The sequence below is a fragment of the Streptomyces sp. NPDC003032 genome (assembly GCF_053591415.1).
In genome coordinates this window covers 110,036-165,202 of record NZ_JBSFTT010000001.1, presented here as the reverse complement: position 1 = coordinate 165,202, position 55,167 = coordinate 110,036, and the positions used below count along the sequence as shown (strand labels likewise).

At 63.7% G+C, this 55,167-nt stretch carries 64 protein-coding genes, 1 tRNA gene and 2 pseudogenes (2 of these 67 only partly in view); 11 read left to right on the top strand and 56 right to left on the bottom strand.

What is annotated here, in order from left to right; genetic code table 11:
• Positions 1-708, bottom strand: the 5' portion of a protein-coding gene (locus ACWDZ7_RS00870; RefSeq protein WP_451793790.1) for a hypothetical protein. The gene continues 171 nt to the left of window position 1, outside the view; the window shows 708 of its 879 coding nt (coding positions 1-708); the start codon lies at positions 706-708; its stop codon lies beyond the left edge, outside the window.
• Entirely contained in the window at positions 701-1,249 is a 549-nt protein-coding gene (locus tag ACWDZ7_RS00865; protein ID WP_451794144.1) for an RNA polymerase sigma factor, read from the bottom strand. The genes ACWDZ7_RS00870 and ACWDZ7_RS00865 overlap by 8 nt, the downstream gene beginning before the upstream one ends.
• 142 nt (positions 1,250-1,391) lie before the next feature.
• Here ACWDZ7_RS00865 and trpS point away from each other — a divergent pair, with 142 nt between their 5' ends.
• From trpS to ACWDZ7_RS00845, 4 genes are all read left to right on the top strand, one after another.
• Positions 1,392-2,405, top strand: coding sequence for a tryptophan--tRNA ligase (gene trpS / locus ACWDZ7_RS00860; protein WP_451793789.1), 1,014 nt, complete (start codon positions 1,392-1,394; stop codon positions 2,403-2,405).
• A gap of 85 nt (positions 2,406-2,490) precedes the next feature.
• The gene (locus ACWDZ7_RS00855; protein WP_451793788.1) at positions 2,491-3,072 is read left to right on the top strand and encodes a 2'-5' RNA ligase family protein; all 582 of its coding nucleotides are present in this window, start codon (positions 2,491-2,493) and stop codon (positions 3,070-3,072) included.
• A 37-nt stretch (positions 3,073-3,109) separates the two neighbouring features.
• Positions 3,110-4,303: a hypothetical protein gene (locus ACWDZ7_RS00850; protein ID WP_451793787.1), complete on the top strand. Its 1,194-nt coding sequence runs from the start codon at positions 3,110-3,112 to the stop codon at positions 4,301-4,303.
• A 9-nt stretch (positions 4,304-4,312) separates the two neighbouring features.
• Positions 4,313-5,533: a hypothetical protein gene (locus ACWDZ7_RS00845; protein WP_451793785.1), complete on the top strand. Its 1,221-nt coding sequence runs from the start codon at positions 4,313-4,315 to the stop codon at positions 5,531-5,533.
• A gap of 26 nt (positions 5,534-5,559) precedes the next feature.
• On the opposite strand, the gene ACWDZ7_RS00840 is transcribed toward ACWDZ7_RS00845, so the two are convergent.
• Positions 5,560-6,315 (bottom strand): decaprenylphospho-beta-D-erythro-pentofuranosid-2-ulose 2-reductase, encoded by a 756-nt coding sequence (locus ACWDZ7_RS00840; protein WP_451793784.1) that lies wholly within the window; start codon positions 6,313-6,315, stop codon positions 5,560-5,562.
• 13 nt (positions 6,316-6,328) lie between these two features.
• Complete coding sequence (locus ACWDZ7_RS00835; RefSeq protein WP_451793783.1) at positions 6,329-7,708, bottom strand: FAD-binding protein; 1,380 nt, start codon at positions 7,706-7,708, stop codon at positions 6,329-6,331.
• A 176-nt stretch (positions 7,709-7,884) separates the two neighbouring features.
• Between ACWDZ7_RS00835 and ACWDZ7_RS00830 the strand changes: the two genes are divergently transcribed.
• The 4 genes from ACWDZ7_RS00830 to ACWDZ7_RS00815 are packed head-to-tail and all read left to right on the top strand — an operon-like array spanning position 7,885 to position 10,790.
• Entirely contained in the window at positions 7,885-8,406 is a 522-nt protein-coding gene (locus ACWDZ7_RS00830; protein ID WP_451793782.1) for a phosphatase PAP2 family protein, read from the top strand.
• A complete protein-coding gene (locus ACWDZ7_RS00825; RefSeq protein WP_451793781.1) occupies positions 8,399-9,358 on the top strand; it encodes a decaprenyl-phosphate phosphoribosyltransferase in 960 nt (319 codons plus the stop codon). Before ACWDZ7_RS00830 ends, ACWDZ7_RS00825 begins: the two co-directional genes overlap by 8 nt.
• A 2-nt stretch (positions 9,359-9,360) precedes the next feature.
• Positions 9,361-9,849 (top strand): GtrA family protein, encoded by a 489-nt coding sequence (locus ACWDZ7_RS00820; RefSeq protein ID WP_451793780.1) that lies wholly within the window; start codon positions 9,361-9,363, stop codon positions 9,847-9,849.
• Positions 9,837-10,790, top strand: a complete 954-nt coding sequence (locus tag ACWDZ7_RS00815) for a YihY/virulence factor BrkB family protein (protein WP_451793778.1) — start codon at positions 9,837-9,839, stop codon at positions 10,788-10,790. The genes ACWDZ7_RS00820 and ACWDZ7_RS00815 overlap by 13 nt, the downstream gene beginning before the upstream one ends.
• On the opposite strand, the gene ACWDZ7_RS00810 is transcribed toward ACWDZ7_RS00815, so the two are convergent.
• Positions 10,735-11,943 (bottom strand): D-alanyl-D-alanine carboxypeptidase family protein, encoded by a 1,209-nt coding sequence (locus ACWDZ7_RS00810; protein ID WP_451793777.1) that lies wholly within the window; start codon positions 11,941-11,943, stop codon positions 10,735-10,737. The two genes, ACWDZ7_RS00815 and ACWDZ7_RS00810, sit on opposite strands and share 56 nt — an antisense overlap.
• Before the next feature lie 163 nt (positions 11,944-12,106).
• On the opposite strand from ACWDZ7_RS00810, the pseudogene ACWDZ7_RS00805 reads away from it, so the two are divergent.
• Positions 12,107-12,178 (top strand): annotated as a pseudogene (locus ACWDZ7_RS00805) (SCO4848 family membrane protein); the annotation flags it as partial.
• Positions 12,179-12,594: 416 nt separating this feature from the next.
• On the opposite strand, the gene ACWDZ7_RS00800 reads toward ACWDZ7_RS00805, so the two are convergent.
• From ACWDZ7_RS00800 to ACWDZ7_RS00550, 51 genes and pseudogenes are all read right to left on the bottom strand, one after another.
• Complete coding sequence (locus tag ACWDZ7_RS00800) at positions 12,595-12,789, bottom strand: hypothetical protein (protein ID WP_451793775.1); 195 nt, start codon at positions 12,787-12,789, stop codon at positions 12,595-12,597.
• 426 nt (positions 12,790-13,215) lie between these two features.
• Positions 13,216-14,385 (bottom strand): helix-turn-helix domain-containing protein, encoded by a 1,170-nt coding sequence (locus tag ACWDZ7_RS00795; RefSeq protein WP_451793774.1) that lies wholly within the window; start codon positions 14,383-14,385, stop codon positions 13,216-13,218.
• A 93-nt stretch (positions 14,386-14,478) separates the two neighbouring features.
• Positions 14,479-14,862, bottom strand: coding sequence for a hypothetical protein (locus ACWDZ7_RS00790; protein ID WP_451793773.1), 384 nt, complete (start codon positions 14,860-14,862; stop codon positions 14,479-14,481).
• 109 nt (positions 14,863-14,971) lie between these two features.
• Complete coding sequence (locus ACWDZ7_RS00785; RefSeq protein ID WP_451793771.1) at positions 14,972-15,781, bottom strand: hypothetical protein; 810 nt, start codon at positions 15,779-15,781, stop codon at positions 14,972-14,974.
• A gap of 785 nt (positions 15,782-16,566) precedes the next feature.
• On the bottom strand, positions 16,567-16,773 hold the full coding sequence (locus ACWDZ7_RS00780; protein ID WP_451793770.1) for a hypothetical protein: 207 nt from the start codon (positions 16,771-16,773) through the stop codon (positions 16,567-16,569).
• Positions 16,774-16,843: 70 nt separating this feature from the next.
• The gene (locus tag ACWDZ7_RS00775) at positions 16,844-17,167 is read right to left on the bottom strand and encodes a hypothetical protein (RefSeq protein ID WP_451793769.1); all 324 of its coding nucleotides are present in this window, start codon (positions 17,165-17,167) and stop codon (positions 16,844-16,846) included.
• Complete coding sequence (locus ACWDZ7_RS00770; protein ID WP_451793768.1) at positions 17,164-17,391, bottom strand: hypothetical protein; 228 nt, start codon at positions 17,389-17,391, stop codon at positions 17,164-17,166. Before ACWDZ7_RS00770 ends, ACWDZ7_RS00775 begins: the two co-directional genes overlap by 4 nt.
• A 272-nt stretch (positions 17,392-17,663) precedes the next feature.
• On the bottom strand, positions 17,664-17,981 hold the full coding sequence (locus ACWDZ7_RS00765; protein ID WP_451793766.1) for a hypothetical protein: 318 nt from the start codon (positions 17,979-17,981) through the stop codon (positions 17,664-17,666).
• Between the two features lie 53 nt (positions 17,982-18,034).
• A complete protein-coding gene (locus tag ACWDZ7_RS00760) occupies positions 18,035-18,439 on the bottom strand; it encodes a hypothetical protein (protein WP_451793765.1) in 405 nt (134 codons plus the stop codon).
• Between the two features lie 36 nt (positions 18,440-18,475).
• A pseudogene (locus tag ACWDZ7_RS00755) lies at positions 18,476-18,561 on the bottom strand.
• Positions 18,562-18,567: 6 nt separating this feature from the next.
• Positions 18,568-18,768, bottom strand: a complete 201-nt coding sequence (locus ACWDZ7_RS00750) for a hypothetical protein (RefSeq protein ID WP_451793763.1) — start codon at positions 18,766-18,768, stop codon at positions 18,568-18,570.
• 47 nt (positions 18,769-18,815) lie between these two features.
• Positions 18,816-19,205 (bottom strand): endonuclease domain-containing protein, encoded by a 390-nt coding sequence (locus tag ACWDZ7_RS00745; RefSeq protein ID WP_451793762.1) that lies wholly within the window; start codon positions 19,203-19,205, stop codon positions 18,816-18,818.
• The gene (locus ACWDZ7_RS00740; RefSeq protein WP_451793761.1) at positions 19,103-20,122 is read right to left on the bottom strand and encodes a hypothetical protein; all 1,020 of its coding nucleotides are present in this window, start codon (positions 20,120-20,122) and stop codon (positions 19,103-19,105) included. The genes ACWDZ7_RS00745 and ACWDZ7_RS00740 overlap by 103 nt, the downstream gene beginning before the upstream one ends.
• 480 nt (positions 20,123-20,602) lie before the next feature.
• Positions 20,603-22,534 (bottom strand): DNA polymerase, encoded by a 1,932-nt coding sequence (locus ACWDZ7_RS00735; RefSeq protein ID WP_451793760.1) that lies wholly within the window; start codon positions 22,532-22,534, stop codon positions 20,603-20,605.
• A 93-nt stretch (positions 22,535-22,627) separates the two neighbouring features.
• Positions 22,628-23,110 carry a DNA (cytosine-5-)-methyltransferase gene (locus ACWDZ7_RS00730; protein ID WP_451793758.1) on the bottom strand — a complete coding sequence of 161 codons (483 nt, stop codon included), beginning with the start codon at positions 23,108-23,110 and terminating at the stop codon, positions 22,628-22,630.
• 70 nt (positions 23,111-23,180) lie between these two features.
• Complete coding sequence (gene dcm, locus ACWDZ7_RS00725; protein ID WP_451793757.1) at positions 23,181-23,702, bottom strand: DNA (cytosine-5-)-methyltransferase; 522 nt, start codon at positions 23,700-23,702, stop codon at positions 23,181-23,183.
• An 88-nt stretch (positions 23,703-23,790) separates the two neighbouring features.
• Positions 23,791-24,075: a hypothetical protein gene (locus tag ACWDZ7_RS00720; RefSeq protein ID WP_451793755.1), complete on the bottom strand. Its 285-nt coding sequence runs from the start codon at positions 24,073-24,075 to the stop codon at positions 23,791-23,793.
• Between the two features lie 59 nt (positions 24,076-24,134).
• Positions 24,135-24,470 (bottom strand): hypothetical protein, encoded by a 336-nt coding sequence (locus ACWDZ7_RS00715; protein WP_451793754.1) that lies wholly within the window; start codon positions 24,468-24,470, stop codon positions 24,135-24,137.
• Positions 24,467-26,965: a phage/plasmid primase, P4 family gene (locus ACWDZ7_RS00710; protein WP_451793753.1), complete on the bottom strand. Its 2,499-nt coding sequence runs from the start codon at positions 26,963-26,965 to the stop codon at positions 24,467-24,469. Before ACWDZ7_RS00710 ends, ACWDZ7_RS00715 begins: the two co-directional genes overlap by 4 nt.
• A gap of 47 nt (positions 26,966-27,012) precedes the next feature.
• On the bottom strand, positions 27,013-27,516 hold the full coding sequence (locus ACWDZ7_RS00705; RefSeq protein ID WP_451793751.1) for an HNH endonuclease: 504 nt from the start codon (positions 27,514-27,516) through the stop codon (positions 27,013-27,015).
• 269 nt (positions 27,517-27,785) lie between these two features.
• On the bottom strand, positions 27,786-28,130 hold the full coding sequence (locus ACWDZ7_RS00700; RefSeq protein ID WP_451793750.1) for a hypothetical protein: 345 nt from the start codon (positions 28,128-28,130) through the stop codon (positions 27,786-27,788).
• A gap of 108 nt (positions 28,131-28,238) precedes the next feature.
• Positions 28,239-28,979: a recombination directionality factor gene (locus ACWDZ7_RS00695; RefSeq protein WP_451793748.1), complete on the bottom strand. Its 741-nt coding sequence runs from the start codon at positions 28,977-28,979 to the stop codon at positions 28,239-28,241.
• A gap of 151 nt (positions 28,980-29,130) precedes the next feature.
• Complete coding sequence (locus ACWDZ7_RS00690) at positions 29,131-29,751, bottom strand: RNA ligase family protein (RefSeq protein WP_451793747.1); 621 nt, start codon at positions 29,749-29,751, stop codon at positions 29,131-29,133.
• Positions 29,752-29,845: 94 nt separating this feature from the next.
• Positions 29,846-30,067, bottom strand: coding sequence for a hypothetical protein (locus ACWDZ7_RS00685; protein ID WP_451793746.1), 222 nt, complete (start codon positions 30,065-30,067; stop codon positions 29,846-29,848).
• Between the two features lie 112 nt (positions 30,068-30,179).
• Complete coding sequence (locus ACWDZ7_RS00680; RefSeq protein WP_451793744.1) at positions 30,180-30,329, bottom strand: hypothetical protein; 150 nt, start codon at positions 30,327-30,329, stop codon at positions 30,180-30,182.
• Positions 30,330-30,377: 48 nt separating this feature from the next.
• Complete coding sequence (locus ACWDZ7_RS00675; RefSeq protein WP_451793743.1) at positions 30,378-31,217, bottom strand: hypothetical protein; 840 nt, start codon at positions 31,215-31,217, stop codon at positions 30,378-30,380.
• 225 nt (positions 31,218-31,442) lie between these two features.
• On the bottom strand, positions 31,443-31,673 hold the full coding sequence (locus ACWDZ7_RS00670; RefSeq protein ID WP_451793741.1) for a hypothetical protein: 231 nt from the start codon (positions 31,671-31,673) through the stop codon (positions 31,443-31,445).
• Positions 31,670-33,376: a hypothetical protein gene (locus tag ACWDZ7_RS00665; protein WP_451793740.1), complete on the bottom strand. Its 1,707-nt coding sequence runs from the start codon at positions 33,374-33,376 to the stop codon at positions 31,670-31,672. The genes ACWDZ7_RS00670 and ACWDZ7_RS00665 overlap by 4 nt, the downstream gene beginning before the upstream one ends.
• 96 nt (positions 33,377-33,472) lie before the next feature.
• Positions 33,473-33,649, bottom strand: coding sequence for a hypothetical protein (locus ACWDZ7_RS00660; RefSeq protein WP_451793739.1), 177 nt, complete (start codon positions 33,647-33,649; stop codon positions 33,473-33,475).
• Positions 33,650-33,775: 126 nt separating this feature from the next.
• On the bottom strand, positions 33,776-34,342 hold the full coding sequence (locus ACWDZ7_RS00655; RefSeq protein WP_451793737.1) for a deoxynucleotide monophosphate kinase family protein: 567 nt from the start codon (positions 34,340-34,342) through the stop codon (positions 33,776-33,778).
• A 54-nt stretch (positions 34,343-34,396) separates the two neighbouring features.
• Positions 34,397-34,579: a hypothetical protein gene (locus tag ACWDZ7_RS00650; protein ID WP_451793736.1), complete on the bottom strand. Its 183-nt coding sequence runs from the start codon at positions 34,577-34,579 to the stop codon at positions 34,397-34,399.
• A gap of 11 nt (positions 34,580-34,590) precedes the next feature.
• Complete coding sequence (locus ACWDZ7_RS00645) at positions 34,591-35,364, bottom strand: peptidoglycan-binding protein (protein ID WP_451793735.1); 774 nt, start codon at positions 35,362-35,364, stop codon at positions 34,591-34,593.
• A gap of 66 nt (positions 35,365-35,430) precedes the next feature.
• The gene (locus ACWDZ7_RS00640; RefSeq protein ID WP_451793733.1) at positions 35,431-37,152 is read right to left on the bottom strand and encodes a hypothetical protein; all 1,722 of its coding nucleotides are present in this window, start codon (positions 37,150-37,152) and stop codon (positions 35,431-35,433) included.
• Between the two features lie 724 nt (positions 37,153-37,876).
• The gene (locus ACWDZ7_RS00635; protein WP_451793732.1) at positions 37,877-38,692 is read right to left on the bottom strand and encodes a hypothetical protein; all 816 of its coding nucleotides are present in this window, start codon (positions 38,690-38,692) and stop codon (positions 37,877-37,879) included.
• Entirely contained in the window at positions 38,682-39,743 is a 1,062-nt protein-coding gene (locus ACWDZ7_RS00630) for a hypothetical protein (RefSeq protein ID WP_451793730.1), read from the bottom strand. The genes ACWDZ7_RS00635 and ACWDZ7_RS00630 overlap by 11 nt, the downstream gene beginning before the upstream one ends.
• 39 nt (positions 39,744-39,782) lie before the next feature.
• On the bottom strand, positions 39,783-40,775 hold the full coding sequence (locus ACWDZ7_RS00625; RefSeq protein ID WP_451793729.1) for a hypothetical protein: 993 nt from the start codon (positions 40,773-40,775) through the stop codon (positions 39,783-39,785).
• Between the two features lies 1 nt (position 40,776).
• On the bottom strand, positions 40,777-41,643 hold the full coding sequence (locus tag ACWDZ7_RS00620; RefSeq protein ID WP_451793728.1) for a hypothetical protein: 867 nt from the start codon (positions 41,641-41,643) through the stop codon (positions 40,777-40,779).
• Between the two features lie 40 nt (positions 41,644-41,683).
• A complete protein-coding gene (locus ACWDZ7_RS00615) occupies positions 41,684-43,873 on the bottom strand; it encodes a phage tail tape measure protein (RefSeq protein ID WP_451793727.1) in 2,190 nt (729 codons plus the stop codon).
• 213 nt (positions 43,874-44,086) lie between these two features.
• On the bottom strand, positions 44,087-44,365 hold the full coding sequence (locus ACWDZ7_RS00610; protein WP_451793725.1) for a hypothetical protein: 279 nt from the start codon (positions 44,363-44,365) through the stop codon (positions 44,087-44,089).
• A gap of 1 nt (position 44,366) precedes the next feature.
• Positions 44,367-44,795, bottom strand: a complete 429-nt coding sequence (locus ACWDZ7_RS00605; RefSeq protein WP_451793724.1) for a hypothetical protein — start codon at positions 44,793-44,795, stop codon at positions 44,367-44,369.
• 11 nt (positions 44,796-44,806) lie between these two features.
• Positions 44,807-45,793 (bottom strand): phage tail tube protein, encoded by a 987-nt coding sequence (locus ACWDZ7_RS00600; RefSeq protein WP_451793722.1) that lies wholly within the window; start codon positions 45,791-45,793, stop codon positions 44,807-44,809.
• Between the two features lie 14 nt (positions 45,794-45,807).
• Positions 45,808-46,230, bottom strand: coding sequence for a hypothetical protein (locus ACWDZ7_RS00595; RefSeq protein WP_451793721.1), 423 nt, complete (start codon positions 46,228-46,230; stop codon positions 45,808-45,810).
• 18 nt (positions 46,231-46,248) lie between these two features.
• Positions 46,249-46,617, bottom strand: coding sequence for a hypothetical protein (locus ACWDZ7_RS00590; protein ID WP_451793719.1), 369 nt, complete (start codon positions 46,615-46,617; stop codon positions 46,249-46,251).
• Positions 46,618-46,686: 69 nt separating this feature from the next.
• On the bottom strand, positions 46,687-47,889 hold the full coding sequence (locus ACWDZ7_RS00585; RefSeq protein ID WP_451793717.1) for a phage major capsid protein: 1,203 nt from the start codon (positions 47,887-47,889) through the stop codon (positions 46,687-46,689).
• On the bottom strand, positions 47,889-48,545 hold the full coding sequence (locus tag ACWDZ7_RS00580) for an HK97 family phage prohead protease (RefSeq protein ID WP_451793716.1): 657 nt from the start codon (positions 48,543-48,545) through the stop codon (positions 47,889-47,891). Before ACWDZ7_RS00580 ends, ACWDZ7_RS00585 begins: the two co-directional genes overlap by 1 nt.
• The gene (locus ACWDZ7_RS00575) at positions 48,538-49,872 is read right to left on the bottom strand and encodes a phage portal protein (RefSeq protein WP_451793714.1); all 1,335 of its coding nucleotides are present in this window, start codon (positions 49,870-49,872) and stop codon (positions 48,538-48,540) included. Before ACWDZ7_RS00575 ends, ACWDZ7_RS00580 begins: the two co-directional genes overlap by 8 nt.
• A gap of 34 nt (positions 49,873-49,906) precedes the next feature.
• Positions 49,907-51,457 (bottom strand): terminase large subunit domain-containing protein, encoded by a 1,551-nt coding sequence (locus tag ACWDZ7_RS00570; protein ID WP_451793713.1) that lies wholly within the window; start codon positions 51,455-51,457, stop codon positions 49,907-49,909.
• An 11-nt stretch (positions 51,458-51,468) separates the two neighbouring features.
• Positions 51,469-51,837, bottom strand: a complete 369-nt coding sequence (locus ACWDZ7_RS00565) for a phage terminase small subunit P27 family (RefSeq protein WP_451794142.1) — start codon at positions 51,835-51,837, stop codon at positions 51,469-51,471.
• Between the two features lie 269 nt (positions 51,838-52,106).
• Positions 52,107-52,256: an HNH endonuclease gene (locus tag ACWDZ7_RS00560; RefSeq protein ID WP_451793712.1), complete on the bottom strand. Its 150-nt coding sequence runs from the start codon at positions 52,254-52,256 to the stop codon at positions 52,107-52,109.
• Between the two features lie 279 nt (positions 52,257-52,535).
• A tRNA-Lys gene (locus ACWDZ7_RS00555) sits at positions 52,536-52,608 on the bottom strand.
• 420 nt (positions 52,609-53,028) lie between these two features.
• On the bottom strand, positions 53,029-54,810 hold the full coding sequence (locus ACWDZ7_RS00550; RefSeq protein ID WP_451793710.1) for a recombinase family protein: 1,782 nt from the start codon (positions 54,808-54,810) through the stop codon (positions 53,029-53,031).
• Between the two features lie 16 nt (positions 54,811-54,826).
• On the opposite strand from ACWDZ7_RS00550, the gene ACWDZ7_RS00545 reads away from it, so the two are divergent.
• Complete coding sequence (locus ACWDZ7_RS00545; RefSeq protein WP_451793708.1) at positions 54,827-55,063, top strand: SCO4848 family membrane protein; 237 nt, start codon at positions 54,827-54,829, stop codon at positions 55,061-55,063.
• 2 nt (positions 55,064-55,065) lie between these two features.
• On the top strand, positions 55,066-55,167 hold the 5' end (the start) of the coding sequence (locus ACWDZ7_RS00540; RefSeq protein WP_451793706.1) for a metallophosphoesterase. The gene runs 1,131 nt beyond the window's last position; the window shows 102 of its 1,233 coding nt (coding positions 1-102); it begins with the start codon at positions 55,066-55,068; its stop codon lies beyond the right edge, outside the window.

Sequence of the window (55,167 nt, the reverse complement as noted above, 5' to 3'; positions counted from 1 at the left end):
CATCCAGAACGTCAGCCGATGCGGGCGCGCGAACCACAGGCCTTGATCACGCCCGACGTCCACGAAGTCCGGCAGCTCCCGCACCGTCTTGCCGAACCCCGGGTCGAGGAGGGCCGGGAACTCGTCGAGCCGTACCGTCCGGCCGCCTTCGCGCCAGCAGAGGCTGACCAGGTCGCGGCCGCCCGGCTCGCGCGTCACCGACACCGCGTCCGGCGTGCCGAGCGACTGCGGCACCGCCGGCGTGAACCCGGACCGGCTCCGCGCCTCCTCCAGCGACACCGGATCACCGCAGCCGGGCACGCCGCGCCCGGCCGACGGCGACGCCGACGGGTCGTACCGCACCTCGACCCCGCCGAAGTCGAACCATTCGAAGACCGCCGCCCGCACCGGTGGCGTGAGCGCGAGCACCGTGAGCACTCCGCACAGCCCGGCCGTGACCACCCGCCACCGCGCCCGCAGCCCGTGCCGCAGACCGCGCCGCAACCGGCGCAGCCGCTCGGCGGGGCCGGTCGGCTCGGGGGCCGGGGGCGGGACGCTCTCCGCGAGTATCTGCGCGATGACACGCTCGGCCATCGTCTCGCCGCCCGCGCCGCCCGCGCCGCCCGCGCCACCCGCGCCCCGCGCGTCCATCGAGCGGCCGAGCGCCCGCAGCTCCTGCCGGAGCCGCTCGCGCTTCTCGCCGTCCGACTCGCCGTGCCGCTCACTCATTTCCCTCACCTCCTTCCCCGGGAAGCAGCCGGCCCAGGGCGCGCAGCGCGCGGTTCAACCGGGACTTCACCGTGCCCCTCGGCCAGCCGAGCGCCTGGGCCGTCTCCGCCTCGTCCATCTCCAGGAGATAGCGGTAGGTGACGACCATGCGTTGATCTTCGCCGAGCTGGTCCAGGGCGGCGAGCAGCGCCGTCCTGCGCTCGTCCCGCACGGCGGCCACCGCCGGGTCGGACGATTCCGGTATCAGTGGCTCCGCCTCTATGAGCGCCGCCTCCCGCCCGACGACCGACCGCTGTCGGACCGCCGAACGCACTGTGTTCCTCGTCTCATTGGCGACGATCGCGAGCAGCCACGGCTTGAACGCCGAGCCGTCCCGGAACCGCCCCAGCGAGCAGTACGCCTTGAAGAAGGCCTGCTGCACCACGTCTTCCGCGTCCGATCCCGCGCCGAGTGCCACCGCCGCCCTGAGTGCGATGCCGGTGAACTCGCGCACCAATTCCGCGTACGCCTCCGCTTCTCCGGCGCGCACGCGGGCGATCACCGCACCTTCGTCGACGACGCGGCCCCCCTCCAGGACCTCCCCCTGTGTCCTCACACTCTTGATACACCGGTCGGGTGCGATCGGTTCCCACCGTCCCAAGCCTGTTTCCGAGCTATGAGAGTGACCTGAGAGAATGGGCCCCATGGCCTCTGAACGACCTCGTGTGCTCTCCGGGATCCAGCCCACCGCCGGCTCGTTCCACCTCGGCAACTACCTCGGCGCGGTCCGCCAGTGGGTCGCGCTGCAGGAGTCCCACGACGCCTTCTACATGGTGGTGGACCTGCACGCGATCACGATTCCGCAGGACCCCGCCGAGCTGCGTGCCAACACCCGGCTCGCCGCCGCCCAGCTGCTCGCCGCCGGTCTCGACCCCGAGCGCTGCACGCTCTTCGTCCAGAGCCACGTCCCCGAGCACGCCCAGCTCGCCTGGGTGATGAACTGCCTCACCGGCTTCGGCGAGGCCTCCCGTATGACGCAGTTCAAGGACAAGTCCGCCAAGCAGGGCGCCGACCGCGCCTCCGTCGGCCTGTTCACGTACCCGGTCCTGCAGGTCGCGGACATCCTGCTGTACCAGGCCCACGAGGTCCCGGTCGGCGAGGACCAGCGCCAGCACATCGAACTCACCCGTGACCTCGCCGAGCGCTTCAACGGCCGGTTCGGGGAGACGTTCACCGTTCCGTCGGCGTACATCCTCAAGGAGACGGCGAAGATCTACGACCTTCAGGACCCGTCGATCAAGATGAGCAAGTCGGCGTCCACGCCGAAGGGTTTGATCAACCTCCTCGACGAGCCCAAGGCCACCGCCAAGAAGGTCAAGAGCGCCGTCACCGACACGGACACGGTGGTCCGCTACGACGTGGCGGAGAAGGCGGGCGTCAGCAACCTCCTCGGCATCTACTCCACGCTCACCGGAACCGGTATCGCGGAACTGGAGCAGAAGTACGTCGGCAAGGGCTACGGTGCGCTGAAGACCGACCTCGCCGAGGTCATGGTCGAGTTCGTGACCCCGTTCCGGGACCGCACCCAGGAGTACCTGGACGACCCGGAGACGCTCGACTCGATCCTGGCCAAGGGCGCGGAGAAGGCACGTGCCGTCGCCGCCGAGACCCTCGCGCAGGCGTACGACAGGGTGGGCTTCCTGCCCGCCAAGCACTAGCCCCGCCTGACCGAGCACGACAACCGCACCGCGCTGTTCAGCGAGCAGCGCCCCCTGCCCATCGACACGACGACAGGAGTACGACGTGGGGACCGTAACGATCGGCGTCTCGATCGCGGTCCCGGAGCCACACGGCAGCCTGCTCCAGGAGCGGCGTGCGGGCTTCGGGGACCCCGCGGCGCACGGCATCCCCACGCACGTGACCCTGCTGCCTCCTACTGAAGTGGACGCGTCCGCGCTGCCCGCGGTCGAGGCGCACCTCCTCTCGGTCGCGGCGGCCGGCCGGCCCTTCCCGATGCGGCTTTCGGGCACGGGCACCTTCCGTCCGCTGTCACCCGTCGTCTTCGTGCAGGTGGTGGCGGGCGGCGCGGCCTGTTCCTGGTTGCAGGAGCGGGTGCGGGACGCGTCGGGGCCGATGGCGCGCGAACTGCAGTTCCCGTACCACCCGCACGTCACGGTGGCGCACGGCATCTCCGAAGAGGCCATGGACCGGGCGTACGAGGAGCTTTCGGAGTACGAGGCCGAGTGGCCCTGCACCGGATTCGCGCTGTACGAGCAGGGGTCCGACGGTGTCTGGCGCAAGCTGCGCGAGTTCGTCTTCGGCGGCCCCCTGGTGCCCCCTCAGACGCCTTCCCCGGCCGTCCGGGGTACGCTGCCCGCTCGCTGACCGGGGGAGCCCCCGGTCGGCCCGTGCCGGGGGGATCATGCGTAGATCAGTGGCCGCCGTCGCCGTGCTCGCCGTCATGGCGGCCGGCTGTGGCGCGGAGAAGCGCGGCAGGGAGGCCGACGCCGAGCCGGACAAGCCGCGCCCGACCGGGCTCTCCTGGGCGTACGAGCGCATCGACGACGGGAACGGCGAGCTGGTCGACGGGGCCGCCATGGCGCCGGACGACATCTGGGCCCTGGGCAGCGACGGCGTCGGCGCGGACGGGCGGCTGGTGAAGGGGCACCTGCTGCACTTCGACGGCGAGAAGTGGTCGCGGAAACCGATGCCGGTCGCGGGTGTCCCCGGTGTCTCGCGCATGGAGTCCCTGGGGTCGGCGGGCATCTGGCTGAGCACTGTGGAAGGGACCGCCGCGGCACCGGAGAACGCCCGCTACGCCCTCTGGGACGGCACCCGCTGGGGCCCCGTGAGGAACGCTCCGACGGGCCCGCTCACGGACGTCGAGGTCATCGCGCCCGACGACGTGTGGGTGCTCCAGGGCGATGGCACGGTCACGCACTGGGACGGCAGCCGCTGGGCGGTGACGCCCATGCCCGCAAAAAAGGTCGTGGCCCTCGCCGGTTCGGCCCGGGACGACGTGTGGGCGGTCGGCTCCCGCACGACGGGGCCTGGCATCGGCGGCGCGGGAGGGCAGGTGTCGCAGCCCGCCGCGATGCACTTCGACGGCGAGAAGTGGACGCTCACCAAGACCGGGACGTTCCGCTTCTCCGCCCCGGTGCCGCCCGAACCCTTCGCCGCGTTCAGGGAGATCGACGTCGCCTCCAAGACGTACGCCCGTGTCTCCGGGGACCATTCCTTCAAGGGGTACGACGCGGAAGAGAACCCCGACCCGCGGCCGTCGTCCTTCACGCTGCGCTGGGACGGCTCCCGTTGGACGCGGGACAAGCCGTTCTCCGGAGCGTGTGAGTATCGGCGTCCGGTGATGAGGGACGGCGACGGCGGCTTCTTCATGGACGGCAACTGGCACCTTGCCGCCGACGGCACCTGCACCAAGATCAAGAAGCCGCGGCTGCCCAACGCCGGAGGTGTGCGCCCGGAGTCGCAGCAGCAGCTCTGGCTCCAGAGGATCGTTCCGGTGCCGGGCACGGACAAGGTGATCGGTTTTGGGACGGTCGACGTGTTGCAGAGCGGGGCGCCCGCGTCCAAGGCCGTCGTCGTCACGCTGAAGCGCTAGGGGCCTGCCATGAAGAAGACAGCAGCGGTCCTGGCCGTCCTGGCCCTCTCCGTGGCGGGCTGCGGCAGCGACGACCGGGGTACCGCGCGGCGTCCCGCGACCGGCTCGCCGGCTTCCGCCGAAGGTGGCTCGTGGCGCCTGCAGTACGTCGACAAGGCGGCGAAGGGCGAACTGACCACCGTCACCGCGCCCTCCGGGGACGACATCTGGGCGGCGGGCTATGAGAGGGGCGACGGCAGCATGACCGACGATCCCGACGACCAGTACCTGCTGCACTACGACGGCACCGACTGGCGGCGTCAGAAGCTGCCGGCCGAACTCGACGGGAACATCCACCGGCCGCGTCTCGACTCCTCGGGACCGGACAACGTGTGGATCTTCGGCTCCGGCCTCGACTCCGACCCCGACTCGGTGCAGAGCGCGGCACGCTGGGACGGCGCCCGCTGGCACCGTGTCCGGTTGCCGCAGGGCGAAGGCGCCGTCGAAGAGGTCAAGGTCTTCGCCCCCGACGACGTATGGATGCTGCGCGGCTCGCGACAGATCACGCACTGGGACGGCACGCGCTGGAACGCCCATGCGCTGCCCGCGGTGGCCACCACACTCGACGGCACGGCGAGCGACGACCTATGGGTGGTCGGTTTCCGCACCAGTGGCCCCGGAGTGGGCGGTGCCGGCGGTGAACTCAACCAACCCGCCGCGATGCACTGGGACGGCGCGTCGTGGACGACCACACAGACGCCGAACTACCGCTTCCCGGCGCCCGTTCCGCCGGAACCGGGAGCCTCCCTCGCCGGTGTGGAGGCGGTCTCTCCCAAGGAGGCGTGGGCGTACGGCTCGCACACCTTCAACCATGGAGAGGCCGAGAGGGAGCCCTCCATCGAGCACATACTGCTGCGCTGGGACGGCTCCCGCTGGCATGAGCGGAAGGGCGCGGACCAGGACCCGTGCCTCTCCAAGGCCATCGCCACGCACGGCGAGGACGGAGGCCTTCTCTTCGGAGTACGTCACTACCGCTCGCCGCAGGGCCGCTGCACCGAGCTGTCCTGGCCGCGCCTGCCCGCGAAGGGCGAGATCACGGCCAAGGGAAAGCAACAGCTCTGGCTCGACCCGATCGTCCCGGTGCCGGGCACGAGGAGGTTCGTCGGCGCGGGGAAGGTCTACGTGCTGCAGAGCAGCGGCCCGCTGACCCTGCCGGTGGTCGCCACGTACGAACCCCCGAAGGGCCGTTAGGCCGTCGGCCGCGCCTGTGCGGGCCCTCAGAGCGGCAGACGCCGGAACACCGGCCTCGGTACGTGCCGCAGCGCCGACATGACCACCCGCAGCGCCCCGGGTACCCACACCGTCTCCGAGCGTCGCCGCAGACCGGTCTCGATGGCCTCCGCCACCGCCTCCGGAGTGGTCGCCATGGGAGCCTCCTCCAGGCCCGCCGTCATCTTCGAACGCACGAAGCCGGGGCGGACGACCATCACATGCACCCCGGTGCCGCACAGCGCGTCTCCGAGGCCCTGGGTGAAGGCGTCCAGGCCCGCCTTGCTGGAGCCGTAGATGAAGTTGGAGCGGCGTGCCCGCTCGCCCGCGACCGAGGAGAGCACTACCAAGGAGCCGTGCCCCTGGGACTGCAGCGCCCGCGCGCACACCAGGCCCGCGGAGACCGCCCCGGTGTAGTTGGTCTGGGCGACGCGCACCGCGGAGAGGGGTTCGTCCTCGTCGTGCGCCTGGCTGCCGAGGATGCCGAAGGCGAGCAGCACCATGTCGATGTCGCCCTCGGCGAAGATCTTGCCGAGGCTCTCCTCGTGCGACTCGGGGTCGAGCGCGTCGAAGGCGACGGTGCGCACGTCCGCCCCCATGTCGCGCAGCCCGGACGCGGCGCTCTCCAGGGCCGGTGAGGGGCGGCCGGCCAGCCACACCGTGCGGGTGCGGCGGGCGACGAGGCGCCGGGCGGTGGCGAGCCCGATCTCCGAGGTGCCGCCGAGGACGAGCAGGGTCTGAGGGGTGCCGAAGGCGTCTTTCATGAGTACCGGTCTCCTAGAGGGCGAGGCGGCGCGAGAGGTCCGAGCGGAACACGCCGCGCGGGTCAAGATCGGCGCGCAGAGCGCGGAAGTCGTCCAGCCGCGGATACATCGCGGCGAGCATCTCGGGCCGCAGCCGCGAGTCCTTGGCGAGGTAGACGCGCCCGTCGACGGCGGCCACTTCCTCGTCCAGCTCGTCGAGGAAGACGCCGAGGCCCGGCAGGTTCGCGGGAATGTCGAGCGCGAGCGTCCAGCCGGGCATCGGGAACGACAGCCAGCCGGGATCGCCCTCTCCGAAGCGCTTCAGTACGGCGAGGAAGGACGGGCAGCCGCGCTCCGAGATGCGCCGTACGACGCGGCGCAGGGCCTCTTCCTTGCCGTACCCGACGACGAATTGGTACTGGACGAAACCGCCGCGTCCATAGATGCGGTTCCAGTGCGGGACGCCGTCCAGAGGGTGGAAGAAGGCGGACATCTTCTGGAGCTCACCGGTGCGGGAGCGGGGCGCCTTGCGGTACCACAGCTCGTTGAAGAGACCCACCGAGGCCTTGCCGAGCAGCCGTTCCGGTACGAAGGAGGGGGCGGCGGGGAGTTGAGCCGGGCGGAACGCGAGCGGGGCTCTACGCGCGCGTGCCCGTGCCGGAAGCGCGTCCAGGGGGGCGTGGTCGCCACGGGTCAGGACCGAGCGGCCCATGGACGTCCCGCGCGCGAGGAGGTCGATCCAGGCCACCGAGTAGCGGTAGCGGTGGTCGGTCGCGGTGAGGCGGGCCATCAAGTCGTCGAGGTCCGTCGCGCGCTCCGTGTCGACGCACATCAAGGACGTCTCTACCGCCTGGAGCTGGACCGTCGCCGACACGATGAGCCCGGTCAGGCCCATGCCGCCCGCCGTGGCGTCGAACAGGGGGGTGCCCGGTGTGACGGTGTGGACCGTGCCGTCGGCGGTGAGCAGGTCCATCGCGAGCACGTGGCGGGAGAACGACCCCGAGACGTGGTGGTTCTTGCCGTGGATGTCGGCGCCGATGGCCCCGCCGACCGTCACATAGCGGGTCCCCGGAGTCACCGGCACGAACCAGCCGAGGGGGAGCAGGACTTCCATCAGGCGGTGCAGCGAGACGCCCGCGTCGCAGACGACCGTGCCCGCGTCGGCGTCGATGGCGCGCACCCGGTCCAGGCCCGTCATGTCGAAGACGTCGCCGCCCGCGTTCTGCGCCGCGTCGCCGTACGCCCGGCCCAGGCCTCTGGCGATGCCGCCCCGCTCGCCGCAGTCGCGTACGGCCGCCGCGGCCTCCTCCTGTGTGCGGGGTCTCACCAGCCGGGCTGTGGTCGGGGCCGTGCGGCCCCAACCGGAGACGGACACGGCTTCGGAGGGCGTCAGAGCGGGGGAGTCGGCAGGCATGGCACCGACCGTAGCGCCCGCTTAGAGGTGCTTCGCAATAAATCATCCCTACTCTCACCGAAATGGGTGATTGAGCGAGTGTCATCCAAGATTGCCGGAATTATTTGAGGGTTGGCTAGAAGAGTCGAGGTGCCCAGCTCTCGAATCTCTTCGGATGTCTTCGAAAAAGAGGCCACATGCACGACATGGACCACAGGTTGCTGTCGGCCCTGCGCGACTGCGGCACCGACCCGCGCGTGGCCACCGCCGCGCGCACACTCTCCTGGAGCGGCGAGCACGGAGCCCTCTGGATCACCGCCGGGCTCGTGGGCGCCGCCGTGGACCGCGAGCGGCGCGGCGGCTGGCTGCGCGCGACGGCGCTGACCGCCGCCGCCCACCTGGCCAGCATGGGCGTCAAGCGGGTCGTCCGCCGCCCACGCCCCGAAGGCCCAGGCGGCACCGAACCTCTCGTGCGCACCGCGGGCCGGCACTCCTTCCCCAGCTCGCACGCCACCTCGGCGGCCGCGGCCACCGTCGCGTACGGAGCGCTGCGCCCCGTCGGCGCCCGCCTCGTGCCACCGCTGGCCGCCGCGATGTGCGTCTCCCGGATGGTCGTCGGCGTGCACTACCCCTCGGACGTGGCCGCGGGCGCGGCGCTCGGCGCGCTCACCGCGCGCGTGGGAGCCGCCTGGGTGAACGGGGGCCGCAGCCATGCCTGAACGTATCTCCACCGTCCTGGAGCGCCCTCGTCCGCGCCAGCCGTCCCGGCCGGGCCCCATCAGCCTGCCGCTCGGCCTTCTGAAGACCGCGCGCCCCCGCCAGTGGGTGAAGAACGTCCTGGTCGTCGCGGCCCCCGCGGCGGCGGGCGAACTCTTCTCGCGCCATGCCCTCACGCAACTCGCGATCGTCTTCGGACTGTTCACGGCCGCCGCGTCCGCCGTCTACCTGATCAACGACGCGCGCGACGCGGACGCCGACCGCGCCCACCCCACCAAGTGCCGCAGGCCGGTCGCGGCAGGGCAGGTGCCGGTACCCATCGCCTACACCGTCGGAGGGCTCCTGGCGGCCCTCGCGCCCCTGGCCGCCGCCGTCCTGTGCACCCCGCTGACCGCAGCGCTCCTGGCCGCGTACGTCGGCATGCAACTCGCCTACTGCGTCAGCCTCAAGCACGTCCTCGTCGTCGACCTCACGATCGTCACGACCGGCTTCCTGATGCGCGCCATGATCGGCGGCCTCGCGCTCGACATCCCGCTCTCGCGCTGGTTCCTGATCACCACGGGGTTCGGCGCGCTCTTCATGGTCTCCGCCAAGCGCTACTCCGAAGCCGTCCAGATGTCCGCCGGCACGGAGAGACTGGGCGCCACGCGCGCGTTGCTCACCGAGTACACCACCGGCTATCTGCGCTTCGTATGGCAGCTGGCCGCCGGGGTCGCCGTCCTCGCGTACTGCCTGTGGGCCATGGAAGAGGGCGGCAGCACGGCCAACGGCAGTCTGCTGCCCTGGCGTCAGCTGTCCATGACGGCCTTCATCCTCGCCATCCTGCGCTACGCCGTCTTCGCCGACCGGGGCACCGCGGGCGAGCCGGAGGACGTCGTCCTGCGGGACAGGGCGCTCGCCGTGATCGGCATGGTGTGGGTGGCGATGTACGGGCTCGCCGTCGCGGACTGGTGAGTTTGAATTCCCTACGCGGACGTCTGCGGACGCTCGGACCCGAACTGCTGGGCTTCGCCGCCACCGGGATCTGCGCGTACGCGGCCGACCTCGGCCTCTTCGTCTGGCTGCGCGGACCCGTGGGCATGGACCCGCTGACCGCCAAATCGCTCTCCTTCGTAGCGGGCTGCTCCGTGGCGTACGCGGGCAACGCGCTCGGCACCTACCGGCGCAGGCACACCGGGGTCTCACGGCTGCGCCAGTACGCGGTGTTCTTCGCCGTCAACGTCGCCGGCGCCCTCGTCCAACTGCTGTGCGTCGCCGTGTCCCACTACGGGCTCGGCCTCACCTCGCAGCGCGCGGACACCGTCTCGGGCGCCGGAGTCGGCATGGCCCTCGCCACCGTTCTGCGGTTCTGGGGAACCCGGACGCTGGTGTTCCGCGTGTCGGGCGGGACTCGGGGCACGACTTCGGACAGGACAGCAGGCAGGGAGGCCTCATGGACTGGCTGAAGAGACTGCCCGGCATCGGGCCGCTCGTCGAGAAGGGCATGGGCACGCACGCGTGGCGCGCCTACGAACGGCTCGACGGCGTCCACTGGACCCGCCTCGCGGCCGCGATGACCTTCATCAGCTTCCTGGCGCTCTTCCCGCTGCTGACCGTCGCCGCCGCCATCGCCGCGGCGACGCTCTCCAAGAAGCAGCAGAACACCCTTGAGGACAGACTCTCCGAGCAGGTCCCCGGCATCTCCGACCAGCTCGACCTCGACGCCCTGGTCGCCAACGCGGGCACCGTCGGCCTCGTCGCGGGTGCCCTGCTGCTCTTCACCGGCATCGGCTGGATCGGCTCCATGAGGGAGTGCCTGCGGGCCGTCTGGGAGCTGCCGGACGAGGAGGAGAACCCCGTCCTGCGCAAGGTCAAGGACGCCAGGGTGCTGATCGGGCTGGGCGGCACGGGCCTCGCCTCGTTCGCCGCGTCCGCGCTCGCCTCGACCGCCGTCGGCTGGACCGCCGACCTCCTCGGCATCGACGAGACGGGCTGGGGAGCGGTCCTGCTCCAGGTCGCCGCGTTCGCGATCGCCGTCCTCGCGGACTTCCTGCTGCTGCTCTACGCCCTGACGCTGCTGCCCGGCGTCCAGCCGCACCGGCGCGACCTCCTCACCGCCGGGCTGATCGGCGCGGCCGGTTTCGAGCTGCTCAAACTGCTGCTCGGCGGCTACATGAAGGGGGTCGCCGCCAAGAGCATGTACGGCGCGTTCGGCGTGCCCGTGGCGATGCTCCTGTGGATCAACTTCACCGCGAAACTGCTGCTGTTCTGCGCCGCCTGGACGGCGACGCAGAAGACCGCACATACGGCGGAGCACCCGGACGCCGCGGAGGGCGAGGAGACTCCCGCTGTCAGTCCTGACGCGGGCGACGGCCGGCCTGGCCCGGCAGCGGCATCCGGCGCCTGACGACGAAGACGCCCGCGGCGAGCAGCACGACCACGCCGCCCGTCACCGCCAGCGCGACGCCCATGCCGCTCGACCCTCCGTCGGAGGCGTGCGCCATCTTCGCGGCGGCGGCGCCGCTCTTGCCGTCACCGCTGCCCGGAGCGCCCTTGCCCGCACCCGTGGCACCCTTCGGCGCGACCAGCTCACCCACCGGGTCGACCTTGCCCGCGGCCTTGAAGCCCCAGTCGAAGAGCCGCTCCGTCTCCTTGTAGACCGCGTGGGGCTCTCCGGAGGAGGGGTTCATGACGGTGACAAGGAGGACCTTGCCGCCGCGTTCGGCGACACCGGTGAAGGTGTTGCCCGCGTTCGTGGTGCTGCCGTTCTTGACGCCCGCGATGCCCTTGTAGGGCTCGACGCCCAGGGCACCGGTGAGCAGCCGGTTGGTGTTCTGGATCCCGAAGGACTCGCGCTTCGTCCTGCCCTTGTTCTTGCCCTTGGTGATCTTCTTCGTCTCACCGGGGAACTGGGCGGTGGCCGTCGAGCAGTACTCCCGGAAGTCCTTCTTCTGGAGCCCGGAGCGGGCGAACAGCGTCAGGTCGTACGCCGAGGAGACCTGCCCCTTGGCGTCGTAACCGTCCGGCGAGACCACGTGGGTGTCCAGGGCCTGGAGGTCCTCGGCGTGCTTCTGCATGTCCTTGACGGTCTTGTCGACGCCGTCGTTCATCGCGGACAGGACGTGCACCGCGTCGTTGCCGGACCGCAGGAAGACACCGAGCCACAGGTCGTGGACGGAGTACGTCTCGTTCTCCTTGATGCCGACCATGCTGCTGCCCGCGCCGATGCCCTCCAGGTCGGAGAGCTCGACCTTGTGCTTCTGCGTCTTGGGGAACTTCGGCAGGACCGTGTCCGCGAAGAGCATCTTGAGGGTGCTCGCCGGGGGCAGCCGCCAGTGCGCGTTGTGCGAGGCGAGGACCTCGCCCGACTCCGCGTCCGAGACGATCCAGGAGCGCGCCGAAAGGTCCTTGGGCAGCACGGGGGCGCCCGACTTGAGCTTCACCTGGGTGCCCGGCTCGCCGAGCTGTGCGCCGCCGACGGTCGACATCGAAGCGGGCGGCTTCGGCTGGTCCTTGTCGTCCGGCTTCCCGTCCGCGAAAGCGGGGGCGGTGGCGGACATCGTCAGCAATGTCGCGGAAGCGAGCAGCAAGGCGGCTTTTCTGGAGGCAGGCACGGACGAGAACGTACAGGGCGCGGTCGTGGGCCCCGCCGCCGAGGTGCGCTGTGTCCCGTCGTCCCCACCCCGGCGGCGACGCGGCAGAGAACCTCGCGATACTGAACTCATGAAGCTCAGCCGCCCTGTCTCCTGGTTCCTGCTCGCCTTCGGGGTGTGGAGCTGGTTCATCTGGATCACTATCCAGTAGCAACAACCCTGTAGCGTCCGACGCGTGGTCTGTGGCCGGTCTGGGTGTCGTCCCCGCTTGGTCTTACGAATCATGACCAGATCATAGGGACTCACACGAAAGAGCCCTACCGGCACAGAAGTACTGGTAGGGCCGGATTTCGGGTCAACTAACCAGCGTTGCCCGTGTTGTCCTCGGAGCTGTTCCCGCTGCCCTCGGAGCTGTTCCCGCTTGGCTGGTGTTGCTCATGGTTTGAGTACCGCCTCCTTTGTGGCCCCGTCCCGACGTTCAGGGAGACGTGGGACGGGGCTTCCATCACCTTGATGTCAGGGTGCTGGGGAGCTGACATCAAGGGGCCTAAGGGGCCGTTCCCTTGGCGACCATGAGTGCCACAGTGGCGACCCATGCGAGAACGGCCACGAACCGGGTTACTTGGGTGACAGGGCTACGGGCGCAGCCGTCCATTCGCAGCCCCCGCCCTCGGGACGGACGAACGCCGTGGTTTTCGGGTGGCGGTTGTCCGGCGGCTCGTCCGGGTCGGACCAATCGGGAATGATCTCCCGCAGAATGCCGACGCGCTCACCATCCGTGACGCACTTGCCGATGTGCTCGGGGGTGACCATTACGATTCCTCCCGTTCGGCACGGCGCTGAGACAGGGCGCGGAGCGGCTGAGCAGGCTTCTGTGTCCCTGAGGGCGGGTCCAGAAGAATAACCAACTCCGGCGCGCGCAATTGCGCCTGGCGGGCTTTCAGGCGCTTCGTGGGGGCGCTCATGGGCACTGCCAATGCCGGTATTGGAGTGCTGGGCCGGCCGATGAACGGTCGGTAGCGATGCGAACGGCACGTTCTAAAGGCTTGATCGAGTTGTGGCACTGAGGGCACTTGTACCCGACCGGGGCGTAGGTCACGTACTCCAACTGTCGGGCGTCAGTGCTGAGTTGCTGCGTCATGGTGGCCCCCTTGCGTCTGTCTAGGAAACCACCATGGAGCGACTCGTTACGCACAGTCTGTGGCACTTTCACAATCCGTCAGTGCGAAGTGCCACAAGCTACAGCGGAAGCCCAACAACATCGGCCATGGTCCGCATTTCCGCTGTCAACGTCCTGCGCCCGTGGATCACCCGACTGAGGACAACCCTGGCGAAGCGTTGGTGGGGCAGCCATTCGGGACTGTCAGCGCTGATCTGCTCCAACTGGTTAAAGGCTTCGGCGTAGTTGCCCGTCTTGGCATACGCATCACCCATGACCAACAGATGCCGGTTTCGGTTGTTGGAAGTGGGTTTGAGACTGTAGGTCGGTACGTGCTCAGCGATGCGGAGGACCAAGTCCGGCCGTTCGATGATCCCCGCGTTCTCAGCCGCTTTGAGTTTGACTGTGGTCGGCCCGAACGTTCGTAGCCAATCGTTCTCCGGGGCGTACTCCCGACCCAGCGCAACAGCCGCTGCTGTGGCGAGTTTCAAGGCATCCTCAGCGTCTCCGGGCTGCTCGTTGCGCACGGCCGCAGCGGATACACGTAGCAGCATCCACCCCCACGTACTCAGCTCTGCCGGGGTTGCGCGGGACATGCGCGGCTCGACTTCGTCGGCCCAGCGCACAGCCATGTCGTACGCTTTGTCCAACTCGCCCTGACGCAGCCGGAGCCAGCACAGCGTGTTGACCGTGGCCGCACCTTCCATGCGGTCCGCAGCATCGTCTAGGGCACGTTCCAGGGCAGTTTCAGCGGCGCGGAACTGTCTCGTCTGGACCATGAGCCATCCGGCGAGCTGCAAAGCCCGCACGCGGACGCTCCGCCCCTCGGGTCCAAGCGCATCGGCGTCTCGAAGCAGTGGCGGCAAGATCACGGACAGGGCCGCGAAGTGGTCTCCAGAGAACAGGGGTTCTGCGCTCCGTAGTGCGTCCTGCACACCGCTGACGGTAGGTGGTTCGTCGTCTAGGCCGGGTGCAACCGGCGGACGTTCCAGCGCACCCCTGACAGCCTCCCAACGGTCCACGGTCCCAGCGTCCGCGTCTTCTGCGGTCGGGCCCCCAGCAAGCCGCATGGTGGGCACCTTGAGCGCTCGTGCCAACTTGCGCAGCGTCTCTAGTCGCGCACCTTGCCGTTCGCCTTGTTCGAGCTTCCGGATAACCGAGAGAGAAACCCCCGACGCGTCCGCCAACTCGCGCTGAGACAACCCGCGCCTCTTGCGCGTCTCCTTGATGTTCTGCCCAGCATTACGCATGGTTCGAGAGTAGGGCGGATGGGCTGGCCGTGAACATGGAAGAGCCCCACACCAGCCGCCGGAGTGGCAGCTAGCGCGGGGCCGCATACGTCGCTACGCGCAGAACGACGACTTCACGATGGCAACGATCTTCGCACCCTGCTCATCCGTGAGCTGTCCGGCGGTACCGCCACTGAAACGGTAGTTCGCGTTCTTGGCCATGGTCGCGTCGTCCTTCTTGGCCCGTACGTCGCTGCACACGTTCCGAGATCGGTTAACGGCGCGCTCTTCATCTGCGGCAAGCTCCGGCTTGATGTTGCGGAGCCCGGTCACGAGTGCCTTCGTCTGTGCTGCGTCCGGCGACGGGATGGCAGCCGGCGCAGCGGCCTTCGTCGGGTCCTTCGGCTTCGCGTCTGCCTTCGGCTCGTCAGCCCCTCCGCAACCGGTCAGCGTCAGTGCGGCAACGGCCGTGATCGTGAGTAGCAAGGTGTGGCGCATGGTTCCCCCCATGTGCGTGTTCTGTACAGGAACCGCGAACGTTAGCTCATGGGTACGACAAAGCCCCCGCACCAACCGCCACATAGGCAGTCAGCACGGGGGCGCATGGTCAGACGCTCAGGGCAGCGTCAAGCTCCTTGTACTTGCGTCGGATGGTGGCAGGGTGGCGCGTGGCAGCCTTGCCGACTTCGTCAGGGCTGAGTCGGTGTCGCCAACCCTTCTCAATGATCTCGTCGGCTTCCTTGTTGCTCAACCGTGCGGGCTCGTCCGGGGGCTCAGGCTCAGGCTCCGCGAACTTGGCCCGGAACGTGGCCTCTTCGTCCGCCGTGACGCTCGGCGGGAAGCTGAGCGGGTCGGGGGCGCTGACGGTCTTCGGCGGGTTGTGGCCCACCATGCGGGCAGTGCCGGTCATGGGGAGGATCATCGGAGCGGACTCCGCGTACGCGGCCTTGAACGCTTCTGCCTTCGTCGCCTTGCGCTCCGCGTCGGCAAGGGCAGCCATGTAGACCGGCCCAACTTCGGCGAGCAGCATGACGAGCGCCGGAGCGATCAAGTGCACGGCCACGCCGACCGCATCACGCGCTGAGACGCTGAGCCACACGTTCAGGAAGACGGAGCTGAGACCGGTAAGCCATCGGAAGGCGACCGGCCACGCTCCAAGCTTCGTCACGCCGTGCCGGGCAAGGGTGCTCTCAGCGCTCAACGCCATGATGAACGCCGCGTCAACGATCAAGCCGAGGACGAACCCGGACCACTGCCATTCGCTGTGCGCGCTGACGAACGGTGTCGTGGTCATCAGGCTGTAGAAGACAAGCCCAGTGATCAGGAACCACCGTCCGGCGGTCAGTACGCGTCTCGTGCGTCTGATCGTCTTCTCAGCGGGGGACAGCTTCGGCTTCTCAGCCTTGCCCATCTGCATTGCTCCTAACGCGAGTTGACGTGTTGTCACTCGGTATGGAGCGGAGGGGATTCCCCAGTTACGGGCGTGGCGGGTGCGGCACAGACACGGCGGGAACTCCCTCTGCGATCAGCGCTGATGTTGCGTCGTACACGACCCAGGGTTCTGCCTCAGGTGCGTATCGGCCAAGCATGGGTTCCCATCGCCATTGGTACTGCGCTACGGGCCTGCCGCTGTGGGTTCCGTGTGCCACGAGCCGAAAGCGCGGTGGGCCTCCGTTGATGAGCGTCTGAGCGACGGCAACGCCGTAGGCGAGCATGATCCGGGTTACGTCCTGGTCGCAAAGCACGTGTTCTTGCCCAGCGGGGTTGAGGCTCCGCGTTGGCACCCACCGCCAGTCACCGTGGGTTGTCGGTACCGGAACCTCAACCGTGATGTCAACAGTCGGTGAGCTACGCCACACCATTTGCAACCACCCCTCACGCTGTGTGCTTATCCGGCCGCGTACACGAATGGCCGACTTGTGGGGGGCAGCCACGTACACGTATACCCCCCTGTCACATGCGCAACGCAAGTAGTTACGTGTGACCACCACCAAACGATCTTGATGGGCCGATATGCGCACGTAGGTACCCCTCCTTTCCCTGTTCAGGAACGGTCCCTTCCGCTCGCTCGAACAGGTGTCCGAGAGTACGCCTAGCCATCCACATATGCCAGACCGTTACGCATCGTCACTGCTTGTGCGTTTGTGAAACTGAGGGGACGAGAAAAGCCCCCCAGTTTCCCGGGGGGCTTCTCCGTGTGGGTCAGACCTTCGCGTAGCCGATCTTCTCGTACCGCTTTATCTCGTAGGAGTACGCGTCTGCGGCGTAGTCGGAGCCGAACCCCTCAGCGGCGTAGTCACAGCTCCAACCGGTGATCTCAACGTCGCCGGCGAAGCTTCGCACGGTGAGAACCTGCCCGTTCAGCTTGATCTCTACAGACTTGTTCTCGTCGATCTTCGTGAGCTTCACAGCGTCTCCCCTTCGGCGTTTTCGTGCTTACGAGGGAACCATAGCCTACTCTTAAGAGTAGGCACAAGCGTTAGCGCTCCTCTTCGTAACACGTCGTGCGAGTGGTCGGCCCGTTCGGGTTCACGCCCGTACCGGGGCTCTTCGGATTCGCCGGAGTCTTCGGCACGGGCGGCTTGTTCAGGTTCGGCTTCGGAGCGGGGGCAGGTGCCGGACGCGGGGCGGGTGGAGCCGGGACGCTGACAGCCACGCTCGTGTACGTGTCACAGCGCGTGTCGTCATCATCGTCAGCCGCGCAGCCGACCACAATAAGACTGCCCACGAGCGCGACCGAAGCGGCGGCAGCCACCTTCGTGCCGAAGCCCATCTTGTTCTTGTCCTTGCCGTACGGGTTCATGCGTCGTTCTCCTCAACGTTGCGGTAGTTGACGCGCGCCTTCCATGCCTCACTGATCAGCGTGTGAAGCTCTCGGAAAGCGGCAAGCTTCGCGGGTCCGTACACAAGCTCATTGACAAGCTCTCCGTGTCGGTCCCGGTCTCCCCAGTGGTCTGCCATGTCGTCCAGCACGTCAACGGCAGCGGGGCTCAGGGTCAGGAACGGGTTCGGGTTCTCGTTCGCCATGCCCTTACCGGAGCGGAGGGGATTCCCGCCCAGCAAAAGGCCGGTCAACCTACTCTTGAGAGTGGGCTGACCGGCCGCGTGTCATCCCGGAGGGGTCTCGCCGGAAAGGAAGCGCGCAAGAGCGAGCACGTCTTCCGGGTATGCGTCGTTGACGGTCGTCGCTTCGCGGATCAGGCGCATTGCCACGCGGTACGTGTCTACGCGCTCAGCAAGGTCTTCCGCTGTCCGCTGTGCTCGTGACGTGAGAACGGGCGGCTTGAACTCCGGGGTCGTCACCGGAGGCCGCGCGCAACGAACGACTGATATGCGCGTTCCTGCTGACTCATGGTGCGTCCGGTCGGTCGCGTGGTGGCCGTCCTGTAGTGCTCGTAAGGGGCTTCGCGAGTCACACGGGTGGACTTCTCCTGTTCGGCTGCCGTGTCGTTCAGCCACGCGGCAAGCTCACGCATCTCACGCGGAGACAGCTTCGCGCGGTCGTGCGGCACAGCGAGAGACGCAATGCCCGGCTCACTGTCCTTCGTGAACGCAACGACGCGCTCACCGGTCTTCGTCTTGAGCACGGCCTTCGTCTCGCGAGTGACGTTCAGCATGGGGGCTGTCTCCTTCATTCGGTTCGGTGACTAGGGGTTAGAAGGGCTTACGCTCATGCGTCCGCCCAAAGGGGAAGCTGTATGGGCTTGAACGGCTCGTGTCCGATCAGAGCGGCATCTACCTTGCGGAACACGACCTGCCCGAAGCGACCGACGCGGTACGAGAACTCAGGGGCTTCGTACTCCCACACGTGGAAGCCGGCGGAAGCCAACCGGTCCCCGAAGTCCTCAAACCAGCTGTTCAGGTCGTCCAGCGAAGCGAAGCCACAGACTTCGTCGTCGTTGATCGTGTTGAGCAGTGAGTCAGCTTGCGGCGACGGGTGGCGTGCGTCGCTGTGTCGCCAACCCATGCCGGTCAGCTTCTCGTATTGGTCAAGGGGGACGTTCCGGCATGTGTACGGGCCGGAAGGAAAGTCCTTGTCCCGTGCCGTTACGTGTGCCACCCGCCAAACCTTCACGGTGCGTCTCCTGATCGTTGCGTGTGTGGCCTTACGTGCCCCCGACGGGATTCGAACCCGCGTGTTCCCGTGCACCCATGCGGGCTCCGGATTGGGATGCTCTTCCGTTGAGCTACGGGGGCTGTGCGTCAGACAGACGACTTGATGCGGCAGGCGAGAGCGTCAGCACGTCGGAGGGAAGCGAGCATGGGAAGCGCATTCGTACGGCTCTTGCGCACAGTGCTGATCGCGTCGCCGGTCGCGTTGTGGGTCACGAACTCAACGCCCATGCGGTACGGCGTCGGGTAGGTCTCAACGTGTCCGCCGGTCGGCAGGTTGTAGGTAGCCACGGTGGTTCTCCTTCGGTCTGTTGCCGGTAATGGAGCGAAGGGGATTCCTACCGATCAACCCGGCGGTAATCCGTGTCACGGGTGAGGTAGGCGGCAGCACGAGCAAGGCGTTCGGGATCGTCCTTGAAGTGGCCAAGCGCGAGATTGCAGGAGTGGCAGAGAACGCCCCTCACACGGCCTGACGAGTGCTCGTGGTCAATGGGGTGCGGCTTCTCTTCGGCCGGCGGAGGGGGAGCGGCGCAGATGTCACACGGTCGGGCTCGCAACTCCAGTGCTACGGAGTCCACGAGCCCGTACCGTCCCGCACGGTTCCAAACCGCGTAGCGGGGACGTGTCACGCAGCGGCAACCTTCTTGCGCGCGTTGTACGCGCGCTTCTGTGCCGCACGCTCCGCCGGGTTGTCCTTGCGGAAGCGCTTCGTGGCCCCGCGCTTGCATGACTTGCACTGAGACGCACGCGCCCCGGTGGCCTTGTTGCGCACGTAGAACTCGTCAATGGGCTTAGCGATTCCGCATGCCTTGCATTCCTTGGCCTCACCGGTCTCCGCTTCCGGGCTACCGCCCAGGTACAGCGTCTTGAAGTTCTTGCGCGCTTCGTCTCGGACGCTCTCCACAGTCGCGTACGTGATCTCTGCCGTGTCAGCAAGGCCCCGGTGGTCGTCAGCGCCGATGCACGGGAAGTCTCCAATGCCGTACTCCGCCGAAAGAATCGCTTCCTGTTCGGTGGGGAGAAGGTCAAGGGTCTCGTGCACCCGACGCTTGAGTTCCCGCTGACGCGTGGACAGTTCGTCGTTCGCCTCAGCGCGGGCAGCCGCGTAATTCGTCTCAGCAAGGAGCATGGACCACGTGCGGTCTCCGCCCTCCGACGTGAACGACGCGACCGGAGCATCAAGGTACTCAGCACCCTGCCAAGAGATGCGAGCGGCGTACGCGGTCTCGGAGGTCATACGGTGCGCGCCCATGACTTCCGTCAGGGTGCACAGCCGCTCAGCTTCGTACGGGTCTCCGGCAGCCATGCTCAGCGCCTTCTCGAACTCAGCGGCAATCGAGCGGCTGACGCCCTGACGCGTAACGGTCTTGCGCTCGTCGCTGAGCTTGCCGGAAACGGTCCGGTCCATGAAGGTGAAGAACTCCGCCACGGACGATCCCTTGAAGCGGCTCAGCCCCTCCCACACGGCCACCCGACCCACCTGGGCAAGGTCGTCCATGAGGTCAGCGTCCGTGCGTCCGCCGGTTGTTGCGTACCGTCGGGCGAGCTGGGTGACGCGTTCTTCCGTCGCTTCAATCACTGCGGTGACCGCTGCTATGTCGTTGTTCTGAGCGTCGGCTATCTGCTGAGCGGTGAGGTCAATCACGGGGAATCTCCTTCGGCGGGGCTTCGCTCCGGAATGGAGCGGAGGGGATTCCCACCGAAGGAGTCAGGGCGTTTGCCCAGGTCAGAGACCTGTTTTGGGCATAGCTCCGCCACGGAATGGCGAAATTGGGTGTCACGGCCTGAGCCCCGTCGGTGGGCTTTTCGTGCGACGGGGCGTGATCAAGGCCGTTCGTCGTGGTGCTCGTTGAACGTATGACAGTGCCTACTCAGAAGCAATGTTCTGAGTAGGCACTGAACTTCAATACGACCACGTGGCCGGACGAGCCGGAAGGGCGGTTTCTAAGGCGCAACCCGGGGCTCATCCTTTGGGATGACGGTTGTACGTCCCTCATAACAAGGGGGTCACCTTCGGAACGAAGGGGTGAGCCTTAGCTTGCCGTCAGCCCACTCTTGAGAGTAGGCAGGGAATCGTGACCCCGTCGTGACCTAATCGAACGGGGCGCAGAAACGGAACGTAAGTTCAGGCAGCCTTCGTGTACGCCGCTTGCGGGTTCGCCGCGTACCACTCGTCCTGAGCGATCAGAAGGTCAGGCAGGTACTTGCCCTTCGCATCCTTCATGTACAGGCTGCCCCAGCTCCGCCCCCCAACTTCGGCTTCGGAGCTAATCGGAACGCCGAACAAATCGAACGACATGCAGCGCTCGAACTCACGGGCAAAGTCCTGAGCTTCCCGCGCGGGGACCGACGCAAGGACTTCGTCATGAATCGGAAGCTTCATGTAGTCGAGAAGCCCGGCCTCTTCCATGTTCAGCATGGATTGCCCCAGCACGTCACGCGCTGCCGACTGTGATTGGTAGTTCACAACGGCGTACATGCGGTCACGGTCAAGCGGCAGCCGGCGACCGGTGACGGACACGGTGACGAGCCCGGTGTTGCGCGCTTCCCGCTGCCACTTCTTGGACGCGCGCACGATCTCCGGGTAAGCCCGGTCGTACGCAGCAATGGCCGCGCGCACCTGAGCGATAGGCGCACCGGTCTGCCGTGCGATCGTCTCCGCGCCACCCCCGTAAACCTTGCCGAAGCCGATTCCCTTGCACAGCTTGCGGTGAGCCTTCGTGAAGTTCGGCCCGAACACGATTCGCGCCGTGAAGTCGTGCAAGTCCTCTCCGGCATTGATTGCCTGCTTCATGCGCTTCACGTTCGCGAGAGCGGCAAGCACGCGCATCTCAACGGCAGCGAAGTCGGTGCTGATCATCACGTGACCGGGGTCAGCGAGGAGAGCGCGCCGGATCATGTAGTCAGAAGAGGGCAGCGTTTGAAGCGCAGGCTTCGTGATGCTCATCCGCCCCGTGCGCGCGGCAAGGGTCTGTATGTTCGGGTGACAGCGACCATTGGCGTCAAGGTTGTTCAGGAAGGTGTCCGCGTACGCGCTGACCCACTTACCGGCACGCTTCGCGCGAAGGACAGCGTCAGCAAGTGGGTTCGGCTTCCGTCCCCCTACGCGCTCCCAGTCACGGTCAAGGTCCGCAAGGTACTGAAGAACGGTCTTGTCTGTCTTGAGCGCACCACCCTTCGTGTACTCAGGCGCACTGTTGCCCGGAAGAACCATGTCTTCGCCCATGGCAAGAAGGGCTTCGGCGACCTGGGCACCGGAGTTGACCGACTGAACGCCGTACCGGGCGGCAATGACGCTGTGCTTCGCTTCTTCTTCGTGAAGCTTCGTGCTCAGCGTGGACGCATAGCCTTCGTCCAGTACGATTCCCGCACGCATCATCACTGAGCACATGCGGGCAATTTGGTGTTCGTAGTCCACGAGCGATTGACGGACGCCGAGACGCACAAGCTCAGCGGTCAGGATCGGGTCAAGCCGTGCCGTGTAGATCACGTCAAGGCCGGCGTACAGGTTGTATGTCGGGTGGTCCAACGGGATGTTCCGCCACCCGGTCTCTTTCGTGAACCCGAGACCGTTGAACACTGCGGTGAGGTCTCCGGCAGTGTCCGGCGCGTTCGGGTCAATGTAGTGCCCAGCGTTGGGCTTGAGCCCGGTCCCGATACCGCCCTTATGCGGCTCACGCGGGTCAATGAGCGTTGCCTTGATCTTCGTGTCAACAGTCTTCGGTGCCAGGATCTCAAGGGCGAACTCTGCGTGTTCGTCCAGGACGAGCCAATCGAACGGCGCGTTGTGGATCTGGAACGCCGGAGCCATGCGCAGTACGTAAAGCGCTGCTTCAACGAAGCGCCCCCCACGCTCCCAGTGGATTACCCACGCTGTCCACGCGTCACCGAACTGAATCGTCCGGAGCCGGTAGTTCGGGCTGAAGATGTCAAGCCCGGTGGTTTCTGTGTCCAGCGCGATCGGCCCACGGAGAGCGGCAGTGCGCGCCCATTGCATGAACTCACGAAGGTCGCTGTCGGTTTCCGGGATGTTGATTCGGACCGTTTCACCGGCCACGTCATGGAAGTAAGTCCTCAAGGTGTGTCCCCTAACGCCAAAAGGGGCCAACCCACTCTTGAGAGTAGGCTGACCCCTTGTCGGTTGCGTGTCTTACAGCTCCGCGCGGTGAGCGTCCAACTTGGTCTTCAAGTCACGGAACGCGTAGAACGCTTGATGTGGCACGACCCCGTTGCCAATTCGCTCCAACTTTTCGCGGTGGCTGAGCCCCGGGACGTTGGTCACCCAGCCCGGGTCAAGGCCCATGAGCCATTCCGCGAACTCTGGGCTGAGCTTCACGCCACCGCGTGGACCACGAATGACGGGCACCGGTGCCGCTGTCTGCCGGATCACTTCCCACCGGTACACGGCCGGACCGAACACGCCCCACCACTCAGCGGGGGAGTGCGGGCCATCGTCGGGCAACTCGTCTTCCGGTGACACGTTCAGCAAGAACACAACTTCGTCTTCAAGCGTTGGGCCGTGTCCACCTGCCTTGCGCTTGTCCGGGTGCTGGGCCGCTCCGTTGCTGCCAAGGTTCGCGGTCGGTGTCTTGAAGAGAACGTCAGCGCGGTCACGCGGGAACAGGCGAGCCACGGCGGTAACTAGGTCGTCCCCACCTGCCCCCGCACGGTCGCGCTTCGCGTAGTCGGGTCCCCGGTTCGCGTCAGCTACGGTCGGTGTCGGAAGCAGTGGCAACGCAGAACCACCGTTCGCGCATGTGGGGCGCTCCAATGTCGGAAGCTCGTATAGCTGTCCAAGCAGCGTCATACCCGACTTCGTGAAGCGATGTGAGCACGCTGCCTTGTCCCCGATTTCGGAGTGCTCCCACGTTCTCCAAGTAGACGTATCGCGGTCGAATGATCCGTATGGCGTCAGCGATGTTGAACCAAATTCCGGAGCGCTCACCCTTGATCCCCTCACGCCTTCCGGCATTCGAAATGTCCTGACACGGGAAGCCCGCAGTGATGGTGTCTACTTCGTCCGCGTGCTCGTGCCACGGGGCGTACCTCACGTCACCGATGTTCGGTGCGTCAGGGAAGCGCCACGCCATGACTTCGCACGCTGCCTTGTGGACTTCGGCAACGTGAGTGACCTTGTCTCCGGTGAGCGCTTCTACGGCAAGCCCAAGACCGCCGTATCCCGCGCATAGCTCAAGGATTGGCACCGTGTGCCCCTCCACTCTCATTAGGTGTTGGTACCTGCCTGAGAGCGGAGGGGATTCCCACCAAACGAAAAGAGCCCCAACCCGGGTAGGTTGGGGCCCCGTTCAGGGGTCAGAGAACAACGATGTCTCTGCCGAAGTGGCGACGTGCTGCCATGGTGGCGCGCGTCCTCACCTTGAGCGCCGGAGCTGCCACGAACTCACCTTCGCCGTACACCTTGCGCTGCTCATCGTCAGTGAAGAAAAAGAGCCCACCACGCTCAATGACGAACCCAATGAGCGCACCGGGAACGTACTCAGCCTTCGTCACGTCGCGAAGGCTGCGAGTGTCAGCGTCGTACGTGGTGCCGGCGTAGGTGCGGACGGTACGGGCGTAGATGCTGGCAACGATGTTCACGGTTGGTCCCTTCGTGGTGTTTCCCGCTGACAAGGGAGACAGTAGCACGGTGCCTACTCTTAAGAGTAGGCACAATCGGTTGCCAGAACTTCCGAAGTCACAAAATGACCGGGCGCAACTTCGGTCATGTACTTCGCTGGGTCGCTCGTTCGTGGGGCTCGTGGCTTCTGGGTCATCTCAGCCCAATGACACTTTGGTAGCCGCGCCTGACGTGCCATCTTGTCTTTCATTTCGTCCGGCATGCTGTCCGGCAGTGCGGCGCGGCGCATCTCAACGAGCGCAGCCTTCACGCGCTTCGTGTGCTCCTTGTCGAGTTTGGTCGGCTGTAGCCCCTCCGTGCGAACGATGCGCTCACCTACGCCCCGCACGCTGAGCGTCGTTTCGCGGTAGCTCATGCGCCACCACCAAAGATGCCCGGTCCCGTGGACATGTCCGGCTCGTCAGCCATGCGCACGCCGACCAACGCGTTGCCCTTCGCTACACGCTTGCGGGACACACCGCGCTCTTCCATGGCGGAGAAGAACGCTCGTCGCGTCCAACGCTCCTTCTGCGGAAGGTTCTCCGCTTCGCACCAATCCAAGTAGTGGTTGAACGCGTCCCCTCCGAGCATCACGTTCGATGCGTCACCCTTGACAAGCACAGCGGGAACCGAAGGATCTTCGGAGTAGAAGCCGGCGAGAGCATCCGACGTAGCGCGGTAGTCGCGCGTAGCGTTCGTGATGGAGTCAGGGTCACGAAGGCCAGACGCGTACCACTCGACTGCACCACGCACAGCCCACGCCACGATCCCGGCAGCCTCAGCAAGAAGCTTCTTGTCAAGGTCGTAATCCCGCTCGTGGGGAGCGAAGTACCGCGTGAACGGCACGAGCTTGACGCGTCGCCAAAGCCCTTCGTCCTGACCCTTGAACCGGGGCTTGTGGTTCGTGGCAAGCATGATCAGGAAGGTAGGCGCGAAGGTGAAGAACTCCTGCCTCAAGAACCTTGCGGTGACCTTGTCCTTGCCCGTGACGCGCTTCAGCACGGCTTCACTCATGGGCTTGCCGCTCTCACCTTCGGAAGCCATGACGAGCCGCGAACCCCGAAGTGCGGCAATGTCGTTCGGAATGCCGCCGCTGCCCTTGTCCTCAAACGTGGCGAACGGTGTGGTCTTCGTGATGTTCCCGAAGACGCTCGTCAGGGTGTCCGTGAAGACGCTCTTGCCGTTGGCACCCTTTCCCCAGAAAACACAAAAGCACTGCTCAGATGTGTTGCCCGTAATGCCGTAACCCGTGATGCGCTGCATGTAGCTCACGAGATCGGCGTTGCCCGGAAAGATTTCCGTGAGGAACTGTTCCCAGCGGGGGCACAGCGCGTCAGGGTCGTACGCAACGGGTAGCGAGACCGTAAGCATGTCGTGTTTGTCGTGTTCCCGAAGTGCACCGGTCCGAAGGTCCACCACGCCGTTGCGGAAGCTCAGAAGGTGCGGAGCCGCGTCGAACTCGTCCGCGTTCACGTACACGCTGGGCACGCTGCGAAGCTCCGTCATGAGAGCGTCAATGCGCGTCGTCATGGTGAACCCGCGTGCTTCCTGAGCGTTCCCGGCAAGGACGAGTGCAGCGCCCATGCGGTGAATCTCCTGACGAACCTTATGCTCCGAGCGCTCCCACGTAACGCCGTTCCACGTGTGGAAGCCGAGACCGGGCGCGTACTTGATCCGTCCGTCAGACCACGCCACGAGCGCATGAGCGTTCATCGCGTCAGACTCGCCGTACGTGCGGACAAGGTCAGCGAGGATATCGGCAGCGTCGCGCCCCTGATCGTCGGACACCGTGACAGCACCGGTCCGCCTTGCCAACGTCGCCTTGCGCTGGGAAGCCTCAGCAACAGCACGGTCGACTACCGGACGAGCCGACTTCACGGCACCGTGCATGAGCGCGGGGAAGTCGTCGCCGGTCGTCTCGCGCCACTTCGTCAGGTCAGTCTTCGGCCCCAGGTTGGGAAGCGGCAGCGCGTAAACCTCAATGCCAAATTCCTTGAGACCGTCAGCAAGCGCACGGTTGAAGCGCTGTCCGGCTTCGTCGTTGTCTCCGGCGGCAATGACCTGGGAACCCGCGAGACCGGCGGCAAGCTCCGCGAGAAGGTCAGGGCTTCCGGCAAGGGATGCGCCACGTATGCATACCGCGTCGTACCCGACCGCAACCGACGTGAGCCCGTCTCCGGGACCCTCAGAAACGATCGTGACGGAGTACCCGCCGGAGCCCTTGAAGACGCCGTACTGACCCCACCGAAGCCCTTCGGGGTTGCTCAGGGACAGCCACCGACCCGGGCAATGTCCGCTCAGGTCTCGCCCCTGCAAGCCACGGGTGACCCCAGCGAAGTCGTTGAGCGGGACCGTGAGCCGGGGGAACTGACGGAAGCCACGGGAACGGTAGTTGCGGGCTCGTCCCTCGCTGTCCGTGTAGTCGAGACCGGGAACGCGCACGGCGTCACCGTCCACACCAAGCATGAGTTCCGCTGCTGTCTCCGCATCAAGCCCGAAGCGGTCAGCAACGTACAGGCGCGCTTGTGAGTCAACTTCGCTGTCTCCGAAGCGGAAACGCTCGTTCGTCGCGTCCACGTACATAGCAAGCTGAGCGGTGAGAGCGGTACCCACGAGTTGGGGCTTCTCCTTCGGAACCGTGAGACCGTCACCGGTCGCGCTGAAAAGGTCGTTCCAGTTGAGCCGCGCGGCAACGCGAACCTTGTTGGTCTCGCATCCCGCACGGCAGGTGAGGCGAACCTTGAAGTCGTCTCCGCGCCAAATCCGAAGGGACGGACGGGAATCCGCGTGTGCGGGACACTTCGCGAGATAACCCCCGTCCGCCTCAGCGGTCACTTCACCGAACCGTGCAAGAACGTCTTTGAACTCCACGAGCCACCGTCTTTCCTTGGGTGCCCGTGCTTGAGCGGAGGGGATTCCTACAGGCTTCGCCGCTTCAACGCACAAGTGGGTTGGTGGTAGAAGCCGACCCCCATGTGTACTTCTGCTTCACAGTCACAAGCCACAGCAGAGGCGAACGTCAAAGCCCACTCCGCAAGCGTCTTCGCACCCTTGCTCAGGTTGCAGCCGGCGCACGCGGGGAGCATGTTGGAAGCCTTGTCGGCTCCGCCCTTGCTCAGCGGGTGGACGTGATCCATGTGCGTTGCCCGCTTGTCGCAGTACGCGCACCGGTAGCCCCAACGGCGCATGATCTCGGTACGGCTGTACGTCTCGTGCTCAACGCCGTACTCCTTCGCGCGCTTCTTGTGGGTCAGCTCGTGGCGCTTGTCCGGCGGCAGGGACGCGTAATACTTCTTGCGGTGGTCCGCTGCACGCTTCCGGCGGCATGTGGCGCATGAGCTTGACGGACGCTTCGCCTTCCCGGCAAGGAACTGTTCAGCGGCCTTCGCTCGTCCGCAGTGCCGACAGATCTTGTTAGCCACGACGGACCCACCTAACGTCAGCGCCACGGGAAACGGCGCTCATGACCGCGTCCGCGTACCGGGCTCCGTCCTTGCGCTCCGTCCACCCCTTGCGGAGAAAAATGCTGTCTCCGTCACCGAGAAGGCGCACGTCCCCCAGCGCCGGAGCCTTGTCCTTGTCAATCAGTACGGAAGCCACGGCTCCCCCTTCCTACCTACTCTTGAGAGTGGGCTGAAACGACGAAGGGCCGGACAGCACCCGTGTGAGTACCGTCCGGCCCTTGCCGTGCCTAGCTGTCTTCGCCCTGTTCGCCCGTGACGTTCGAGCGCAGAAGGCGCGCATGAGTTGCCGCTACGTGTTCAGCCCGTAGTGTCTTGCGCGGTTTCTCCGAACGGCTATCCGTACCGGTCGGCTGCACCTTGAGCATGGGGAACTTGCGCCCCTTCACGCGGACGAAGTACGTGAGTCGAACAATCGCGTCCGACGCGCGTACTCCGTTCCCTTGTCGTGAGGGGTAGTTGACGAGATCGCCCGGGTACAGGGGTTCGCCGGCATAGTCAGCGACCACGCCACGTTTACCCATACTCGGGATCACCGGTCTCTTCCTGAACGCCGAAGCGAACGCGTCGCTCATGCACTACGTGCGGGATCATCTCCGGGCGCCAATTCCAAAGAGGCTGCCTGATCTCGTCGTCAGACGCACGAGCAAGGACGGCAGCCGCTAGCTCCTTCTCGTCCGGGCTCACCGCTCGTCGGCAATCGCGTCGTTGTACGACTTCTTGACGCGGATCACGGGCTTCGTGTAGGAAACGGTCTTGCCCTTATCCTTGCCCTTCGTGAGTACGAACTCCACGTACTCAAGCTCAAGTTCAGCAAGAACCGGACCACCCTGACCGATGCGGGCAAGCGCGTCTTCCGCTTCGTGCAGAACGGCCATGAGCGTCCACGAGCCAGTCTGAAACTTGAACTCCCCAAGCTCCGGGTCGTCGGCAAGCTTGAAGGTGACCACGATGGAAGGGTTGGGTCCATCGTCATCCTTCGCCGCTGCCTTACGGAGCGCGAAGAGGGACGGGCAACCGCATTCGCGGCCAACCTTCTCTTCGTCCTTGTGGCTGACGAAGTTGAAGCCGTCGCAGTGGTGCTTGAGCTTGCCGTTGACCCACTGCTTCATGTCCCAGTGGATGCCGTCCGCCTCAACGATGACGGGAATCTTCGTGGCGGACGTGAACACGTCAATGAAGTTTTCCGACGTGCTCTCTTCGTTCTCAACGGGAGTACCCCCGAAGAGCTGAGCGGCGGCTTCGGCAACTTGCTTCTCACCGGTACTGAAACGCCATTCCGTCAGCGCGACCGGCACAGTGTTACCGCGCTCGTTCACCTCAGTCGCGCCGGAGTGGAGCCGACCAACGGAGTCATCGGAATAGGTCTGACGCTCCTTCGGCTTGTTGTCTTCGTCTCCGGCCCAAATGCTCTTGCTCGCCATGCATTCCCCTAGGAATTGAGGGAACGGCGGAAGGGTTGAAATTCACCTTCCGCCGTTCCGTTGCTCTCTGCATAGGCGCTAGAGCCAAGGGGATTCCCCGCACGCAAAAGCCCCCTTGCCGACCCGTTAAGGCCAGACAAGGGGGCTCGTCTTACACGGTTTCCCACTTACCCGCGTCGTTGTTGTCAAGGGTCACCTTGAACACCTGCCGCGTCTGTGAGTGGAAGACGCAGACACCTTCCGGGTTCATGAAGCCGGGGGCAGCCACAGAACCACTGATCTTGAGTTTCCCAAGCGCCACCCGAATACGCGTCTCACTGAACTCACCGTGGTAGAGCACGGGGGCAGGCTCAACGATCGCGTTGCCGAGACGAACGTTCACGTCCTTGTGCCGGTCCGTGTTGAAGAGCGAGAAGCGACGGTCAGTCAGGCCGTACCCGCGCTGAATGCCGGAGCCCCACCACTCACCGAAGTGAAGCCCGGCGCCCAGCGCACGAACGAGCCCTTCGGCGTTCTCTTCCACCCATCGGGCAAAGCCGAAGTTGTCCGCGTCAAACGTGATGATGCGCTTCCGGGACTGAGCGCTGAGCACGTACCGCGTACCGTCCACAACGAGCGTGTACGCGTTGCCGGGGAAGGAATCCCACGCATCACCGGGGGCAACCGCGCTGATATGGATTGCCGCGTTGGTCCCGTCAAGCTTCTCCGTAACGACGACCGTGCGGAACAGGCGCGGAGTCTTGGGCCATGCCGTGAACTCGTGTGTAGTCATGCTCTTACCGGAGCGGAGGGGATTCCCGGGGCGGACACACGAAAGCCCCCCAGCGCCCATGAGTGGGTCACTGAGGGGCTAACAAGGGGTGGAGCTAGTTGGACTTGTTCACGCTTACCGAAGCCGTCAGAAGCCCCGTGATGACCACGAGAAGCCACGCCTCACCGAACCCGATTGCCGGTACGGCCGAACGGATGCTGTGCCACACGCCGAACAGCAGCATGACCAGCCACGGCACGAGCATGATGAGCGCCACGAGAACCACGAGTGCGCCCATAAGGCTGGCTACCTTCGCCGTGGTGTTCCGCTTCGCCATTGTCTTACTTCCTTCCGTCGGGGTCACTGGGGCTTGAGCGAAGGGGATTCTCAGCCCCCGCACCTTCCGCACAGTCCCGACTTCTGCGGGTTGCAAAGACAGTTCGGACCGGTCACGCGCGTGTTTGCTCCTTGCTGCCGAGAAGGGCATTCAGCTTCGTATGGACAGCGGCAAGCTTCGGTAAGTCAATGCCCAGCTCTCGCGCCGTGTTGACCGCATCGGCGCACTCGTTGATCACGTCGACGGTTTCGTCAGACTTCATGTGAAGACTGAACTCATGCATGCGGCTCGTGTGCGTAGCGATCATTGGTCAGCCCCTCCGCTGCGTACCGGTGACGAGTCGGCTCTTGCTGGACGCGATCGGCTTGAGGACAACGCGCCGGCTCAGGTCACGGTCCCAATTGAACGTGCCACGGAGACGAAGGAATTCGGCGAACACTTCGTCATCAATGACGACCGGCTTGAAAGCCCACTGAGTATCCGTGATGTGCAGTACGGCCGCACCGTCGAACTCAGGCATGGGGGTGCGGTTGCCGTCCGGGTCAAGCATGAAGTCTGCGTTGGCGTACGCACTCAGTTGCAGCGCCACGTCCGGGTACGTCGCCTTACTGGTCTTCCAGTCACCCATGATCAGGTGACGCTTGCCGGAGCGGTCGGGGGTGGGGTTGCCTTCGTCGTCAAGCCACACGTACATGATCACGTCGAAAGAGCCCGCGTACTTGTGCGTGTCCGACCACGCCACGTCTTCGGCCCTGACAAGCTCCGGGTTCACGGCTGCCAGGAACTCAAGGAAGTGCTTCTTGTACGGCTCAAGATCCTGGTGGACGCTGTACACGGTGTCACCGCGAATCAGACGCTCGAACAGGTCGTGAGCGTTGCTGCCCACATCGGCCCGAACCTTCGTGTACCGCCGGGCAGCACCCCGGAGATAGTCAACGGCTCCGTCACGGTCGCGCGCTGCCATCTGCGACACGAAGTCAATGGAGTCAACCGCAAGCTCAGCGGTCATGCGTGCGTTCCACGGGCCCAAGAAGTTCTGCTTGGGCAGCATACCGATAACGCTCGTCACGCCCGGGTACACGTTGTCCGGGAACGCCGTGTTCAGGTAGAAGCGACTGCCGCCCCTGTAGATAGTGCGGATCTTACTCATGGTGCTGTGCCCCTTCCGGGCTCAGGGATTCGTTTCCACTAGTCCTTGAGCGGAGGGGCTTCTCAGCGGCAGGTGCAGAAGTGCACGTTTGCATTGCCGCTGGGTTTAGCTAATAGATCTCTATGGTTGTTCCTGGGATACTTACAAATCTGCACTTCTACATGACGAAGCCCCGACCCCTTCCGCTGTGGAAGAGACCGGGGCTCACGGAGCGTAGCGAGTCGGCTACGTCTTACGGTTACGGACTGCCGCCTCAGCTTCGTCCGCCGCAGCGATCAGCTGTGCTGCAACATTGCGTGCACCTTGGCTTGTCAGTTCCGTAAGAATCGGTCGGTCACGGTCCCGCCGGTCAGTGACGAGCGACGTGAGGACCACCGTGTCCGCGTTGGCCGTTGCCTTGCTGAATCCGGCGCTCACATCGGTCAGCGTTGCTGTGTACTCCTGCTTGCCGCTCACAGCTTGGCTGCTTCGCCGGCGAGAACGGTCACGAGCGATTCGAGCTGAGACTTGAGGTCCGCCTTCTCGTCGTCGCTGAACTTGCTCGTGTCCTTCGTAACGTCCGTGATCAGCGTCCGACCCAGCGAGACGAGCGACGAGCTGACTTCCTGCCGCTCCGCACCCTCAAGCTTCTTTACTGCCCGCGTGACGCTCGTCGTGAGCTTCTGAGCCCGCTCGACCTTCTCGGCAGCACGCTGCTTCGGGGTCTTCTCCGGAGTGGCCTTCTCCGTCCATTCAGCGGGAATCTCGTCCGTGATCCCCTTCGCCTTCTCCTCAAGCTCCTTGACCTTCGCTTCAAGCGCGGCCTTGTCGTCCTTCGAAATGTCGTCTTCGTCCAGGCCGTCACGAGCGACTTCAAGCTCACTGCGTACCGTGTCGAGCTGCTTCACGCGGTAGTTGAAGCGCTGAATCTCCGTACGGCCGTAGCGCGGCAGCGGCATACCAGCTTCCACGTACACGCGGTAAATCGCTTCGGTCAGGTCCGCCGGAGCGTCCGGAAGTTCCTTACCGGCGGCGCGCGCGTCTTCCTTCGCGTCCATGAGAGCGGCAGCATCCGGGAACCACTCACGCGCGGTCTCAAGGGCAGCGTCCGGGTCCGGGGAACCGGCGAAGTTCCGGAGCCAGTCAACGAGAATGTCAGCCATCTTGTTTTGAGTGGCCTTCGCAAGCGCGTCGTGAGCGTCGTTCGTCTTCGTGTCCGTCGCTGCGACACCTTCACGGGCGCCCGTGTAGACGAGACCGGCCGCGTTCTTCGTCTTCTTTTCGATCGCGAGAAGGTCAGGAAGACCGGAAGCGTTGTGCGTCATGCGAAGACGCATCTCAAGCATGGTGCGCGCGACGGTCTCACCGACTTCGGAGAGCTTGAGCCCGTACTTGACGCCATCCTTGAATGCCTTCTGTGCCTGCTTGACGAGATCTGGAATGCCCTCAATTTCCATCGGGTCCTCTGCCTGACGGACAACAGCAGTGGTCGCGGGTGCGGGCGCTTCCGCCGGCTCGGGGGCAGCGGCGTTCACCACAGCGTCACGAGCCTCACGCATGTCACCACGAAGGCTGTTGCGCCTCTCAGTGGGAACCTTGCGAACGATCTTCTCGGCTTCGTCGTACAGCTCCTTCGCCTTCTCCGCTGCGTCCTTCGCCTTTGAGTCAAGCGCCTTGATCTCGTCCACCTTCGCGTGAACGTCAGAGATCAGTTCGTCGGTGTCCTTCTTGGATGCAGCGGCCATGGTGTTGTTCTCCTTCGGGTAGCTGTAACTTTCGCCGGTTTCCCGGTTGCTGATCGTGATGGTTACGGACGACTCGCGAAGGCGCGCGGTCTCAAGCATTTCGTCAGCCGCACGCTCCGCGCTCTCAGCGTCGTAGTGCGCGTTACTGGAAGCCTTGTCCTGGGAGGCGTACTGAAACGTGAGTCGCCACGGAAGTTTTGCGCCAGCCTTCGGCATAACCTGTTCTCCTTCGCTGCCTGACGGCTCGTCAGTGATCATCCTAAGTGCAGCCTTCGCGCACTGCGTACACGTGATGTAAGGGGAGTGAGCAAGCCGGACGGTCGTAATCGGCTTCTTGCAAAGCGTGACCGTGTCGGTGTCCTGGGCGGCGTGGACGACCTTACCCTTGCCCAGATAGAACGTGCGGTATCCGGTCGGTGCGGTCACTGCGGTCATGCTGGCTACCCCCGCCTTGCTCACTCTATCGGAGGGGTCAACCCACTCTTGAGAGTAGGTTGACTCCCGTTATCAAAGTTTTACCGCTTGTGCGAATCAGGCGGTAAGCGTCTCAACCTCTTCGTACGCTCCGAAGGTGAAGCGATCGGCCCCGTTCTTGATTTCGGTCTTCATGGTGTACATGTTCGACGCAATGCACTTCGCCACCATGAGCCCCGGTGCCTCCGTGACGATGATCTCCCCGTACGTGACATCCTTCGCGCGCTTGAACACTGTCGCCCCCTCCGTGTTGTTTCGACATGACGGAGACTACTCTTGAGAGTAGGCACATGCAACTCTGGGGTCGCGAAAAAGCCCCCCACCGACCAACCCGAAGGCAAGTCAGTGAGGGGCTAGGCGTCAGCGTCGGGGGAGAAGCAGGCTGTCGACGATCCTGTTCAGGTCGTCCAGCGTGCCCGTGTTGCCGATCGTCAGGTCAGGGTTCACGTAGTCAAGCTCTGTCTCACTGTCGTGACCGGCGTTCTCCCCAGCTCCGGCACCCGGACGCGTGACCCTGATCAGCGTGAAGCCACGTTGCCGCAACGTGAGCGCTTCGTTCTCGTACCGCACGTCCGTGACGACGACCGGCAAGTTCCACTTCTCGGCAGCGCCCACCTTCCGCATGGCGACGCGAACCCAAAAGTCTTCGTCGTGCAGCCGAACGGTCTGGCCGATGGACTGCAAGAGCCGTCGAACCTCCGGGTACCGCTCCTTCGCGTACTCCCAACCAACGTCGTTGATCAGCGCAGCAAGGCGGACCACGATACCCGGGCTTGTTTCAATGAGCGGGTTCGTCTGTAGCGCCATGGCCTTAAGCGGATCAGCGAAGGCAACCCGCGTGTACGCACGACCATGCACGAGCCGCTGAGCAACGCTGTCCTTGCCGCTCCGTGCCTTGCCGATCAACCCGACGTGCTTGTACCGCATCGTTCCCCTTCCGGCGGAGTGTGTCTCACCGGAAGGGGAGCGGAGGGGATTCCCCTACACGCCCAAGAGCGCGTGAAGTGCAGTCATGACCGCTGCACCCGGGAAGTCGGGCTTGATCGCGGTCACCGCAGCGACAACACCCGCAGCGAAGGCAATGATCTTCGCCTTGTGCTTGCCGACCCACGCGAAGACCGCGCTGACTGCCGACACTCCGCCGGCCTTGCTGTGCTCACCCATGTTCGCCCCTTCTAGACGTTCGGCACGCGGAGCTTGTCCCACGTGCTCTTACCGGGCCAACCGTCAGCGTCGGCACCCGTGTAGCCGTTCTTCCGCTGCCACTTCGCGTACGAAGCCCTGTCAGCGTCCGTCCACTGAGCCCCCGGGCCGGACTTGTACGCCGAGCAGCCGACCGCGACGAGCCGCTTGCCCATAGCCGTGACGATTGGGCTCTTCGGGTTCTTCTTGAACCACCCGTCACCGGGGAAGGGCTCGTACTTCGTGGGCGGCTTCGTGGGAGTGCTTCCGCCGACGATGGCCTTAGCTCGCTTCACGATCTCCGGAAGCTGAGCGACGATCTTTGAGCCAGGGCATTGAGTGTGCCCACCCCACGCCGATCCGCCCATGCCATGCCAGCCAAGACCGCGCCCGTTCGGGCCCGACGCAACCTGAAGGGGTACGCCGTAGGTCTTGTGTGCCCACGCGAGAACCTGGGCGTTGCGGTCGAGCTGGGAGTCAGTCAGCTTGTCTCCGCCCTTCCCCTCGTTCTCAACAGACAGCCACATGCGGTTGCCGTTGCCCTGGGCCCATGCACGGTTGGCTGTGTCGACCCACTGATACAGCGCACCCGACTTGCCCGTACCGAAGTGCGAGGAAGCCTGAGCACTCGGGTTGCGGAACCAAGAATCAGTACCGGGCAGCGTGCCCGCCATGATGTGAACGACCACGCCATATACAGCCTGCTGACCGCCGGATGTGTAGTTGACGGAAATCGGCTTCCAAGTGGCACCACTGAATCGAGCCATGCGAGCCCCTTTCTGGGCATGCAAAGGCCCCCCGGTCGAGCACCAGGGGGCTAAGTGAGTTGGTTGTTAGGTGGGGTTGAGGGAAGTCGGATCGTTGAGACCGCCAACGGTTCCGGCGGGAATGACGTTCGATACGCTGCCGGTCACGCGGTTAAGCGAGACATTGCCGTGTGAGCCGTCCTCAATGATGTTGATTCCGTTCACGGCTCCGGCCTTCGCGGCGCGAATCAGGTTCATGTGGATCTGCGGAGCGTCAGCGGTAACCCGTATTCCGTCGCCTGCATACGCGCTCACGATGTTGTCTGAGATGACGATTCCACCCGCTAGCGTTGCGCCGCTCAGTTGCTCAACTTCAATCGCACCGTACCCGGAGCCGCCAACGTTGTTCAGGACGTTGTCAGTCACGAGCACGCCGTCACACTTGGACTTGCCGGATGTGACGCGAATGCCGGACCGGTAGGTTGATGGTGCAGCGCTGTAAATCGAGTTGTTCGCAATCACCGACTCATACCAGTCGTACGCGCGAATGCCATATACCAGCGTGTCAGCGATCGTGTTGTTCACGACGATGATGCGCCGGTATTCACCACCCGCAATCCCAGCGTGCGAACCGACAAGCGCGCCCCATGCACCGTTCTTCGGGGACGAGCCGACGTGGCACTTATCCACCACGACGTTGTGACTGAACGTGTTGTCATACGGAAGTCCGCCCTCAAGGCCAACGTCACCGAACGCACCATCAATCTGAATGGCTTCGGTGGTCTGTGGGCTGTCCGGCTTCGGAACGCTGCCCTCAAAGCGGCAGGCGATTACGCGTGCCCCGTCGATAGCATTCAACTCGACAGCGTGGTTGTTCGGCTGGTCAATCACGCGCACGTGTTCAAGCGTGATGTTCTTGCCATGGGCAAACGCGAACATGTTCCCAGCGCCCACCTTGGCAGGCGCGTTGCCGTCCCACGTACCACCCGATATACGGATGTTGCTATGTCCGCTGTGGCCGGAGTTCGATTCTGTACCGTCGAAATTCTGCACGAGCCGGTTTACGCCCATGGTCAGTCCGCGCCGAATCGTCGCGCCACTACTGCACTCAATGGTGATGTTGTCCTTGACGTACAGGCAGGGTGCAGGCCACGACCCATACGCGGAGTCCATCAAATAGGTTCCGCCCGGAACTCTCAGCGTGCCACCACCGAGAGCAGCGAGAGCGGCAAGAGCCGAACGGAACACCGGAGCATCGTCGGCTGCACCGTCCCCCTTAGCCCCGTGCGCGCGCACGTCAATGTGCCCGTCAGCGCTGCCGATTGTGTGGCGCTTGCCGTCCGACTGCACCACCTTGAGTTGGCCGGCCTCGCTGTAGACGATCGCTGTTCCGGAAGACGCGGCCGGAGCACCCGTCACGTTCCGTAGGGCAACAGCCCCGTTGACCGTGAGTCTTGCCGCAAGGCTGTTCGTACCGACACCAACGTTGCCCGTAAGTCGACTGGCGAACAGCACAGGGGACTTGCGAGCCCCCGCGTCCGTCCAGTTGCTCAGCTCGAAGTTCGAGCCCGCGTCTCCGCCCGACTCAGCCGCGTCACTGACATTGACCGCCCACCGGTTAGCCCCTGCCGTCTTGAACGCGAAGGTGCGTTCTCCCGGTCCGGCGGTCGTATTCAGCGAAAGGCTTCCGTTGTCGATCTGACCGCCAGACTTGGAGAGCGCGCCAACGTCCCCCGAAGCCAGCACAATGTTCGGCCCCAGGTGGCCATTCACGCTGTCGACGGAGCCGTTACCCGGGTCACCCTTCACACCCTGGGGTCCTATGGGTCCGGCCGGTCCCTCTGGCCCTTCCGGCCCTTCCGGTCCAACGGGACCCATAGGGCCGATTACGGGAACGTATGTGGGAGTCGTTGGGTCCGCCGGAGCCACGTCAGCAAGGTCAACGGGTCCTGATCCCTTGGGCAGGATCAGCGCATACGTACGAGCCCCGGTCACACCGGTCAGGTTCTCCTTCACCGTGTAGGACCAATCCGAAGGGTTCATACCTTCGTTGTCCGTAGCGGGAAGCGTCACCTCAAACTTGCCATACTCGTCCAGACGCGCGACAACCGGTCCGGCTATGAACAGGTCAGAGTCAGGGAAGGTCAGAAGCGGCGGCCCCGTGAAGGTAACCGACCCTTGTAGCCCCCTGCCGTCCGGTCCCCGGTACTGCCCGTGAACCTTGACGGTCGCAATGCTCGGGGGAAGCGGATATTTCTCACTGGGAAGCGTCATCTGTCCCCCTACTCAGAAGTCGGTCAATGTGCGTACGAAGCTCACGGTTCTCGCGCCGTAGCTCGTTGACGGTCTCCGTGAGCCGACTTAACTCACGCTCAAGACGGTCAGCCCGTGCTGTCTGCGCCTCAGCCTCTTCGCGCCATGCGTCCCGGGCGCCGGTCTTAACCTGCCGGTACACGAGCACCAAGAAGAGGGCAGCACCACCCGCAATCTCTGAAGCCCCCACAAGGGTTGAAAGGTCCATGTGCGCGCTTCCTTAAAAGTACGGATCGTTAATGTTGGGTGCGCTGCCGTCCACTACGTCGCCACCCGTGTAATAGCCCCAACCGTCCGGCGAAGCCTTCGGAGCGCGGTCAGCGGCAAGGCCCACGCAGTAATGCATATTCGAGACGCTGTAAGACCCGTCGTAAGGGTCGAGATTCGACGGGTCGGAGACCGTGACCCAACCCACGGAGACGCCCGGTCGGTTCTCGGAAACAACGGCCGTAGCGAAACTCTCGTTATTCGGCATTGCGAGCGCGCCACCGTCCGGCGCATTCGTGCTCACAGCCTTGTTGAACGCGAAGATCTGCCGTCGGTCGGGAACCTCCGCAGTGGGACCCTTCACGTACTTGTGCTGAAGCTCAATCGTGTACGTCGCGTCCCCGTCTTCGTAATCCCAACCGTAGGGGATTCCGTGTACCCATTGGAAAATGCAGGTGCCGATTCTCCGGGTCGTATCGCCACGGATGACGAAGGAGCGGGACGCGCTGACACACTCACGCTGAGCGTTGCCGTAATGGCGGAATGCGGCGAAGCGAATCTCAGCTTCAGCCTTGTTCGTGATCATGTTGTCGGTGATGAACTTCGCCTCAATGCGGTCATACACGAGACCGGTCACGTTGGCGATTCCGCACGACGACCACACGTTGCCGCCCACCCTGCCGCGTCCGATCGCAGCCCATTCAGTCGTTGGGTACCGGTCGAACTTTGCGAGGACATCAGGGGCGCGCTCAATGGCGTTCAGCCGGCGCTTGATCTCGCTGAGCTCAGTAATCAATGAAGGTGGAAGCGCGTTGGCGTTAGTCGGCACTCGTGAACAACTCCTTGTTAGCGAGAGACAGCGAAGTCAACTCCGTACCGTTCGCGTCAACGTCCGTCTTCCGCTCCGTAATTACGAAGTCAGACAGGAGAGAGACGTACCCATGGTCAGCTTGCACAGCGCCGAAATCACCGGGAACGAACTCAGTAGGGCTGTACGCGCCCGGATACAGAGTCAGCGAAGGAATCGCCACGGGCTCAGAACCGGCGGCACGTATAGCCTTGGCCTTGTCGAACAAGGTCTGAGTCGTCTTCACGTCACCGAACGTCTGGACTATCGCCTTGCTCGGTATACGTGCCTGGAGTTCCCTGTTCTCCACAATGCCGACAAGCTTCGACCCGTTGCCGTTGTCGGCACCGACCGCATACACGTGCGTGGCCATGGCTGCACTGTCGTAACTGACCTGAGTCACGTTGCAATTCTCTTTGTGTACTAGAGCGAAGGGGATTGCGTTTTGAGCCCGGTCAGACTTCAGAATCCGGTTACCTATCCGGCCGTTCGGAGTCCAGTACGGCACGTATCGGAAGTTGAAGCCACCCGCGTCTTCGGCCAACTCCTGAACGGCCTCAGCAACGTTCTTCAGCTCGTACCGAGTCCACGTCCGTGACCGTATCCGTCCAGTGGTCGTAAGCCGGCTTACGTCTGTCGCAATGCCGTTGTCCGTGTTGCACGCCTCGTACCAATCGCGGAGAAGGTGAGCCTGATCAGCCTTGCGCGTGTAGCCGCTGTACAGCACCCTGCCCGCGTAGTGCGAGTGGTATCCCGACGCATTCAGCGTGAGCGTCCCGGTGGTTAGATCAGCGGCAGCCGTCCACAGAAGCCCGCCCCAAACCGGCTCACCGTCCCGCAGGATGGCTATCCCGGAAGCGCCCGGGTAAAGGGTGGTCGGGTCGGCTTCCGGCGCTGTGAGGGGGATTGTCACCGACGCGGAGCCCGCCCCGTTCAAGGTCTCCGTGTAACTGATCCCAGCAACCGGCAGGGTCGCGACAACCCCACCGGTCTGAGCGTCCGTCTGCGCTACTTCATAGCGAGCGGCAAGCATGTCATCCCCCTAGCCAACCCACTCTTAAGAGCAGGTTGCTTAAGCCGTGTTCCACGGGCTCTTGCTGAACTGTTCGTTGGCGTACAGGTTCGCGATCACACCGTCGCAGCCGTACTCAATTGAGCCGTTCGCCATGAGTGCGAAGCGACCGACACCACTCGCCGACGTGGCTCCGAAGGTCTGGCCCGAAGAGCCGTAAGTGTTCTGAGTGGGGCGCGTGATGCCGGACGGAACGAGCGCCGGAAGGACAAGCTGCTCAAGATCCTTGGAAGGGCTAAACGTGAGCTGACCACTCAACTCCCACTTCGTGGAGTCCTCACGGACATACAGCGCGCCGGACACGGTGACGTTGGTTCCGTCCTTGGCCTGCACGTTCTGAGGGGTACACAGCTTCCATGGGCCGGGGTCCGCCGTGAACCATGTACCGTCGCTCTTCCGCGTCCAGCGCTGATTGGCGCCAATGTCGTACACGGTTGCGCCAACGCTCACAGTCGACGCTGCCGGAAGCTGTCCCGCCCAATCAATGGCGATAGCGCCACGGCCGGCCAACGCTGCCTGATCTCGGTACTGCCCCTGATACCGCGTGACGGTCAACGTGAACGTGGTCATGGCCTTCGGTACGTCCACCCAACCCAGCGCCACAGCGTCAGCGGGGCGAGTCGGAGCCACCGGAGTTGCCGCCGGAGTCCCCTGAACCAACTCGACAGCCACGCCGTTCGTACCGTCAGTGGCGACCGTAGTGAGTCGGGCAACGATCAAGTCTCTACGCGGGTTCGTGCTTGAGGCGGTCGGGACAGCAACGGTTGCGCCCGGTGACCACGCCCAAGTTGCGCCACCCGCAGCGAGACCCATGAGCACGTTCCCAGCACCAACGGCGACCGTACGCGCATCCTGGTCACTGTTCAGAAGGAACTCAGAAGTGGACGCAAACAGGTGGGTCATGCCGAGACGCGGCACGCTGAGGTTGTTGAAGCCCGCAAGGTCGCTACCGCCGTACGTAACGCCTTCTTGGAACCATGCGAAACCCGCCATGTCAGACCCACCTTTCGACCCAGGAAATGACCGCTCGCGCGGAAGTGAATTCGTTTCGGCTCGTCAGCCTGAGTCGATGAAGCCCAGGGCCGTACTCAGGCCAGACGGACCCTGCTTTGACGAGCCCCGTAATGTCGTCCCCGTGCGTTGTCGTAACGGTCTTTCCGGCGCTGTCAACTACAAAGTCCCCGTCATAGTTCACGGAGAAATTCCAGCCCGTTGTGTCGTCCCACAGTGTGGGGGAGGCTCCGCCCGTGACGACGATTTGAGGACGAGCGGCGACCGACCCGTACTGTGATAGCCACGTAACCGGATCGGCCGGAGTGACACCCGAACCATGCACCTGCCACGGAACAGCGGCAGGAAAGGTGAGCCCGGACATGTCCTCTTCGCGCGCGTAGCTCCGCACCACAGCTTCTCGGCGCTTGTCGCCTACCACGTACGGGCTCGTGGAGTACAACTCAACGACGACGTTACAAACCATGTTGGCGAAGTTCAGGTCAAGTGGCGCGCTCCGCCTCCGTGGACGCGCCATGATGTACCCGGTCTGATCGTTGGCCACGCCCGGAAAGCGGAAGCGAAGAGGCTTCTCAACTTCTCCGGGCATGAACGCCGATTGCAGATTGACGAGCGCCTGAGTGAACTCCTCACGCGTGCTGCCGTAAACCTCAAGGGTCACGGTCACCGTTCGGCCGTCCATGTAGTCGTCACCCGCGTACAGGCCGTGGCGCTGCACAAGAGTCAAGTCAGATGACCTGATCTCCGGCAGCGTCAGCAACCCGTCAACGGCAACGATGGAAATGGCGGAGTCGGGTTCCCCCATGACTAGCCCGTTGTAGTCGCACGTCCAGTCGTTCAACTCCGCCATTCCATCCCCCTCTTCTTGCCTACTCTTGAGAGTGGGCTGACTATGCCGGCGACGTACGCAGCGCCCATGCGACTTCACGCCCAATCGCGAACGGGTCGGCGTTTGACCTGACGTTGACCGTCACTCCGCTGGCGCCGGAAAGGGAGTGGTTCGGGACGACGCGAGAACCGTTCGGAAGGTAGACCTCTTCGGGTCCACGCTCGCCGACACGGACCACGCCTGACGCGGGACCACCCATTGCGCGGATCTTCGGAATGGGACTGTCAGGCAGATCAATGCTGAGCTTGCCCCAACCCAGCTTGTTCGGAATCGCCCAGTTCAACAGGTCGACAACCCCATTTATGGCACCCTTCGCGGCGCGGCCCACAGCGGAGGCGAGTGACGTTGCGAACCCTCCCAGCCTGGAAAGCCCGCTCTTGATCCCGTCAATGACGGAGCCACCAATGGACTTTCCGGCGCTCAGGATCGAACGGCTGGCGCTGAGAATTCGTCCGGGGAGGCTCGTGACGAAGTTGACCACCGCGTCAAGCCCGCTCTTCGCTAGGCTTCTAACCCGGGAAAAGGCACCCCTCGTACTTGAAACAATCGTGTCCCAATGCTTGATGATCAGACCGGGCCCAGCGAAGTTGAGGAACAGGTTTTTGATGAATCCGAAGACCGCCTTGATTGCCCCCCACACCGCGTCAAACGCAGAAAGGGTGTACTCCTTGATCGTGTCCCAGTTCTGCCAAATGACTAGTGCAAGGCCCACGATCGCGGCAACGATAAGAGCAATCGGCCCCATGGCAATCAACCATGCCGCTGCCATGCGGGCACCTTGGATCATTGCTTGAGCGCCCATCAACACCCACTGACCGACGATCACAGCGCCGGAGATAACGGCTCGTGCTGCCGCTGCTATCCACCCTCCGACGGTTGCCCACGAGCTAGCCACCTGAGTTGCCGCTGAGGTGATCGAAGCGCTTGCCGTCGTTGCCCAACCCGCGATCACTCCGGCAGCCGTGATGCCTTGCTGAATGAGCCACCGCACGAGCGCGGGGAGGATAAGGGTTGTGATCACTCCGGCGATAATCTTGAACGTCGTACTGTGCTGAGCTACAAATGACGCGGCTGTCTGAATGGCAGAGCCGACAACTGCGAGCTTCTGGGCGAATTGCTCAACGACTGGGATTACCGCCACGCCTAGGAAGTCAACCACTCCGGTCTGAAGTCCCCGCGTGAATTGCTTCACCTTGTTCGCCGCGTTGTCGTGCATGGTGTCGCCGGCCTTCTTGGCAGCACCATCAACCTTGCCCAGCGACTGAACAGCCGTGTCAACGTCCAGCTTATAAAGCGCTTCGCCCATATCCTCAGCCTGAGTACCAAAGAGGTTCACGGCAGCCGCTGAGCGTTCGGCAGGGTCCTTGATCTCACGGAGCTTATCTAGCGTCTGTCCCAACGCTTCCTGAGCAGCGGGACCCCCGGCAGCGATCTTCGTGCGCATGTCGTCGGCGTTCAGACCGATTGCCTTGAAGCCCGCAATGGTCGTCGCGCTGCCGTCAATGGCACGGATACTGAATTCCTTGAACGTGTCCGCCACAATGTCAGCGTCCCGAGCACCCCCCTTCAAACCCTGGGAGATCAAGCCCATAGCGGTCTTACCGTCAAGGCCCAGCTTTCGGAACTGAGTGGAGTATTCGTTGAACGTGTCAAGCAAGTCTTCAGCTTTGTTGCCGCCGGTCTGGGCGCCACGGGTCAGAATGTCAAAGGCTTCCTGAGCGTTCTTCGCCATTCCGGTTTTCAACATCTGACCAACGGCGTTGGCGGTCGGCCCGACTTCGTCGCCCAAGACCGTCGCAACGTCCATGGCTTGCTTCGAAATGTTCGACATTTCGTCAGCCGTAGCCCCAGCGGGAACTAGCCCTTGCTGCCAAAGAGCCTTAAGAGCCTCATTCGCGTCAGCCACGGATTCCCCGTAACCGTCCGAGTAGACGGCTCCGGCAGCCTCACCCAGCTTCTTAGCCTCAGCGGGAGAAGCGCCCAACTGAGCGGCAAGCACGTCCGCGCCTGCCCCCTGTTCGAGCGCTTCCATAATGCCCATGCCGATTCCGGCGGCAATGGCACCACCCGCAGCGAGAGCAAGCCCTCCGGCAATCTCTCCGAACTTGCTGACTTCCTGACCCGCATCGTCAAGCGTCTGAGTCAAATCGTCCGCGTCACCAATGAGTGTGATCCGAATGGGATCAGCCACAGCGCACCCCCTAAGTCATTACGGGAGTACGGCGCTCCCCGTTACCGCCAGCCGACCGGCCACGTCCCCCACGTTGAGCGCGCTTGCTCTCTTTCTCCTGCGCCTCAAGGTCGTCGCTCATCTGATCCACCAACGCGCGAAAGTCCCTCAGCTCAAGGGACTGCACGTCGCGCCACGTAAGCCCCTTGAAGTGGCCTATGAGGCGCGCGCACGCTACGACGCGTTGGGCGCGGTAGGGTCCGCCTTCGCCTTCCCCTTGAACTCAATCCGAAGGTTCTTCGCGTCCTCAAGGGTGAAGTCGGCGTTGGAGCGCTTCTTGACCACGTATGCCATGGCAAGAATCAGCTTGCCCTTCTTGACTCCGGCCTTCGCCATGCCGTCAAGCGGACCGTCAATGACCTCTTCAATCTCGCAAATCTCACCAACGGTAAGGCTGTCCATCTTGAGAGACAGAACGTCGTCAGCAACAGGCTTCGGCTTCTGAGCGGGCATATCAACTCTCCAAGTAATCGTGAACGATCTGAGATATCAGCCGCTCGTACGTCGCGCTGACAGCCGTAGACTTCCTAGCCATCGCGCGGTAAAGGAATCGGTTCGGGCTGATGTTGCGCTTCCGATAACCGAAGTGAATTGCGGCAGCGTAGGGAACACGGGACGCTGAGCCCGCTTTGATAGCCACCGACTTCTGAGAAGCGACAACCTTAATGCTCTTGTCGAGACGACCCGGACGGTACTTCTTGGACGACTTCGCATCCCTCTTCCCGTCTGGGGACTCACGCACAGCAGCGGGAAGAACAAGGTCACCGGCCTTCTTGTTCGCACCCCGGATCGTCTTATTCAGCTCCTTGTCCCGTAGCTGCCTCACGTTCCGCTGAAACTCACGGAGACCGTCAACCTGAACTGTGTAGTTGCTACGGGACATGAGCGGACTCCTTACGGCGTGGCCGGCCCCGGCTCCGTGTACGTGACCTTGATCGCGGCAACACCCGCAGTACCGGGGTCAAGAATTCGGAACGGAAGGTTGTGCAACGTCAGCTCATCAACAGACGCTTCCGGAGACTCACCCGTGAACTGAACGGCCGGAGCCTCAACCTTGAGGAAGGTCTTAGGGATTAGGCCGGTCATGTTGACCGTGAGCCCGCAGATCTCACCCGCAACGAACGCTTCATACAGGCTCAGCGAGTCAACCGAGAACTCACCTTCAAGGCTGCCTTCGTAAGTCGGCATGGCGTTGCGAACGGGCTTCTCCTTGAGCGCGTTCCCCCGCAGAAAGCGACGGTCGACGTTCAGGCCACGGTCTCCGGACAGCTCAAGCTTCGTCGCGTTGAGCGGTACAGCGCTACCGTCCCGGCTCAGCGCAATGCTCGTCCGCGTCCAGTCGTACGGGTACGACTCAGTGGGGTACTTCGGCGCAACGATGTCAGCCGCAACCTTGGAGTGGGTCACATCCCGGAAGTCAAAGCCAACCGTGAGGATGGATGCCTCTTCGGTCTCTGCGGTCAGCTCCCACTCAGTGGCGACGCAACCAAGGTGCTTGTACGCAACCTTCGTACCGTCCACGGTGGGGCGAACCATCTGCGCCGAGAACGAAGGGGACAGCATGTCGGACGAAGTCTCAAAGACCCACGTACGCGTACCGTCGCCATTGCTCGTTACGGTGTGCTTGTCGAACGCCGCAGCGAAGAGAGACCCTGCCCCCGCGTCGAGAACATCCACCTCAATTTCACCCTCACCGCCCATGTTGACGATGTTCCGGCGATCAGCGCGGTTGGTCTGCATACCGGCGCGGAAGCCGACAGACTCAATGAACTCTCGGGTCGCCTTCCACGAGTCGGCGTGGCCTTCGTAACCTTCAACGGTGTCGGACAGCGTCCCGTAAGTGGACTCCTGACCAATGCCAATGCTTGCGTCAAGCGCCATGCTTGCGCCCCCTTCTACTGGTAAACGCGACCACGAACGCGGACGCGAACTGTGAGAGCGCTGAACGCCCCGTCGGTCGTCTCGGAAGTCTCGACTGCCGCTGACTCCGGCCGAAGGTCTACGAGCCCCGTCACGGCCGTTCTGTCGACCGTGGCGCACGCCTCAGTGATGCTGTCCCGCAGCACGTACACGGAGCGCTCCGCGTCAATCGGGTTACCCGGAGAGATCGCGACCGCATGAACCTCCACGTAGCCCGTGACGTTCGTGGGCTTCCGGCCTTCTCGCATGCCGGCTGACGCAAGGTCGTCGTCAGTGGATGCCCCTAGCCACACCTGTTGCCGCCGGGAATTGTCTCCGGTCTCGGCGTAAGTGCACTGAACTCCGGCCGGAACCGAAGCCTTGAGGCGTTCGAACAGCGCGGACTTCGTGTCAAACATGAACGCCACGCTGTCCCCCTACATGAAAATGAACGGAACGCGCACGCGATACAAGTTCAGCTTCGCGTTCACTTCCGGCAGAGAAGTCGGACGGAACGAGCCCCCGGCTTGTGCAAGCTGAATGCTGCCGAATTCGGATTGAAGCTGTAGGGCGCGATCAGGAATACGGGACACGTGGTCAAGCACGTACTGACGCGCAATCGTCCGGACGCACCAACGGATGGTTTCCGGAGTCGGGTTGTCTACCGTGTCCCATTTCTGCCCGCAGTAGACTTCAACGATCTCAATTGCGAAGTCAATCGCTTCGGATAGGAGGGCATCACTGAACAGGCCGGAATCTTCCAAACCATCCAGCGTGCGAATCTCTGCAATGTCGGCGTACGCCATGTGAACCCCTCAGCGGGGAAGGGGCAACCTACTCTTGAGAGTGGGCTGACCCCTTCCCGTCAAGCGGGACTAGGCACCCGCACCAATGGTCAGAACCTTCGCGGAACGCTCGTCCACAAGGAGACCGTCCGCACGCTGAATAAACCGGTACACGACCTGATCGTTCAGGAACTTGTAATCAACCGACCGCTCAACGCGGAGGGGACCGGCAAGACGCACGCGGTACCTGCCCAGGTCGCCGAACAGAACCTTGGTCGCGGGCACACCGTCATCCGTCAGGACCGGCTTGCCGTTGAAGGTGTCCGGAGCGCCGGCGACGAGACCGGAAGCCCAAAGGTACTGACCGTTTGCGTCCTTGAGCTTGCGCATGAGTGCGGCAGTCTTGTCCGCCACGACGTACTTAGCGTCCCGGCGGTACGACTGAGTCAGCTCGTAAGACAGGTCAATGAGCGCGTCGGCAACAACACCGTCAGGCGAGTTAAGCGCGAACGCGGCAGTGGCAGCGGGAGCGGAAGTGAAAATGCCCTTCGGCTGGCCCGTGCCGGTACCGGTCAGGAAGTGACGACCCATGCCGTCACCAATGGCCGGACCCGCGTCACCGACAAGGAAGCCGACAAGGTCAAGCGCCTGATCGGCGATGAACTCGGACGAAACAGTCGACGCGTACGCGTACTTGTAAGCGCCCACAGACTTCTGAATCGTGGTCGGCTCAGACTCGGGGATGTTCGCATTCTCGCCAACGATGGACGCAGACGCGCGACCGGTGACAACGGTGAAGTCAATCGGCTCACCGCTGGACGTGGTCACGATGCTCGCACCGTTGCGCATGATGGTGGAGCGCTCAACGGCCTGAGCGAGAAGCTGACCGTACAGGGTCCGGGTCAGAACGTTCGGGTTGCTGGGCCGGTCAACAGCGCGAGACTCAACGTCACCGTGCTCCGCGCGGAACTCAAGCATCTTGCCGAAGCCGTCAGCCCCACCCAGAGACCGAAGCTGAGCCGCAGCGTCCGCAAGCTTGTCCTGAGTGTCCTTCTTGCTGCCGGAGCCCTTGAGCCCCTGCATGAGGGAAGTGACATCCTGGGTCGCTGCGAGAGCGTCAACGCCACGCTTGATCCGACCGTCAAAGTCCGCTATGGCAGTGAGGAGGTTCGTCTCCTTCTCGCGCGCCTCAGCGGTCATGTCCTTACCGGCGAACTCGTCGGTAAGAGCACGAAGCTCGTGGGTCGCACGCTCACGCGCCTCAAAGTTGGCGCTCAGGGTCTTCGCGTCCATTAGGCACCCGCCCTTTCAAGAGCGCGGAGAAGCGCCCGTTCGTTGAAATAAGAAACCGGCTCCGATGTGTCGGAAGCCGGTTGGTCGTTTCGCTCTTCAGATTCGGGCGGAGGGGGAGCGAAGTCCCCTATGCCTAGGGCCTGTTCGACGGAGCGAAGCGCTGCCTGAGTAGTCGGGTAAGCGGGATTCACAACCGGTCCGACTTCGGCAACGTCCATTGCCGTGATCTCTCGAATCGGAAGGTTCGTCTCGGGGTCGTCGTCATCTGCCCGACGCTGCCCACCGTCCAGCACGCGGAAGGTGAAGGAGCTACCGCGAAGGTCACCGCGCTTGAGGAGAGCGGCAACGTCACGGCCGGTCGTGGTGTCGGGTAGGTCAATCTCATAGAACCCGCCCTCACGGTCTTCACCGACCCTGAGCGTCCCCGCACCCGTACGCCCAAGGAGAGCGTTCACGTTGTGGTTGAACGTGGCCAACACGTCGTTCTGTCGCAGCGACGGAGCACCCGCACCCGGAACGATCCGCTCACGGAACCCGCCCAGGTCGTGTGACAGCTCGTTGAAGCGGTAGGCGTAACCGCGCATGACGATCTCGCCGTTGTCCGCCTTGCGCTCTTCCGGTGGGCTGACCGCGAACCTACGCTCAAGGTCAGTCATCCGTACCCCCTTCGTCAGCCGGCTCTTCGTCCGGCTTCTCTTCGTCCGGCTCGTCTTCGGCCGGTGGTTCGATGGCAGGGGGCTCGGGAGCGGGCTCAGGCTCAACACCGACTTCGGCAAGGTTCATGGGGACGCGGTACGCCTCACCCAACCCGTCAGGAAGGGGCGGAAGATCCTCAGCAGCACGCACTTCGTCAATCGAATAGATGCCGTTGGACAGCCCCAGCGCGTACAGCCCCATACGTTCCTTCGGAGCACCGCGCTTGATCTCGTCAAGGTCGAACTTGACGAACCGGAAACGGTCGGCAGACTCCGCGTACAGCAGACGCGTGAACCCTGCCTCAATGCGCTCAAGCCACGGACGCAAAGAGAACATGCTGAATGCGATGTTCTGTTCAGCAAGACCGGAGCCCCAAGAAGTGGAGTTCGTAGCGTCGCTGATCAGGTGCGGGGGAACGCCGAATATGCGCGCAATCTCCGGAACCTGAAACTGTCGCGTCTCCAAGAACTGTGCTTCGTCCGGGCTCATGGCGACCTTGCTGAACTTCGCACCTTCGGTGAGAAGCGCAACCCGGTGGGAGTTGTCAACGCCCGTGTTCGCTGTGCGCCACGCCTCACGCGCGCGCTTCAAGCCGTCTTCGGACATAGTCCCGGGCACTTCAACAACCGCACCGGGAACAGCACCGTTCGCAAAGAACTTGCTGCCGTACTTCTGTGCAGCGAGAGCAAGGCCGATGGACTCACGCGCATACGTGATGGGGGAGCAGCCGGCGAACTCACCGGGCAGCATCATCCCGGGAATATGGAGAATGTCCCGGGGCGCGAACCACCCAAGAGCGACTTCGTTGCCATCGTCGTCAACGTCGAACGCCTCAAACACCTTCCGGCGCTGACCGTCCACCATGACCATGTGAGGGATGATGGACGTGGGGTCAAGCACGTCAAGACCCACGATGTTCGGCCCCTGCCAACGAACGGCAAGGTAGGCGTTCCCGTCAAGCAGAAGACTGAGAACGGTCTGAGACAGAATGTCAATCCGCCCCATGCCCCCCGGCTCGGCGTTCGGGTAGTCCAACCATTCCGGCGAAGTGATAGCGCGCTGAGTCCCGCCACGCTTCGTGTAGGTGGCAACGGGCAGCGTGGCAATCGTCTCCGAGAGAAGACGGACACAGCCAAAGACCGCGCTCACCTGTAGCGCATCGGAAGGGGTTACCCGCTCACCGGAAGCAGCGGTAAGGGTGCCGTACAGCGTCGGGTCATACGGCACCCATTCACGCGATTCGGTCGGGGTCTCCTTCGGGCGGATCAGGTCTGACCAGAAACCCACCGGGTCCCCCTCCCTGCCTACTCTTGAGAGTGGGCTAGTCGTCAAACATCCCGGCTTCACCGCCGATGATGTGAACGCCTTCGTCGTCTTCGTACGTCGTGAGAATCGCCGTGTTGACGAAGTCCCCGTTGTCTTCGCGCCACATCACGGCACCGTGAACGCTGAGGATCATGGCCACGGCAAGGTCGATCTTTCGACGACTCGACGCATGCTCTTTCGTGATTCGCGCGCCACGAGCGTCTTCACGGATCACGGCGTTACCGATGTGCCGCGCAAGGGACGGGTTGCCGTCGTGGCTCATCCGACCGTCACGAGCCGCGTCGTACACGGCCTGAGTGGCAGGCACCATGCGGGCAAGTGAGTTGGTCGGGAAGGCTTCTACCGGGTAACCCTCAGCCTCAAGGTTCTCTAGCGTCTCTTCCCAGCGGTACGGGTCCGCAACAAGGTTCACGACCCTGTACGTGTCCAGCGCTTCCCGTAGTGCCTCGCGCACGTCGGGCATGGGCACACGCCAATGAGCGTCCCCTTGAGGGGCTTCCCAGTGGCCTAGGACGAACACGCGAAGGTCTTCAACTCGGCACGCCACAAGGGCCGTTGAGTCGCCCTTCCAAGAGCCATCAAAGCCCAGCACAACGGCTTGAGCGGGTAGAAGGTTGTCATCCTCCGCAAGGCTGTCCCACAGTCCGTGAGGCAGCCACGTGGACGCACCACGCACGAACTGAGACAGTCGGTAGATCCTGAACGACGCTTCCGTACTGCGCTGAGCGGCAGCCTTGAAGTCGTCTTCGTTCAGGATCTCGAAAGACGGGTTGCACGCCTTCCACACTTCGGGGTCAAGGTGGTCCACCGTGTCACCGATGCGCGGACCCCACGAGCGATAGAACAACGTGGGGTCAACAAGCTCACCGGAGTTCACACGCTCACCGGTCTCGCACAGCGCGGCGAACGGTCCGTCAGGATCAGGGCCGGCGGTCGACACAATCCATGTCATGGGTTGGTTACGCGCGGCAGACCCCAGCGTGAGCGCGTCGAACAGGTCGGCGTTCTTGCTGAACGCGTACTCGTCCAACGAGACGGCAACCGGGTTCAACCCCTGTTGCCGTCCAGCGTCCGCGCTCACGACCCGGTACGTGTTGTCCTTGTACCGGATAATGTCGCGCTGCACGTCGCACACGGCGGAGAGCTTCGGGGACGCGTTGACCATTTGCTTCGCCGCGTCGAAAACCATACGAGCCTGATTGCGGTCGTTGGCTGCCGCGATCACCTGCCGCTGCATATCCGCGCGGTCGGCAATCAAGTGATAGAGCATGATGGCTGCCGCAATTGTGCTCTTGCCGTTCTTACGGGCAATGCACACGACAGCCATTCTGTGCTTGCGCTTCCACTGACCAAACGCGTCTTGCTCAAGCCGGTATGCGTCAACGAGAAGTTCACGCTGCCACGGCAGGAGCTTGAAGGGTTGGCCCGCGAACGAGCCAGTCAAGTAGCAGAACTCTTGAATCCACTTCGCGACGCGGTAACCCTCAGAAGGAAAAGGCGCGTCAGCGGGAATGTGCCGAGAGATGACCGGGTCAATCTTGCTCACCGGTCACCGCCTCAGAAGTCTTCGGGTCCCGCTTGAATCTTGCGGGCTTCGGCAGCCACGAGTCCCAACCGCATACGGGCTTCGGGCGTGAATCCAATGACGGTCTCGATAGCGCGAAGTTCCTTCTCCGTGCTCTCGACGTACCGCATTGCCGGGTGCACAACAGGCTGACCCGTGCTGCCAATCGTCATGAGACCGTCAGCGTCAACAGCGCCCATGAGCTGAGAGCGTCGGTCGTACAGCTCCGCATACCGAAGGATCAGGTTGCGGTCAGTGTCGGGGGAGTACGCGCCTGAGCCGGCCTGCCAGACAGCGCGCCACACTTCTCTACCCGTGGACCCCAGGTGACCCGGAGCGCGGGGAGCACGACCTTCGTACACAATCGGTGCCTCAGCCTCAGCGGCATAGTTGGCGTTCCCGGTGCGTATCTCAGGGCTCTTAGCGTGGCTCATGGCACCCCCTAACGGAGCTTTCATCCCCCTTAGCGGGTGCCTTCGTGGCGGGTACAAAGTGGGGCATTCACAGCGTCAGCCCAGGTGAGCACGGGTGGCGCTCCGGCCAAAATCAGCCTTACACCTAGCGTGCGTTTTCCGAGCTGGGGCCGGGATCGCTGTAGAAAATTTCTGGGAACTTTCGGGCCGCTCTCCCCCTAGAAGGGGCGCTTTCCGAAATCCATTGCCGTCTTCGCCTTATGGCATTGCTTGCAAAGCACTTGCACGTTGGTGTCAATGTCTTCACCACCACGAGCAAGGGGCCTGACATGGTCGATGTCTACTTGAGAAGGCAGGTACCAACCCATGCATGTAGTGCACTGCCCCCCGACAGCCTTACGCACAGCCTTACGCAGACGAGCCGCAGCATTGTTGCCACGCGCTATTGCCTCTCGCCTCTTGATGTGTGACTGCACGGACCTACGTGCTGTGTAGTGGCTGTGGTGCAGTGCACACCTACCGCTGTGGGTAGCCCACTCTCGACACTCAAGACACCGTGTACGCATGGGCTACCCACCCCCCTTCTGTAGGCACCCCCCTATGGGTAGGCGCCCCCTACCTACTCTTGAGAGCAGGCTGAATGCAAGTGGATCGGGCAGGGCTCGAACCTGCAACACGCGGGTTAAGAGCCCGCTGCTCTACCAATTGAGCTACCGATCCGAAGCCCTGGGCTACAACCCGGAAAGAAGCCGGGGAGCGCGCAGACGCTCATGAGCCGGAGGGTTCTGACCGCCGTATCTGGTGTGGAAGGGTGCGCGTTACCTCTTCCGGCTCACTAGTACTAGAGCTAAGGGGATTCCCTAGAGCGGAGGGGATTCCCGCGCGGAGGTTGCTGTGGTTCGCCGGCTGACAGCGGGCAGGGTGCAGGTTTGCAGGTTTGCAAGCTCCTCCGGTTTCTCTATAGGTTTTCTATTGTGTTACCAAGATCAAGTACAAAGCTGCACTATTGCATAAGCCCAGGTCAGGAAGGGGATTCTCACCGGGGGTCGTGCAGGAAGATGTGCATAGTTAGTCTAACTAACTATCTAAGGGTACAAAAAGAGGCCCGACCCCGAAGGATCGGACCCTTTCCGCTGTGTCCTACAGGCTTGCTAGCTCTGCCTCGCTCGCTTCGGTGACCTCTTCATCGTTGTCGGGCAGCTTCACCCACCGGAGTTCTACGCGGTCCTTGATCGGGATGAGGCGCTTCGTCTCCGGGTCACGACCCCTGCCAACACTCACACCCTCAAGGAAGAACCCGAGGAATTCGCGGCGTGCGTACACGTCCCATGTTGCCCATGGGCTCTTAGGGTTCAGGGGGTCGCTGCCGCTGAACCACTCGTTGGGTACCTGAGTGCTGGCGCTAATCGCTTCGTCCAATTCGGCAAGGCGGTCGACGCATTCAGTTTCGTATGAGCGGTACTGCAAGACCGTGGCTCGCCATGTTGCAAGCTCTTCGCGGCCTCTGTACAGCCCTGCCTTACGGTCGGCCTGTAGGTCCGTGATGGAGCGTCGCACGTTGTCTAGGTGCGCCTGTGTCTCGCGCCGGTCATCGGCAACGCCGGCTAGGTCGCGTTGGAGTGCGAACCGTTCCGCTGCCGCTGCCACCCATGTTTGGTCGTCTTCGTCTTCCATGTCGGCTGTAGCTAGGCGCTGCCATACTCGCCGTGCAACGTATTCGTCTATTTCGCTTCGCTTGACGGTCAGCCCACCGTGCCCCTTTGGGTTGGAGCACATGTAGTTTCCTTCGGCCTTTTCACCGTTGCGTTTTGTGCCCCCAGGGCTCTGCCCCATGGACCCGTCACAGATTCCGCACCCTAGGAACATCCATCCGCTGAGAAGGGTCGGTTCTACGTCGGCAGCGGGCTTGCGGTCGGGCTTTTGCTTGCCGCTGCGTTTCTCCTGTAGCTCAAGCCACCGTGAGCCACTCATGATCCCCGTGTGTGGGGTGAGGGGCTTTCCGGTTGTGTCACGTCGTATGACGTTGACGTACGCCTTGCCACGCTTCACGCGCTCGAATGCGAACCCACCGATAGCGGGATGATTGAGAATCCATCGGACGGTTTGAGCGCGCCATGTGATGGGCTTGTCTGTGGGGTGGATTCGGCGCTTCTGGATTGACGCTAGCCGCTTCTCGGTTGCGCGCTTCTCTGCCATTCCAGGGGGCGGGATTTCCTCTTTCTCGAACGTCGTTGCTATGGCGTTGTCTGAAATTCCGGCAAAGGACATCTTCGCCATGCGTTCGACAAGCTCAACGTGTTTCGGGTTCTCGTCGTCTGGCTCAAGAACCGAGACGACGATTTTGTCTATCTTCTTGCGCGCGGACTTCATTCCGAACGGTGCCGACGAAGAGTGAACTCCGCCCAGTGCGGCAATTTCGTCCTTCGCTCCCTTGAGCCGTTCAGCTTTCAGGTCACTGTCTTGCTTCGCAAGTGCCGCAATCAGTGCGAATATCGCGACACCGATAGGGGTTGACGTGTCTAGAAACGGCTCAAGAACCGACATGAAGCGCACGCCGTGATTCTTGAACTCCTTGTCTATCTCAAGCGCGTCGTGAGCACCCTTGCGTGTGAGGCGTGACAGCTCGTTGACGACGACAACGTCACCTTCGCCGGCGCGTACTCCGGCCATCATGCGCTCGAAGTCGGCACGTACAACGTTGGGGTCCCACCCGGAACGGCCTACGTCAACGAACTCACCTACGATGACCCATGGGACTCCTTGGAGTGATCGGGAGGCCACGAGCGCTCGTCCTGCGGCTAGTTGCGCCTCAGTTGAGACTTCGGACCCGTCAGTTCGCCCGGAGGACTGACGGGCGTACAGGAAGACGCGGACCACGTCCAGTTGGCTGTCTGGGACGTTGGGAGACACGAAGGGCGACATGACTAGATCTTGGCTCATGAGTGCTGACCTGGGCTTTCTTTTGCTGGTTTTGGTGGTGCTGGTTAGTGTCTCGTGGATCACTTTCGTCAAGAACCTGTGGAAGGACGGCAGCGGGCTCGCCTTCGATGACGCGGGCGACCCGACCGGGTACTTCTGGGTGCACCTGACGCTCGCCGTTGTCTCCTTTGTCTTGGGGACGGTGGTAGGGACCATCGGGTTCCGTGGAGTCCGCGCTCTGCGCCGTACGTCATAGCCGTGGCCGTCCTCATGGTCCTCGTGGGCCTCGCCGTGCTCGCGGCCTTCGCCGGGCTCCACTGGTACGCGTGGCGCCGCCTCGTGCGGGACACGACGGCCGGG

Coding starts and splice junctions, on each gene's coding strand:
- ACWDZ7_RS00815 (WP_451793778.1), top strand. CDS start 9,837: ATGGACTGGCTGAAGAGACTGCCCGGCATCGGGCCGCTCGTCGAGAAG.
- ACWDZ7_RS00685 (WP_451793746.1), bottom strand. CDS start 30,067: ATGGCGAAGCGGAACACCACGGCGAAGGTAGCCAGCCTTATGGGCGCA.
- ACWDZ7_RS00715 (WP_451793754.1), bottom strand. CDS start 24,470: ATGAGCTACCGCGAAACGACGCTCAGCGTGCGGGGCGTAGGTGAGCGC.
- trpS (WP_451793789.1), top strand. CDS start 1,392: ATGGCCTCTGAACGACCTCGTGTGCTCTCCGGGATCCAGCCCACCGCC.
- ACWDZ7_RS00550 (WP_451793710.1), bottom strand. CDS start 54,810: ATGTCGCCCTTCGTGTCTCCCAACGTCCCAGACAGCCAACTGGACGTG.
- ACWDZ7_RS00610 (WP_451793725.1), bottom strand. CDS start 44,365: ATGCCCGCTCAGAAGCCGAAGCCTGTTGCTGACGACGTTCTGTCTCTC.
- ACWDZ7_RS00585 (WP_451793717.1), bottom strand. CDS start 47,889: ATGGACGCGAAGACCCTGAGCGCCAACTTTGAGGCGCGTGAGCGTGCG.
- ACWDZ7_RS00580 (WP_451793716.1), bottom strand. CDS start 48,545: ATGACTGACCTTGAGCGTAGGTTCGCGGTCAGCCCACCGGAAGAGCGC.
- ACWDZ7_RS00620 (WP_451793728.1), bottom strand. CDS start 41,643: ATGGCGGAGTTGAACGACTGGACGTGCGACTACAACGGGCTAGTCATG.
- ACWDZ7_RS00680 (WP_451793744.1), bottom strand. CDS start 30,329: ATGAAGTCTGACGAAACCGTCGACGTGATCAACGAGTGCGCCGATGCG.
- ACWDZ7_RS00840 (WP_451793784.1), bottom strand. CDS start 6,315: ATGAAAGACGCCTTCGGCACCCCTCAGACCCTGCTCGTCCTCGGCGGC.
- ACWDZ7_RS00630 (WP_451793730.1), bottom strand. CDS start 39,743: ATGCTTGCCGCTCGCTATGAAGTAGCGCAGACGGACGCTCAGACCGGT.
- ACWDZ7_RS00675 (WP_451793743.1), bottom strand. CDS start 31,217: ATGAGTAAGATCCGCACTATCTACAGGGGCGGCAGTCGCTTCTACCTG.
- ACWDZ7_RS00545 (WP_451793708.1), top strand. CDS start 54,827: ATGAGTGCTGACCTGGGCTTTCTTTTGCTGGTTTTGGTGGTGCTGGTT.
- ACWDZ7_RS00605 (WP_451793724.1), bottom strand. CDS start 44,795: ATGTCCCGTAGCAACTACACAGTTCAGGTTGACGGTCTCCGTGAGTTT.
- ACWDZ7_RS00800 (WP_451793775.1), bottom strand. CDS start 12,789: ATGGTCACCCCCGAGCACATCGGCAAGTGCGTCACGGATGGTGAGCGC.
- ACWDZ7_RS00775 (WP_451793769.1), bottom strand. CDS start 17,167: ATGAACCCGTACGGCAAGGACAAGAACAAGATGGGCTTCGGCACGAAG.
- ACWDZ7_RS00795 (WP_451793774.1), bottom strand. CDS start 14,385: ATGCGTAATGCTGGGCAGAACATCAAGGAGACGCGCAAGAGGCGCGGG.
- ACWDZ7_RS00700 (WP_451793750.1), bottom strand. CDS start 28,130: ATGAGCGACGCGTTCGCTTCGGCGTTCAGGAAGAGACCGGTGATCCCG.
- ACWDZ7_RS00655 (WP_451793737.1), bottom strand. CDS start 34,342: ATGCGGTACAAGCACGTCGGGTTGATCGGCAAGGCACGGAGCGGCAAG.
- ACWDZ7_RS00595 (WP_451793721.1), bottom strand. CDS start 46,230: ATGTTTGACACGAAGTCCGCGCTGTTCGAACGCCTCAAGGCTTCGGTT.
- ACWDZ7_RS00825 (WP_451793781.1), top strand. CDS start 8,399: ATGCCTGAACGTATCTCCACCGTCCTGGAGCGCCCTCGTCCGCGCCAG.
- ACWDZ7_RS00625 (WP_451793729.1), bottom strand. CDS start 40,775: ATGGCGGGTTTCGCATGGTTCCAAGAAGGCGTTACGTACGGCGGTAGC.
- ACWDZ7_RS00745 (WP_451793762.1), bottom strand. CDS start 19,205: ATGCAAGCGCGGGGCCACGAAGCGCTTCCGCAAGGACAACCCGGCGGA.
- ACWDZ7_RS00590 (WP_451793719.1), bottom strand. CDS start 46,617: ATGGCGTACGCCGACATTGCAGAGATTCGCACGCTGGATGGTTTGGAA.
- ACWDZ7_RS00560 (WP_451793712.1), bottom strand. CDS start 52,256: ATGGGTTGGTACCTGCCTTCTCAAGTAGACATCGACCATGTCAGGCCC.
- ACWDZ7_RS00810 (WP_451793777.1), bottom strand. CDS start 11,943: ATGTCCGCCACCGCCCCCGCTTTCGCGGACGGGAAGCCGGACGACAAG.
- ACWDZ7_RS00785 (WP_451793771.1), bottom strand. CDS start 15,781: ATGCAGATGGGCAAGGCTGAGAAGCCGAAGCTGTCCCCCGCTGAGAAG.
- dcm (WP_451793757.1), bottom strand. CDS start 23,702: ATGAGAGTGGAGGGGCACACGGTGCCAATCCTTGAGCTATGCGCGGGA.
- ACWDZ7_RS00770 (WP_451793768.1), bottom strand. CDS start 17,391: ATGGCGAACGAGAACCCGAACCCGTTCCTGACCCTGAGCCCCGCTGCC.
- ACWDZ7_RS00790 (WP_451793773.1), bottom strand. CDS start 14,862: ATGCGCCACACCTTGCTACTCACGATCACGGCCGTTGCCGCACTGACG.
- ACWDZ7_RS00845 (WP_451793785.1), top strand. CDS start 4,313: ATGAAGAAGACAGCAGCGGTCCTGGCCGTCCTGGCCCTCTCCGTGGCG.
- ACWDZ7_RS00830 (WP_451793782.1), top strand. CDS start 7,885: ATGCACGACATGGACCACAGGTTGCTGTCGGCCCTGCGCGACTGCGGC.
- ACWDZ7_RS00695 (WP_451793748.1), bottom strand. CDS start 28,979: ATGGCGAGCAAGAGCATTTGGGCCGGAGACGAAGACAACAAGCCGAAG.
- ACWDZ7_RS00665 (WP_451793740.1), bottom strand. CDS start 33,376: ATGACCGCAGTGACCGCACCGACCGGATACCGCACGTTCTATCTGGGC.
- ACWDZ7_RS00645 (WP_451793735.1), bottom strand. CDS start 35,364: ATGGCTCGATTCAGTGGTGCCACTTGGAAGCCGATTTCCGTCAACTAC.
- ACWDZ7_RS00835 (WP_451793783.1), bottom strand. CDS start 7,708: ATGCCTGCCGACTCCCCCGCTCTGACGCCCTCCGAAGCCGTGTCCGTC.
- ACWDZ7_RS00690 (WP_451793747.1), bottom strand. CDS start 29,751: ATGACTACACACGAGTTCACGGCATGGCCCAAGACTCCGCGCCTGTTC.
- ACWDZ7_RS00650 (WP_451793736.1), bottom strand. CDS start 34,579: ATGGGTGAGCACAGCAAGGCCGGCGGAGTGTCGGCAGTCAGCGCGGTC.
- ACWDZ7_RS00765 (WP_451793766.1), bottom strand. CDS start 17,981: ATGCTGAACGTCACTCGCGAGACGAAGGCCGTGCTCAAGACGAAGACC.
- ACWDZ7_RS00600 (WP_451793722.1), bottom strand. CDS start 45,793: ATGGCGCTTGACGCAAGCATTGGCATTGGTCAGGAGTCCACTTACGGG.
- ACWDZ7_RS00850 (WP_451793787.1), top strand. CDS start 3,110: ATGCGTAGATCAGTGGCCGCCGTCGCCGTGCTCGCCGTCATGGCGGCC.